We start from the raw sequence: 50544 nt of genomic DNA on the forward strand, positions 1-50544 counted from the left end.
TTAGTGAACTTAGATGATCTGATCGTTGCTTTAAGCATTAGTTCCCTGATTTAGGAAACAAAGCCCCCCATGTTGCTACCATTCACAATAAAACTCAATTAGTATCAACCTCTCGTGTGAATCTAAAAGCAATTTCAGAAGAGAATTACGGAAAAAAAAATCCGCATAAGCACTCAACTGCATGGATTAGATTAATTTGGTTTGTTCTAGAGTATTCCGGGAAGTTGGTTTGGCGGGGCTAATTTTGGGACAACACTGAGTCGACGGTGTCGCCGCAAAGGTGTGTATAAACTTTCGTCATCACATTACTACCGATTTCTGTGCAAGTAGTGTGTAGATTAATGATACCCAAGCCTTTGCGATTTGTTGTTTTCATTAAACGGTCAAATCGCGGCTTGAGTATTTTTTAAATTTTCATCCACTACCCAGGTTAATTTAAACCAATTAGTTGGCTAGATGGATCTTTCCAAAGTCAATGGTGTTCGCTTTCGGCGATTGTTCAATTTTAACCACTTGGCCGTAATGCGTAGCCATAATGTAACCGAAACAACCAAGAATCAGTGCAATCGCTAATGCGCCGACCCATTGAATTTGTAAAAAATCCAATTTAAATAGCAGTGTCAAACCACTCAGTAATACAAAGTTGCCTAGTATGTACTTAGTTTTACCAAAGCGTTGAACCGTTAAGTTTAGGTTGTCGGTATAAAGCCTGATCAACGAATCCAATGAATTGACCACAAAGGTGACACCAACAAGCACCATCGCCATGTTGTAAAAACCGGTCACCGGTATTGCATTGGCACTGTAATAGTAAAGCACCGTGAACCAAACTGCGATTGGTATAGAAGGGACGACCATCATTGCGATCAACACTTGGTATGTGCGCAAGCCACCTACAAAACGAGCGGTAAATTGGCCGATCATAATGCTCCATGCAAACCACCAGTAAAGATAGAACTCATGGTAATCATTGATTGGTAGAATGAATTTATCAATGTTCGTGAAGTAATCTCCTAACAAACCAAAGGTCGTGAAGAACTCACCAATGCTTGAACCTTCTGATAAAAACGCTTTAGCCCACATCAATACAATTAAACCAAGGAACAAAAAACTACTACCCAAGCTAAGAATTCTAACAAAACGAATGTTAGTACTTGAATATACCGCAATGCCGATAACCGCAAAGACAACAAGGTAGAAGCTACCAACCACTGATTCACCGTCGCCAAAATCTGGTAAATACCACGGTAGGTTTACGAGTAATAAATATGAAGTGAACGCACAGGTACCGACAATAACGAGGTTATTAATAAACTTGATCAGTGGGATTTCGAAGAACTTAACTCGTGGTTCAATAATGCAAAAGTAGAAACAAGTTAAGAAGTAGAAAGCCCATATGAAGAATGCCCAAAAACCAAACTCTATAGCTAGTGGGTTACTGAAGGAGTATTCAGGGCTGGTGGCTAAATCGGCATAACCAGCAAATTCAGTCAATGGAAACATCACGAGCCCAGCATCTAGACCTGAAGTGAAGAGAATAGCAACAAAGGTAAAAGTGCGAACAGGCGTTACCCCGACGCATTTGAGTTTACCCCAACGGTAGATAACGAAAGCGATTGCAGCAAACGTAAAGAGAATGCCTATAGATAGCCAAGTAGTCATTATTTGGCCTCAACGTGTGTACTTCGAGCAAACATAATAAAATCCTTATTTATGTTTAGTGCTATGTTCGCTTGCTTTAGGACGGCGACTGCCATCGGCTCTTAAACCTCATTTTATCGAGAGTGAGAACCAAAGAGGAACATAGCGAGTTGGACCATTTGCGAATTTCGCCTAGGTTGGTCGTGTACCTCGTAACAGCCAACATGTGAAAAATAAATCACACGATGGCAATGAATGCTTATTTATAAGTAATCAGATCATCACGCTTTGATAGTGGCGCTTGGTCCGTGTTTAAGTGCTTTTAATCGTGGATCTATTTTCCAGAATGTAATCGGGTTGTTTGATACTCATCTTTCTTCCTTGAAATGGGGTTTCTGCTGTTGGTTTGACCATCATCGAGTTCCCACTAACCAGTCCGGGGACAGCATCCAGCGAGCAATTTTGGTTGAGTAATTTGACGTGTCATTGCTGACGAGTTGTTGATTGCGCTCAATACCTGGATCAGGTTCTGAATAAAACTCAATTGCCCATTTATGTCGTTTTTATAGACGGCTAACGATGACATTAAGATTCTCCATACAGCATGTTCTCGGCGTTAATTTAACGACAACTTGATAGGTCTCTTCGAGCGACCAACAAGATGATTTACTCTCGATGACTACGCTCACTTCCCTCTGTAAGCATTCTTTTTCATAATAATTTAATTTCGATCCTAATGTTTAGAGCACTAATGATCAAGCAATAAAATATATAAATTCTAAATTGATTTCACAAAAGCACTTCGCTAAGCTTATGTTTTGAAATGAATAATTGTTAAGAGAATGATCTTATCGCTAATGAGAGGTGATATTTGTTACGAAAATAAAGATTCGTGCTGTAATTAAAATGACATTTTACCGTTATTTTTTTAAGCACTTTGAATTGAGTTCGTTGCTTTTATACGATGTATTCGATCTTAATTATTGATAATTAGCGCACAGTTGAACAATGAAAAACTAAGCCGCCCGGCAGTATCGGATGAGCATTCCGCTCAGTTAAGGAAGAAAGTAATAATGAGCAGTACGTTGACAACCCAGCAACATAGTAACCACACTTTTTCAGTTGATGAGAACAACAATCACGCGCCGCCAATCATGCCAATCCCGGACGTCAATGACACTTGCCGCAAGTTGTTAGAATGGTCTGCGCCGTTGTTGACTGAAAAAGAGCGCGAACAAACAAATGAAGCGATCAAGTATTTTCTTAAAGAAGGTGGTGACGGCAACACGCTACAAACCGATCTAATAAAATGGGCGCGCACGGATGGTATTGCGAATTGGTCTTCGTCTGTGTGGCAGGATCTTTATTTAGAGTCACGAGCACCTTTGGTTATTAACAGTAATGTTTTCTATTACTTAAAAAGTAAATTGGCTGCAGACACTCATTCACAAGCGCATATTGCTGCTGCATTGATTACCAGTGTGTATAGCTTTATTGCATTGCTCGATACGAAATCACTTTCCAAGGATTACCAAAAAGATAAACCACTTTGTATGGCGCAATATGACAACCTGTTTTCCTCTATCAGGATCCCAAAACAAGATACTGATGAATTTAAGGTGTCTTCATGTCGAAAACACATTGTGGTTATGCATAATCAGTGTGTATTTAAAGTTCAAATTTTAGATGAATCACTGCAATGCAAATCATTCGCGGAGATTAAAGTCGAGCTAGAAAGCATCATAAATGAGGCGAAAACGGGCCAAAACATTGGGTTGCTGACCACGTTAGATCGTGATGTTTGGGCGGAAAAGCGTATTCAATTGCTCGGTTTATCAACCAATAACCAAGCCGCAATGAAAGCAATAGATGAAGCGGCATTTGCGGTATGCTTAGATGCGGAAGAACCTGAAGTGATTGAAGATATTTCACAGCAATTACTTCACGGCAACGGTAGAGATCGATTCTTTGATAAGTCTCTGCAGTTCATTGTGTTTAAAAATGGTAAAACAGGGATTAACTTTGAACATACGGGGGTTGATGGTTCCGTCATGTTACGCTTGGTCGCCCATATGTTTGATACCATCAATGTAGGTTCTGATAATTCGATTAGTCCCGCGTGCGATACGGCTTCTGTAAATTCAAATCGCCCACCTTCTGATAAACCACAGTCGCTTATCTTTGATCTTGACGAGTCATTAGCTCAAGTTTTATCTGATTCAGCTCCAAAGTTTCATCAACATGTCGCCAATACACAAACTCGTGTACTCAGCTTTTTGGCGTTCGGAAAAGAGAGGATCAAACAGTTTCGCGTTAGTCCCGATGCTTTTGTTCAATTAGCATTACAATTGGCCGAGTATAGATTGTACGGCAAATGTTATAGCGCTTACGAAGCCGTAATGACCAGAACATTTGTCGGTGGTCGTATTGATGTTTTATATACCGTTTCTCCAGATTCAATGACGTTTATTGAAAATATGCATTCATCAGAATGTGATGTTAAAACCAAGCAAGCTTCGTTGACTCGCGCGATAAAAACGCACATAACACGAGCAAATGAATGTCGTTTTGGCGAAGGGGTGTATTCTCACTTCTTAGCCCTTAAATACCGTTACAAAATGGCTAGCAAAGAATTGGGGTTGCAAGCGCTTCCAGAGCTATTTAATGACCATGGATATTTGGCACTGACTAATAGTGTGGTGTGCACTAGTACAACTTCTGAATACGGTGTTGAACTAGCCGGTTATGGGCCAATTGTTGACAATGGTTATGGCATCCGATATTTCATTCGCGAGGATTCAATTTGCTTTAACATGACAAGCCGTACAGCGATGAAAAGTAATTTGGAATCAATGAAATTCCATATAGAGCAATCACTTGTCGACATGGCAAAATTAATGAGCCACTAGTAATATCGCTCAAGGCACAGTGTTTTATAAATCGAGCCTAACCCCTAACCGCGATTAGTAGCCACCCGGACAACAATAAAATAACGAAGGTTAGCTCGATGTACTGTACGTTTGATTAATCAGATCACGCAAGGCGCGCACTATCAATACATTAGTGGGCGCCTTTTTCATTATCATTGATCTGATAAACCGAACGATTATGGTAACCGCCCCTCTTTTCCCAATGTTTTTTGAACCATATAGAGCGGACAACCGACATCGAGATTACGATGGGTAAGCTCGATTCTTAAAAGCGTAGGTTACCGGAATGACATGAATGGTATTGCACGTTTATACCAACAACCCCACTCCCAGTGAGAACAGTATGCCAGTAAAACTCGCACTGTTTTATTGAGCTCGAAATTACATTTACCCGAACAATATAATCCTGTTCCAAACCGCAAAAATAACGTGTCATTAATGACCAAAACTACGAGTTAATCGCCCTCACCTACGTCAAAGTGCTAGGTTCCGTGAAGATTCAATCTTCATTATTAGAAGGACGCCAACTAAATCCTGCAGTTAAAGCGCCTATCGCTGCTACATCTTTGTCAAACTCAGGCAAATTGGATTGTAGTGTTATCGCCATGGCGCCATTTGTATTGATTGCAGCGATGGTTCTGGCGTTGTCTTTAATAATAAATCCAACTGGCTTTTCTGAGTCAATCATCGAACCATCAATCCGATTAACACTTTCAATGTCGAAACGTTTGTCATTAATACTTATGTAACCTGTGTCTTTCTCAACCATGCTAAAAGATACAAGCGAAGTGTTTTCTTGGGGGTTGAGACTAAAGGTGCCAATTTGTTTGTTGCTTTGACTTATCACACAAGAATATGGCTTTCCTGATTCAAAGACCCCTAAAGTCAACGATGTGCTTCCTTTACATTCCAGTAACCAAGGTTCCGTCGCTCCTTTTTTATTAATAGTGAGCGTAAGCCCTCCTGTTTTGCTTTTATATGTGTCGTCAAATACACTTGTCCCCTCCGCACTTCTATGAAATCTCCCGGTATACAGATCAGCGATGTTGAAGTTGCCTTTATAAAAACCCGAAGCTAAAACACCGCCTTCCGTGGTTACTGGGATTGAAGGCTGAGATGCCAAGTCCTGAGGCATTTCCATAGTTGAATTACAACCTGTCACAAAAGTAGCAACCAAACCCAAAAATATAATCTTATTCATAATGTTAATCCTTACCTATGAGAAAGTGTATTAATGAAGGGGACTTTGAAAAAAGGCACCATCACTTGGCCTATCGACCAGAGTAACTCTAAAGTAGTACTCGCAATCATAATACAGCATGCGGTCACAAAATGACCAGCTGTTCGTTTTTCATTGAGAACAATTAGAATGTTTTAGCACTCACCGATTTTTAAAAGATGTTTTATTTAACTAACACGACTATTTTTTCCATTAATTATGAAAAGGCACTGAACGGGAACTTTTCTATTAAGACTTTAGATAAATGCAATGTTTGCTTATGATACTTTCATCGGACTTTTTAATTTCTATGTCATGGCTATTGTTCACAACCAATAGCGTATTTTCTTCGTGTTACCGTCAATTTAGTTTCATTGAATCCACATATAAAGTTCGTTATATCGATCGAATTTATAAGAACTATTACTATTCTCCCCATCGAAAACAACCAACAAATAGAGCAATTCAATGAAAAAAACAGTCTTACTTCTCGCTATAGCGAATACATGTGCAATCGTTGCTGGCAGCGCAAGCGCACACAATCTGCCATCCAACGACTACAAGGTTACCGTGGAATCTGACGGACAGGCTGTCAGCGGTGCGCAAGTGCAAATGATTAAAGCGCAATCCGGTCTGGCTCCGAAAATCATTTCAACAGCAAAGACTAATCACGAAGGTAAGGTTATTTTTTCATCTGAAGTTATTGATAATGGATTTTATTATTTTAAATCAATTGGCGGTAAGATTGATGGAAACGAAGTACCCAATTATTCGACGCTAGCAGTGAGTAACAATGAGCAAAACGGTCCCGTAGTCATGAACGAAATCACGACTATTGGCTCGGTTTACCCTCTTGCACAATTTTATAAAGATGGTCAGTTCAATGGTAATGCCAATGGTTTCAAAATTGGTTCAGAACAAGTCCAAAATTTAGCGAATATTAATACAGGATCATTCGGTGATACTGTCCTAAATGGTGCCAATGTGACTGAGTCGCAGACCATTGGACGAATGAATGTGATGGCTGCACTGATGTCGACCTGTGGTGCAAATATCTCGAGTAGCTGCGGCCAGTTCTTAACCATAAACCATGCTGATAATACCATCGACGCAATTGCAAATATTGCTGTTGCACCCTATGCGCAGGCAAAACAAAATTCTGATTTGTTTTTTAGCACTTTCCCTGTGCCTGAAGGACAAGCTCGACGCTCGACTGACTTCTTGCCATACCTTACGTGGGCACCAGATGACTACTCACTAACGGTTCGTTTTAATGGTGGTGGTATGTATTCAGTTGGCCGAATGATGTTTGATAAAAATGCTAACCTTTGGATGGGAAACAACTGGATGCCATCAAGTGAGCCTACGTTGGCACATGGCTCTATTGGTGGTGGCGTGTCAAAATTGACCCCAGCGGGTAAAACATTATCTCCAGCTTTAACGGGCTATCAAAATGGCAAAGTTGATGGGATTGGATGGGGTACCACTGTTACCAACGATTCCGCATGGTTCGGATCTTTTAACGGTAATTTTTCAGTTTATAATTTAGATGGCAGTTATCGTGGCGATGCGGTTGTAAATAACGGCACACCAAAAGGTATTCAAGGTCTCTCGACTTGTGGTGATGGCACCGTTGTGGCTGCCGACAATTCAGCTAATCAATTAGTTGTATTCCCTAAAGGTGATTATAAAAATGGCAAAATATTAAAAGTAGACGGGCTCAGTCGTCCATTCGCTACGGCTTGTTCCAATGACCAAACCGTCTGGGTTACGAATAACCAGGATGTGACTGTCACTAAATTCCCATTGGACCACCCGGAACAAGCACAACAAATTAAAACCGGTGGTATCGCACCACGCGGCATTGCGCTTGACTCTGAAGGTAATGCATGGGTAGTCAATAACTTTTCAATGGGCTACAAATTTGCGGATGTACCGACTGACGTATCGGCTCTTGAGGAATTTCGCTTAAACATAGAACAAGTGATCACTAATACAAAAGCAGGTGTAAGCAATACAGGCAATGTTTCGGTCATCTCACCAGAAGGTAAGGTGATTAAATCAAAATTACTCGATGGGACAATGAATGTCGGTTGGGGAATTTCAATCGATGGTAATGATAATGTCGTTGTGGCTAATGCGTACGGTACTGGATTTATTACCATGGACCACAACGGAGAAAACGCACATGTTTATCAGTCTGGAATCCTACAGATTTCAACGGATAGTATGATTGATGATGCTGGTAACGTGTGGATGGCAAACAACTGGAATGATACGGACGGTTTGTTAGATAACCACCCAGATGCACGAGTGACAACGAATGGTGGCGGCAATGGCATCACGGTAACTTATGGCATTATGAAACCAGTACAAAATCCGCTTATAGGTCAAGTGAGACATTACTAAGTACACTAACTAAAGACATAACCTCTTTATACTGCCCTCCACTATTTGGAGGGCTTTTGTGATTCTAACCGATAGGTTTTTGTTGGTTTATTGCGGCAGACAAATACTCCCTCTTAAGAGGACGAAAAATTCAAACGGTATCAATGGCAAACATTAAACAACAACAAAACACTCAAAAGTGGCAATGATTTTCATACCATCAGTCAATTCAACCATTCTTAAATCTTCTGGGATATGCTCTTCTACCGTTCGTAGAAACTGCTTGTCGTGAGCAGAGTAATATTCCATGTATTCGAGACAAGCACCAGCACTTGTTCGAGCGATCACCAACTGGCCTGACACCGGCTTTTTATCTTTATCAAAATAGATATGCCCAGGATTATTGATTTTGCCCATAGGGCGACTTTGCCACACGACAAACATACTCGGCGTATTTCCCGTAGGACAAGGCATTCTGCTTGTGTTTGGGTTGGAGCAAGCGTTTTGTAGCAATTCATCAATACTGCTTTCAGATATTTGATTGAGGGTGAATACAGGTGAACCTAAATGTAACCCATTGCTATAAATTGCTTGATCAATATTGATGTGTCCCTTACCGGTTAATAACCACTCAACCCGACAATCTAGAGTCTTACTCAGTTGTAAGGCACTGTCAGCCATAATCGATTTTTCTGGGTGAAGCATGACGTTAGTTATAACCGCCCGACTGACTCCCGACATTTTAGACAAAGCGAGATTAGACCTAATATCTAAGTCACTCATTCGTTGCTTGATATTTCGCGCAAGGGTTGATGAGTTTGATGTCATAACGAGTTAAACCTTAATTCTGAAAATTGTGTTGATTGTGACATAAAGAAGGCCACTGTCTTGAACGCATCACCTGTGACTATTTTATAGATAAACAAATCAATATCTAAATTTCGTTTCACAGACACCTAATTTGCCTTACCCAAGTTATCTTAGTGTTTTTTATAAAAAAAACCAGCACATATTGTGCATTGCAAAGTAAGTTACCAAAATATGGCACTGAATTTTTTTAAAATTAGGCATATATTCCACCTCAACAATGAATCGATAGCTACACAAAGTGTTGCGATCGATGCAAGTTAGAGTACTGTTGTGATTTCTGGTTTCGCTTTCGACACCTACAAACTCACATAGCCAAGTTAGGCTTGTTATGCCTATTTTGAGAGGAAATATGAACAAATTAACCATTTTAGCGGTTTCCATTGCAACCGTAATATCTAGTGGCGCGATGGCAGGAAACCCACATAATCCAGTGAATCCTGCCGGGCACACCAAAGGTTGGGCTAAACATCGACATAATGGCTTAAGCGGTTCAACCACGACTAGCACAGTGCCATCATTAGGAGCGATCTCTACTCCGAAAAAAGCAGCCGTACCACGACTGGTTCCATATGCCGTGCCCCATGCACAACCGATGAAGACTCCGTCAGTTGCCCCTTATACGCCAACGCAAATGAAACCAACAGATTTAGTGCAGGTTAATCCAGTATCATCACCGGTATTTAATGGCATTCCAGAGAAAGCACCAACACCAAACTTGGTTCCACATGCCGTTCCAAATGCACAACCGATGAAAACACCGACAGTTGCCCCTTACGCGCCAACGCAAATGAAACCAGCAGATTTGGTGCAGGTTAATCCCGTACCATCACCGGTATTTAATGGCATTCCAGAGAAAGCACCAACACCAAACTTGGTTCCACATGCCGAGCCAAATGCACAACCGATGAAAACACCGTCAGTTGCCCCTTACGCGCCAACGCAAATGAAACCAACAGATTTAGTGCAGGTTAATCCAGTACCATCACCGGTATTTAATGGCATTCCAGAGAAAGCACCAACACCAAACTTGGTTCCACATGCCGTTCCAAATGCACAACCGATGAAAACACCGTCAGTTGCTCCTTACGCGCCAACGCAAATGAAACCAACAGATTTAGTGCAGGTTAATCCAGTACCATCACCGGTATTTAATGGTATTCCAGAGAAAGCACCAACACCAAACTTGGTTCCACATGCCGTTCCAAGTGCACAACCGATGAAAACACCGTCAGTTGCCCCTTACGCGCCAACGCAAATGAAACCAGCAGATTTAGTGCAGGTTAATCCAGTACCATCACCGGTATTTAATGGCATTCCAGAGAAAGCACCAACACCAAACTTGGTTCCACATGCCGTTCCAAGTGCACAACCGATGAAGACTCCTTCAGTTGCCCCTTACGCGCCAACACAAATGAAACCAGCAGATTTAGTGCAGGTTAATCCTACGCCATCTCCTGTCATCAAAGGGGTGTCACCTGTTGCAGCGCCAACATTCACTAGAACCGAGCAGGCACCTGTCGCGATTCCAGAAAAAGCTGCCGTACCACATCCGGTTCCACACGCCGTGCCATATGCACATCCAATGAAGGCTCCTTTGGTCGCGCCACAGACACCAACACAAATGGAACCAGCAAAATTAGTACAGGTTAATCCTACGCCATCTCCTGTCATCAATGGGGTGTCACCTGTTGCAGCGCCATCATTCACTAGAACCGAGAAGGCACCTGTCGCGATTCCAGAAAAAGCTGCCGTACCACATCCGGTTCCACACGCCGTGCCATATGCACAGCCAATGAAGACTCCTTTGGTCGCGCCACAGACACCAACACAAATGGAACCAGCAAAATTAGTGCAGGTTAATCCTACGCCATCTCCTGTCATCAATGGGGTGTCACCTGTTGCAGCGCCAACATTCACTAGAACCGAAAAGGCACCTGTCGCGATTCCAGAAAAAGCAGCCGTACCACATCCGATTCCACACGCCGTACCACAAGCACAACCAATGAAGGCTCCTTTGGTTGCGCCGCATACACCAACACAAATAAAACCAGCGCAATTAGTGCAGGTAAATCCCACGCCAGCATCTGTCACTAATGGGGTTTCACCAATTGCTACTCCAACGTTGACGGGAATTGCGCAAGCACCAGTAGCCCAACCTGAAATTGTTCCAGTTAAGAAAGATATTGCTAGAACTCCAACGGCTACAGTAACAGGCACGCAAAGCACTATCATCGGTTACGGCAAAGTGCCAAACCATGAATCCTATAATGGTAATGAAGAGGTGAGTTATCACGTTGTCACGACGGACAATAATGGCAAAGAATACGACTCAGTAATTACTGGTACTTACTCGCACTACTTAGCGGACGCTAAAAGTGCAAGGGGTGACCAGAACAAAAATGTATTCTTAACCCCACAAGATGCCAATGACGATGCTAAGGTACCTGCACCTGCACCTGCACCTGCAGCAGCAACAGCAACAGCAACAGCAACACAGGCTAGCATAGCTACAAGTCATTCAGGAGGAACCTCTTCGATCGATACTAAAGCCGCTATTGATAAAAACCGTAGCGATATCGCGCAGAACAAAAATGACATTAGAGACCTTCGAAACGCACTCGAAGATCAAGCTAAGGTCATGGATGGCGCCATGGCGCAAGGTATCGCAACCAGCTCTTTAGTGATGCCATACAACGTTGGTAAGATCACCACAACGGTAGCGCTGGGTCACTCCGGCAGTGCTGATGCAATTGCAGGTGGTGTTGGTATTCGCTTTACCAAGAACTTTACTGCACGTTCAAACATTGCTTATGATACAGGATCAGAAAATGTATCCATTGGTGCAGGTGTCGGTTACGAGTGGTAGCCAAGCCCTAAGCATTAATTAACTAAAGACCTCCTTACATCACTCTAATAAGATTGTGATGTAAGGAGGTCTTCTTTGTATAAACTAACCTTATTTAGCTGTGGCACTCTGAAGTTTGGATAAATAAAGAAATAATCTAGCAACGGAAACAAAGCCAATAATAAGAAGTGTAAATGTCGATCAATCCGCAACAAAACTCACCACGTATCTAAAGCCCTTTTCACAATAATTTAGTGCACCTATGTATTGTCGCAATCCCGATCCCGACAGCAAAAAATCGTAACAAAGTAATTAAATACGCGAACGCTCAAATTTATTATCATTCCAGATCACCCTTCGACTTAAAAATATAAGTAAACAATAAAATATCATTAAGGAATGAGATGCCTTCTTCTATTTCATCAAAGCTCGCTCTAACTGGATTGTTTTTTAGCATTGCTCTGCCTTTTCCTATCTATGCTGATGTGCACAATGGACCAGCAGCACCTGCTGAAGACGACATTTCATATCAGGTCTACTATGAAATGCTGAGTAATTGTATCGACTCTGGTGGTGAACCCACCACATGCGCAAAACAAGCCAATCGTTCATTTGCTCAAGAGACGCAACATCGCCGCGAAAACGATACCTCGTTAAGTAGCCTTTAATTTTATCGTAAGGCGTTGTCTTTCCTGGCAACGCTACTTTTATAACTGAAGTTTACCGTTTTAGTTCGACCGTTAGCGAATAAACACTGGTACTGTTCATACGCCAGATTAACATTCATACTCAAACTTCTGTTCAATATCCTTTCCAATCATTCCGTATTCAAATAATGTCAATCAACTAATTCCTCATCAATAAGGCATCTAATTCATAGATCACTTTGACAATGAAGCTCTGAGGCAAATCTCAATATCGAACAGAACGAGCTTCTACTTACGGTTTATGACGGCCATAATATGCATCTAAGAATAAGAACGCTCGCGACTATACTCAAAGCCCAAGTTAAAGCGCATCAATCGCAAACGGAATAAAGGCAATACTCAGTGTCGACAATCCACCCGTATTTTGCGCGGTTTTCCTCGCAGACATGCCTTTTATCCGCGCCACAACCTTAACTAATCTCGTTCGTTTTACACAGGATAAGTACGGCGAATCTTTAGAAAAAACTGTCATTTGCCGCCCTCGTTTTGAAAGTCAGGCTGGACACCCTGTTATTTTTTCCAGTGCGCTATTCGAAGCATTGTCACAGCTGACGGGGGAAGAAGGGGCAAAAAGCATCATCAAACAATACAATACAATACAATACACATTATTATGAATTCGAATGTGATGATTTGGGTGTATGTACTGATATCGATACACTAGAAGCAGCAGAGTTACACGGTCTTATAAAGAGTACCGTGTAACTCTGGATACGTGCAGTGATAAAATACTCGAACGAGCAAATCAAGCAATCAAGCAAGATTAAAAGTAGTAACTGGCTTGTAACCAACCAACCGTATCGGCTTTATTAACTTGGCTAGAACCTTGACGTACCTTGTACTCGGCGGTGTATTCGACTTTAAATCCAAGCGATACGCTGTCAGACACCATATAACCACCACCCACTTCAACTTGTGGCACATTTGCACTTGTTTCTTTAATATGTGTCACTTTCGGGTTCGCATAGAGCCAGTGGCCAGCATCAAACCCGTACATCGCATAAATGCCCCCTTGGTAGAGCACTGAGCCGTCTTTAATATCACCATTTTCACCAGATGTAGGTTGTGGCGTGCCAAAGTCTGTATAGCCAAGTGACAGCATAGGGAAAATCATAACGTTATCGTTTAACGGAATTTTATAGATTAAACCAGCCAATGCCGTTGTGCTCGACTTACTACCCATTTCACCCAACACGTCCACCGATACACCTAATCCGTCGGTAACATGGAAATATCTGGCACGGTAACCTGTAGTATCGCGGCGGATATTCTTATTGTCGACCGTCACGTCCAATTGGAAAATATTCGCACCGAAACCAACCATACTATTAACTTGCGTTTTATCTCCACTCGTCGATACACCGAGCGTTGAAAACGAGGCAGTAGGATCACCATAGTTAATATCTTCTGCGTTTTCTGCTTCAGCCGCGACTGAGCCGAACGTGATTGCGGTTAATGCGATGGCTAAAATTGATTTTTTCACGGTACTACCTCTAATAGAATATCTTTTTGTCCCTTTAAGTTCTCACCAACATCCTTGGCTCTGGCATGAACAATACATTGCCCGAAAGAATACTTGAAAACAGGTACCAACTAGATATCGAATAGGTAGAAAGATAAACTCTGACCTAATGACAGTAAGCACGCCTTCATATATCGAAATTTCGATTGGAAGGTTTCAGTGCTTTCTTTATATTTAGGCGTAAAGTCAATCAGAGAGGTAATAAGAAGCGATCGCTGAATCGCGATCGATTAAATAGAAGTGTGGTTAAGAGTGACTTGCCCTGAGAGAGCAAGCTATCGACCAACGTTGTTGTGTATCGATAGCTTTAGAATGTCGATAGTTTTTGAATATCAATAGCTTTTGAATATCAATAGCTTGAAAGGTTTGTGGACGCCATTTAGATGACAAGCTCGTGCTTTACGAGCAAAGCAATAAACAGCTTTGTTCCATTAGGAACTAAATTCATTTAGCGCTGCTATTGCCAATTCTGCTTTCTCTGATTGAACGAAAATATGGTCGTGGTAATACGCCGCCATTACGTTCGCGCTAATACCTTTTGAAGCAAGTTTGGTCGCTACTGCAGCGGTAAGTCCTACCGCTTCTAAGCTCGAATGAACCGTCAGCGTGATCTGGCGAAATAAACCATCAAACTCAAGCCCAGCCGACTCGGCGTCTTCTTTTTTCAATACAAGGGTGAGCCCTTCCGCTTCAGCAAACGTCGCGATGACAGGCAGCGCATTGTAATCGTCCAATTGACGGGAAACCGTGCAAAAAACCATTTCACCAGGTTGGAGCTCTGGTTTCATTGAGCATAAGAGTTGATCTATATCCGTTATACCTGCCATTTTGATGTCCATTTTATCTTTCGTTATATCGAATATAAATGAAATACCCATCCATGCAAGGTTTTGCTCACAGCGTAATGCTCATAGCGAAATATAGTTGAAACCGAAGTATACCGCCCCATTCAATACGCAGCTTATATACCAACAAGCGTTCCAAACCGTGGGCACACATTAAGCGCCTAGCAGCGGTAAATGCTTCACCTTATGATAGGTCATCGCCAACATGAAACAATGAACTAACCGAGGATCTTTCACCCAAGTGTCAATGGGCACCTTAATCGAGCGATTATTCTGGAAATCAAGACCATGACCATAGAGCTCTCGGAACGTGGCCACCAGCTTAGTTTGACAGTGAAAACAGACGTAACAATTTTCGGGGTCTTCTGGCTTCCAATTAAGACGAATCGGGCTTCCTGACGAGACACTGTAACTTAATTCGTGCCACTTTAAGGATTCTTTTACTGGCCCTACCTCAAGCTCGACCGCGACATCAAAAATGACTTGGCGTAGCGCCTCTATGCAGCGACGTGCAGCATCCGGGTAACTATCAAGCTTGGACTGAACATCCGTGTTTATCATCTTGTTGTCGCTCGTAATTATAACGTATGTAGGGGCAGTCTATTAAAACATCGTATTGTTGTTTTCAGATTGCTGAGGAACACCTTGAATCGAGTCCCAATGTTCAACTATTTTTCCGTCATTATCAAAACGAAAAAAATCCATCGTGACATACTCATCTCCACCAGGCCAACATTGTCGTGTATGCAGCGCAACAAGATTGCCCTCTCCGATCGCCCTTAGAAACTCGATACTCTTGTTTGGGAACTCTAAGGACATTCGTGTGAAATAGTCGATAAAGCCCTGCTTGCCATCGATAACAAGCGGATTATGTTGAATGTACTCGTCTCCGACATAACGCTGCACTGCTTTTTTGGGATCGCCTAGATACGCCGTCTGATAAAACTCAACCGCGTGCTTTTTATTTTGTTCTATTTGGTTATTCATGCCATGCCTCTTTCTATCAAACAGATCTCTTACAACCGATGCCAATGTCCCATATTTTAGATACTAGAATAGGTTTCAGCCAGCCGAGTAGCTCAAGAGTTAGATTTATAGAAAGTTGTACATTATCTATGTCGTCAATTGCGGTGCGTTCGACAGATTGTAAACACGAACAAATTAATCCGTCACAGTAAACAACGCCACTTCCCGCTCAGTTAGGTAGCGCCATTCACCAGCACCTACATCTAACTCAACATCACCAATTTTTTCTCGATGCAACGCTATGACTTTATTACCAACCGCGGAAAACATGCGCTTTACCTGATGAAATTTACCTTCTGTAATCGTCAGGCGAACATCGCATGAGCTAATCGCCTCTAACTTCGCTGGCTTAGTGAGGGTATCCTCGCCTTGCAATTGAATCCCAGTAACAAAACGTTCTTCAGCATCGAGCGCAATAGGTCTTAACAACTTTACACGGTACACTTTTTCACACTGTTTCGAGGGAGTAATAATGTTAAACGACCACCTGCCGTCGTCGGTAATCAGCACCAAACCAGTAGTATCAGCATCTAAGCGACCTGCGATGTGGAGTTCTTGTTTATTTTCAACATCAATTTGATTAAACAACGAGGGGTAAACTTCATCAATGTTCGAGCAGATAGTATCTGCAGTTTTATGCATCACAATATAACGAAACGGACGACAAGTAAGGCGCTCGCCGCGAAGTGTTACGACATTGTTTTCATGTACCTGACTCCGCTCACTATATTCTGGCGCACCATTAACGGACACGTCACCCGACGTAATAACGGCAAGCGCTTCCGCGCGAGTGAGCGACGTACTTTTACATACAAATTTGTCTAATCTCATAATCTATTTAACTGCATCGTTTGTGTCCATTTCATTGTTGAATCCACATTGTTTTTAGCCAGGCTATGGTCACCTGATTATTCAGGTTTTGTACAAATTAAGGAAACAATAACGCCGTTGATAGCGCGGAGTGGCGTCACCACGACTCATACTATCACCGCCAATCAAACGCGTAACCCAAGGGCGACAATTTGCTGCTTAAAGCATCATTCATCGTTAAAGTTTTCGCTAACTTATAAGTTCACTACACACCCAAAGGTGTTTTCGCGTAGACTAGCCACGTTTTAAACCACAACTCAGTATGGACGTATTCTCTTGCAAACACTATCTCAGCTAAGATCAGGCGAACTCGCCGGTGTCACTCGCCTTGCTTTATCGGAAAATCTAACGTCGTTTCCAAAAGAAATATTGTCTCTTGCTGATAGTTTAGAAATTCTGGATTTATCCAACAACCAACTCTCTTCGCTGCCGAATGAACTCGAATTACTCACTAAGCTAAAAATTGTTTTTGCTTCAAATAATCGCTTTACCGAACTTCCTGAGGTATTGGGTCGTTGCCCGAGCCTTGAAATGGTTGGTTTTAAGGCCAATCAAATCACTCGTGTCTCTGAGCATTCGCTTCCACAACGTTTACGGTGGCTTATTCTAACGGATAACGCGATTAACGAGTTACCAGACTCATTAGGAGAACGACCGAGGCTCCAGAAGCTCGCACTTGCAGGCAATAATCTCACAAGCTTACCTGATACGATGAGTAAACTTAAGAATCTAGAATTGGTAAGAATTTCAGCGAATCAATTAACGAATTGCCCAGATCATCTTCTAACGTTACCGAAACTTGCATGGTTTGCGTTTGCAGGAAACCCGTTTTGCGAGTCCGATGTCAACATTCGTTCGGTACCGCAGCTAAGCAAAAAGACGTACACTTTATTAGAGACGCTCGGCCAAGGCGCTTCGGGTGTAATATCGAAAGCAAAATGGAACGAACCGCAATCCACATTTCCAGAGGGAATTGCGGTTAAAGTATTTAAGGGTGAAGTCACAAGTGATGGCTATCCCGAGGACGAATTGCAGGCTTGCTTGAAGGTGGGTAATCACCCGAACCTGGTGCAATCGTTAGCACAAGTCCAAGAGCCGGGTTACTTAGCCTTGGTCATGAACCTCATTCCTCCGCATTATAAAAATTTGGGACTGCCACCTTGTCTAGACAGCTGCACGCGAGACACATTTGAACCAGGTTTTACGTTACCTATTGATAAAATAGTGCATATTGTTGCCCAAATGGAAGACGTCTTTCATCACCTGCACAGTAATCAGGTGTGCCATGGTGATCTGTATGCACACAACACCCTAGTCGATGACAGCGGAAACATCATTTTCGGAGATTTTGGTGCCGCTACGATGTACCACATGTTGTCAGCCAAACAACAAACGCAAATTCAAGCGATTGAGCACCGTGCGTTTCGTCATTTTATTGATGATCTACTGAATATTTGTGCGGCTGGCGATAAAGGTAGTGACCACTATGTGGCACTGGACAACAAAGTGCGCGCCTAAATCAAATGTGACTCTGATATTGTTATTGCGTATCAGAGTCACCATTCATCGCACGACAACGTCGTTAGATCACTGACACACCTTCTACTTCCAATACCGTGTTCGCGTTGGCTCTCTCGATAATTTTCACTAAAGCAGATTGAATGACTTCATCCTCTCTTGCATCCGTTTTACTAGCAAACAGCTCTTCTTGAATCTGAGCACCTTCTGCTAGTACAAACTGAACGATGACTTCCGTCGCTCGCTCAGCACTTTCACCACGATATTCCAACGTTATCTGAGGGTACCCCTTAAAACCTTTTTTTACTTGTTTAGCAATGCGTTTTTTTGCTTTGTCTACATTCATATTACTGCCTATAAAATGGAATAACCGTTAGCTGCGCTATCTGCCTCTGCCCAGAAAATGCGACCAACAAATAACAAAATAAATCATGATGGTTCCAGACTACTTCGCTAACACTAAGAAAACCATTACAATGCGCAAAAACCTTTAACTCTCACAGGCAATTTCCTTGAAACTCAGTAAACGGCTTATACAGATAGATAAAATGGTCGCAACGCACTATTCACATATTTGGGATTGCTGCTGCGATCATGGATATCTTGGCGCAGCGTTGTTAGATCGCCAAGCCGCTAAGGACATTCATTTTGTTGATATAGTGCCTAAACTCATGCAAGAGCTTGCAGCCAAGCTCGAACAGTTCCACTCTTCCGGCCAAGTACGAGCACATACCCATTGCCAGGATGTCGCAGCCATTCCGCTGGGGCAATACTCTGGCAGACAACTTATCATCATTGCAGGGGTGGGTGGCGATCTTATGATTCGTTTTATTACTTGCTTGCTCGATCAACATCCTACGATTAGTCTCGATTTTTTATTATGTCCAGTACACCATCAATACGCGCTACGCGAGGCGTTAATCGAACGCGATTTAAGGTTAACCTCCGAAGCACTTGTAGAAGATAATCAACGATTTTATGAGGTGCTCCTTGTGTCGACAGACAGGACGAATGCATCACGTAAGGTAAGTAATGTAGGGAGTGATATTTGGGTCTCAAATAGCGAAGAAAAAGCACTCTGCGCGCAGCATTATTTAACCAAGACGATCAATCACTACAAGCGCATTGCTAAAGGAAAGAACGATAACATTCAGCCTATCATTAATGCCTATCAAGCGGTCACTATTTCACGACTCACTTAACTCTAATTATCGCTCGACTCGGTCAGCGGGATGACAGACACCATCATTAGTGACAACGTCACCCAAATCAAAAGGATTCACCCCTTCTAGGCAGCCAAGATTAACACCATACTCGTTTGGGTTTGAACGGCGCTGATGCTGAGTATAAACGCCACAAATCGAGCAAAAGTAATGCGTGGCTGTATGTGTATTAAATTGATAAAGCGTTAGACTATCCTCACCTTTAATGAGTCGAATGCCATCCAACGGTACTGATATCACGATGGCCCCTTTGCGACGACAGATTGAACAGTCGCATCGACGAGGATTGACAATACCGTTGGGCAGCGACAATATCATTTCCACCTCGCCACAATGGCACGTGGCATGATGCTTAGTTGCTATTGCCGTACCACCTACTCGTTTGATCATACTGTGTCCTTTTAAATTGCGACTAGACTACATCACTCCGCTTGATACTTTGTAATAGACGACCCCGAATAAACCGACAAACACTAATACTGTCAATAACACTTTGATAATAACAAATTTCACCTTTCCGCCTCTTTCTTTAGCCTTCACCAGTCAAAGAACAATCTAATGGTTTCATGCATCAGCATACCCTATACCGGGTCAGCGTATAGTGCTGTGTGAACCATTATTACTAATAGGTTATTTTGACCATAATGAGCTGGTTTCTATGTGATTGCCCTGTTCTTTAAGAGTTCACAAATGTCATCCTCGCGAGACCTTCATCGATATCAGCGATAACGAGCAACAGCATGGCTCACCATAAAGAAGTGATCAGAGATGATATATCAATCGCATAATTTTATATGCAAAGGGATTATTGGCCCTTTAGGACGTTGAAACACCGTCATGGGCTTGACTGAATAACGACTATTTTTTATCTTGAAGAAGAACGCCTTTGCTTGCGCGTCTGGAATGGCCGAGATCGGTGTAGTACCCGGCCACTTTCTTCTCTTTTAATCGACTTAAACCGCGAAATCGACTTAAACCAAACTTTGCCTATCCACAGAAGACATACGCATGATTAAGCGTCAAATACAATCTACGCTAATTTGGAGCATTAAACGACCTTGCAAAAAGCCCATAGTCATAGGCATCCACACAGATTGAGCAAAAAACAAACTGGCTAATTCCTTCATCCTGTTAATGCCTTGGGTCTTATAAGTATTTAATACCTAACACATTTGCAAGGACACCCACAGACCAGCAAGCAAGCAAGCAAGGCTGAATGTATCAATGCATCGCTTGTTTGGTGCTAATTCTCAAGCTGATGACCATTCTTTTTAACAATTTGAACCACGATTCAATCTTCTAACGGTTGCAATACCACATCGCTATCTCAGTCGCCTCAACATCGAAAACATTCGAGAATGAATACCACCTTGTCAACACCTTGGCTTTTTTGTTCGTGTTAGCCAATTTATAGACCTTAAAGGAGTATGCATTGCCCCTATTTATTAATTATTGTTGGCTAACCTGTTTGAAGTTCAAATAATCTTGCTCAAACAATTCAGCCTTCAACTCATCAATCAACTTCATCACCTCACTTTCAGGTAAGCCAAAGTTTTTGAGCAAATGACGACCTCTAAGAAGGGTGCTCTCAATATAGGTTGCGCCAACAAATTCAATGCCATGCTCACGTAGGTAAAACTCATCCGCTCTTGAGTTCGTTCTAGCAAAGATATCTAACTGAGGGTAATGAGAAAGCATCAAACAAACTTTTCGCAGTGATTCAGAATGAGTAATAGAGACAAAGACCGCATTTGCTCTCTCCAACTGTGCTTTTTTACGAATGCTCGGCATCGTAATATCGCCAAAATGCGCGTTAATACCTAAAGACTTTGCACGTTGAACACTGTCGTAGTTGATATCAATCGCAAGATGAGGGATCTGTGCTTTTTTTGCGAGTAAAGCGATTAAACGCCCGACTTCATCAAGACCAACAATCACTATCGCGTCGCCCTCTTCTTCACCAAGAAGCGATGCGGGGGTTGACTGAGTCACTAGATGTTGGGTGATAACATCCCCTAACTTACTCAACCATGGGGTAGCGATCATACTTAGGCTCACAACAACAATACCCGTCGCAGCCTGCTCAACAGTTAACATGCCTATTGATGACGCAATACCGAGCAATACGAATGCAAACTCTCCAACCTGACTCAATGTAAAAGCGGTTTTTATACTGACACGAGTCGATTGACCTTCCAATCTCGCAAGTAGAAAAAATGAAGTGAGTTTAATCGCGATGATCATCAATAGCGTGAAGATAACTTGTGAGATATTGTGAGTAGCAACCTGAGGATCAATCGACATACCTACGGAGACAAAGAAAAGCCCCATCAATACCCCTTTAAATGGGTTGACGACACTCTCAAGAGTGTGGCGAAAGTCAGAGCCAGAAAGACTCATTCCGAGTAGGAAAGCGCCAAGTGTTGTCGATAGTCCAACTTCATCAACCAACCATAATGTCGCTATCAAAGCGACAAATAAACACAGAACAAACCCTTCCTTATTATGCACACGAACAGCCCAACGTAGGCCTTTGGGTAAGATATAACGCCCAATTGTAATGATAGCGACGACAGCACCTATACCCAACAACAGAGGCATTATCGTATTATCAGAACTAGCCGTATTTTGATGAGCCAAGACAGGAATAATGGCCATAACAGGTACAATGCTCAAATCTTGCCCCATCAAATTGGTAAATATGTTCTTACCATGGGCAGTATTTGTCTCTCCTTTTTCTTCCAGCAACATCATCACAACCGCCGTTGACGACTGCGCGAAGATCAGTCCAAAAACGAGTCCAACTTGCCAATCAAAGCCAAAGTAATAATAAAGAAGACAAAATACACTAGCCGTTAAAGCAACTTGCCCTATCCCTTGTACCAAGAGACCTTTTTTCATTTTCCATAAGTCTTGTGGTTTAACCTCAAGGCCAATGGTAAAAAGAAATAACACCACACCAAAGTCAGCAATTTGCTGCAAAAACTCAATGTCAGTTGTCGCTACAATGCCTGGTGTATGGGGGCCTAAAGCAATACCAGCGGCAATAAAGCCAATAATAGTACCGAGCCTGAGGAAAGAAGAAAGGGCAATAAATGCTGTGATAGTCAGCATGACCATCGTCGCGAAATGAAAAAAGTTTAAGTTTTCCATCAGTTACTCTGCGCAGAAATAGTTTGGATTCTTTGCACAGTAACCGTAGTTAACGCTTTATCTAAATCGCTTTTGTAGTGTCTGATCCATCGCTTCATATACCCACTGACTTGACGGATGCTTACGCAACAAGGCCACATCACTTCTCCAGAGCAGTGAACGACATGGCCCAGCCATGACGCTTAGGTATGTAATAAAGCGATTACGGGACCACTTTATATTTCCAAGCTAAATATTTCGGTAATGGCGAGCCGACGAAACGTGTTCTGGCTTATCTTTCAGCAACTTAATGAAACAGTCTGACATTGACCAATTGGTCACAATGCCTTCATCTTCCATATTAAGGATAGCATCATATCCTTCCTTGCCTTTCATCGTATAAGCGCTTGATGTACCAGTATAAATCCTTGTTACGTCTAACGGACGTCCTTCAATAAACACGCCACTTACGCGCTCACCCATTGGTGCCTCTTTGTCATATTGAAACTCAAGTTGAAATGTATAAGGATAACTTCCGGAACCAGTCCCAACGACCCCGTTACCAATCGCATTATTGATGGCTCCCTCGATGATTAACGGGATAAAACAACCTTGTATTGTATAAACACCAATAGGTACCGCAAATGGCAATAACTTACCCGCAATATCGGCGACCGATACATCACCAGCATTAAGAGAATTTCTTACTCCACCCGCATTGTGTATCGCGAACTCAGGTCGATGGCCGAGCGCTGTCATCGCATGGTGAAATGACTCAGCTACAAAAGGCGCAATCTCGCTACCACCATGCGCATCAGGTACGCGAACATGTCGTAATGCATGCCCTAGTTTGGTGATCGTGGTTTGTTGCAATGCCTTTACGCGCGGCTGATATTTGTTTCTTAAGATACTTTTGACTTGTTCATCTTTTCGACACTGAACAACATTATTGTGCGATTGTATTTTCGCTTTTACCGCATCATAGTCTTGATTGGTTAGAGCGCAATCAACATCCATAAATATTCGACGACCGACTAACAGCTCGTTTTGGCCGCTGAATTCACTTACAACACCGTCACTATCAAACGTAATATCACAATGTCCAAGTGTCATAGCATGGAAACCAGCTTGCACCACATAGGTTTGCTTCACTCGCACACCGTATTGATCTTGTTCACCAAGTCCTAAATCAGAAAAGTCACCCTGTAACACATGACTATGACCACCAATAATTAATCCAATACCTTGTACCTGCTCAGCCAGTTCTAGATCGGCCTCATAACCAAGGTGGCTAAGAAGAATAATTTTATTCGTTCCTGTCCGTTGAATTGCTGCCACTGTGTTACTTGCCGTCGTGATTGCATTTTCAAATACCGTATCACTGTCAGGGTTCGCGATGTCCGCCATCTTATCGATCGACAACCCAAAAATTGCCACGGTTTCGCCATTGACGACTTTTTCAATCCATTGTGCTGTGCGTGTAAGTGGGTCAAAGTGATAAACATTCGTCAAATTGTTGATCGGGAATGTTTTGTCACCTTCTTCAGATAAATTCCAATTTCCGGCCAAGAATGGAAAATGAATGCTTCGTACAAACTGACCGACCGGTTCATTACCCATATCGAGTTCATGATTGCCTAACGTCATGGCATCTAATTCTAAGGCATTCAGAAGATCCGAGTTTGCTTCGCCTTTGAACAACGAAAAATACAACGTTCCCTGAAAACAGTCACCTGCATGGAGGAATAAAAAATCTTCACTGTTATGGCTAGACTTTAGCTGCTCGACTCGAGTTTTAATACGTGCAAAACCACCAGCACTGACAAATGGATGGAATTCCTGATTATCGATTTCAACGTTGAGTTGTAGCGAAGTCGGCTCGAAATAAGAGTGCGTGTCGTTGATATGTGCGATGGTCAATTTGAGAGGTTTATTTGCTTTTATCATCATAATTTCTCTTTTTCTCCTCTCCGATGGTAGCCCGCATTATGTGACATTCAAATGAATTTTTTGAAATCACATGCGTATTATACAGGTCTTATTAGGATATACATCACACTATATTTCTACCATTATTAGACAATTTTACGATCGATCAACCAACATAGATTCAATAAGTTTCTTATAATTTAGTGAGATAGACGAAAACCACCTAGGTTGCGAGATATTTGGGAGAGTTGGATGAAATTGGAACGAATCGATATATCTGGTTTCAGAGGCATCAAGCGCCTTTCTTTAGCGCTCGACGATTTAACGACCCTCATTGGTGAAAATACTTGGGGTAAATCTTCCTTGCTCGACGCATTGTGTGTGGTATTGCCCTCGGATGGCGAACTCTATCAGTTTGAAATGACTGACTTTCACGTTGATCATTCCGTTTCCCATCCGCAAACACAACATCTTCAAATCATCTTGTCATTCGTGTCAACTGAGCGTAATGAAACACTGTCTGGCCGGTATCGTAAACTCAAGCCTGTCTGGCAAGTCGATGAAAACGGAGATTACCGTTTTTACTACAGAATTAGTGCGACACTGGAAGAATACACCGTGACGCAACACTACGCCTTTCTCGACATCGAAGGCACAACGTTACGTTTACATCATTCTGAAAAAATCGCTCAGGAACTGATGACACTGCATCCAGTGATTAGACTTCGAGATTCCCGCCGCTTCAATCACCCTTATGAATACGAGCGATTTCATAACTCTCGAGCAGAAAAGCGCATCAACAATACTTGTCGTCGACTGCTTGCTGTCCCGGGCCATGTTAACAAAGGGGAAATTAAAAGCAGCCTAAATACAATGCGACATTTAGTAGAGCATTACTTCTCATTTAAGAGCCATACCCGTGAGCCGTCGACTAAAAGCCGAGATGGGGTATTCTTTAGCCGCCCTCATTCGGAGCAAAGTTTAGTTAACATCATTGATGAAACAAAAAACCATCAAACACGGCTGCTATTACTTGGCTTACTCAATGCCTACCTTCAGGCTAAGGGCCCAAATGATCTTCGCCGCTGCGCACGACCTATTCTCATTATTGAAGATCCCGAAGGACGACTCCACCCCACCCATTTATCTCGTGCGTGGAGTTTGTTGCAGATGCTTCCTATGCAAAAAATACTCACGACAAATAGTAGCGACTTATTAGGCACGGTTCCGATACAATCGATTCGAAGGTTAGTTCGTCAGTCAGATAAAACGGTTGCTACATCATTAACAACGAAGCACTTGTCTCAAGATGAGTTACGGCGTGTTGGGTTTCATATTCGCTTTCATCGTTCTAGAGCGCTATTCGCAAGGTGTTGGCTTCTTGTCGAAGGTGAAACTGAGGTTTGGTTATTCAATGAACTCGCCAACTTAAGTGGGCATAATTTGGCAGCAGAAGGCGTGCAGATCATTGAATTTGCCCAGTCAGGTCTTAAATCATTGATAAAAGTAGCCAAAGCGTTTGGCATAGATTGGCATGTGGTGACCGATGGTGACGCTGCAGGTAAAAAGTATGCCGCCGCTGTTATGCATCAATTGGACAATGAGCATCCGCGTCATCACTTAACCGAACTTCCCGAGCGAGACATTGAACATTATTTGTATATCAATGGCTTCGAAAGTTTTTTTAAGACACTTATCAAAGTTCCTAATGACCACCCGATCCCACCGCATAAAGTGGTCGTTCGAGTTTTAAAAAAGTACGCAAAACCCGATCTAGCCCTCGCCATTGTTGGAGAGTGTGAGCGACGCGGCGTCGACAGTATTCCATTGTTAATTCGTTGGATATTGAAACGCGTCATTACTATGGCAAACGGAAATACCTAAACACCCACTGATCGGACGTTAATTAACATTCACAAAATCACATAAAAGTGTGTATAAAAATAATTGATACCATCATTTAACAGCCGCGAGGAATGCGGCGGTAGCGGATTAAGGTACCGTTATCTCATTAATTATCTTCCACAAGCCCGTCTCGCTTCGGTGCTAGATTCGCATGCAACCACAAACCGCTCGATTTCATTGCAAAACCAAACAAACCACCTAAAACAAGTGATGGAATCACTAACTGCCAGTTTCCGTTTGCAGCGAAGGTAGCGCAAGCGCCAATAAAGGTTCCTGGTATATAAGCAAGCCAAGCGCGCTTGGCTTGAAAGCACATAAAAAACGACACTAACGCGGTAATGACATAACCTGCAATCTCGAGGTTGATCAGCGAAGAACCATGAATAATAACTAATGCCCACGCTACGCCGGATAAGTTAGTGACTAAGCTCAACGCTAGCCCTTTTGCACCATCGGTAGGAGAAGCAAAATAGCTGGTACACCCTAGAAAACCGGCCCAAGATAACAAACCAAAGGAAATAGCAATCCACCCCCATAACCCAGAAAGAAGACCTGTCGTGATGGAAATAGCGATAAGTTGACTCATAAAGTGGCACCAGCTGCATTAAACTGATGCCACAATAACCAAATCAAACCCAAACTTAAGTGATCGAGAACACATTACGACAAAGTGCGTTTCATTTATTGCACGAAAAGATTGACGTGCGTCACACTAAAGTACTGATGGACGTCCTTTCATCATTCTTAACCCTTCACGTTTAACACATTCAGCCAATGGGTTTTCCGTCATATCTGCGCGCCAGATAAACGATAATGTTCGCTCCATATCGAGCTCTGGCACATTAAGGGCAACGAGGTGACCGGATTCGATAAACTGCTCAACATCAAGATAAGGCAGACACGTTAGATATTGACCATTCGCCACCATACTTCGTAATACAGGTACGTGCTCGTATTCACGCCATACATCCAAATCAGCAATAAGATGATTAATAGAGCTATCAAAAATCTTACGCGTACCTGAACCATGCTCGCGTAATACCCAGCGCGCCTGTTCTAGTTGAGATAAGCTGACTTTCTCTCTTCTCGCAAACGGATGATGGGCGGCTGCAACCACGGTAAGGTGGTCTCGACACCATGTTTCTTGATGGACACGGTTATCATCACAACGACCTTCAATTACGCCTAAGTCATACTTGTATTCCAATATACCCTCTATTACCGAGTCGGTACTTTGGACGCCTAACGTAATACGCATTTCTGGAAAATCATTGTCAATTGAGCTGATAAGATCAGGCACTAAATGCTCAGCGGGTGTTTGGCTTGCACCAAGCTTTAACTCGCCGCTGAGTAGATGCTGTTCATAAAATCCCATTTCAATTTGTTGGGCATCTTGTAACAGACGTTTGGCTTTTGGTCTTAGCCAGACTCCCCAATGAGTAAGAGCCATTTGTTTGCCTTGTCTTTCAAAAAGAGGTCGGCCGAGCATTTTTTCCAATTGTGCTAACGACATACTGGTAGCTGATTGAGTTAAAGACAACCTGTCCGCAGCTTGACTAACACTACCGCTGTCGGCGACAGCGTCGAATACGGCAAGTTGTTTGAGTGAGTACCGCATGATGATCCTTTTCTAACGCTCATAAATTAATGTTTGTTTAAACACGCTTTATCTTACTGATATCAAGTTTTCTTAGCAAAACCTTTGGCTACATCAGCCTGTTCAGTAATCCAGCATCACTGCGCATTGCATTGCTTATCAATTGCAAATGAAACCAATGCCTTATTACGCCGCCCCCCTATTCTACCTAGTGAACAATACTTATCAATAAATTTGATGTGGATATTAAAAATTATCAATTTTACCTCTAGCACCAAATGGCTTTAATCTAGATTCGAACACGGCAAGTAGCCTTGTTTTCGCAAATAGATTAAAGCGTTATGAAATGAGCGACCGACTAAACACACTAAAAGGAAAGGAGTAATTAATGGCAACTTCCAACTCCGATAATCAGCTCTTGTTCTCACCTATCGAAATGATGGCTGAGGCGGAGAAGTTTGCATTAAGTAAAGCAAAGAAAACCAGTGGTATGACAATGAGCCTAGCCATTATGGCAGGTGCCTTCATCGGACTCGCGTTTTTGTTCTATATCACGGTGACAACGGGTAGTGCAGATGCAGGATGGGGGCTCAGCCGTTTAGCCGGTGGCCTTGCATTCAGTATGGGACTCATTTTAATCGTCATCTGTGGCGGTGAACTGTTTACTAGCTCAGTACTTTCCAGCATCTCCTGGGCAAACAAACAAATTAGCTTTAGTAAAATGATTTCAATTTGGGGCAAGGTTTATGTCGGCAACTTCATTGGTGCGATGTTCCTGCTACTGATTGTATCTGCTGCTGGCTTGTATCAAATGGACAACGGTGAATGGGGCTTAAATGCGCTAAATATCGCACAACATAAACTGCACCATTCTTGGGTTCAAGCCTTTGCTCTTGGCGTACTTTGTAACCTGTTAGTTTGTCTTGCGATTTGGTTAACGTTTAGCTCTGCTAATGCCATGACAAAAGCGGCCATGACCATCCTACCTGTTGCCATGTTCGTTAGTAGTGGTTTCGAGCACTGCGTTGCTAACATGTTCATGGTGCCGCTAGGCATTGTTATTCAAAATTTCGCACCTGCTGAATTCTGGACAACAGTAGGTATTAATGCGAGTCATTTTAGTGACTTAACCGCTTCTAACTTTGTTCTCAATAACCTAATACCAGTAACGCTCGGTAACATCATCGGTGGTGCTGTCCTTGTAGGACTTGCTAACTGGAGTATTTATCGCAGACCACAACTAAAAGCGGCCAACGTATCCGCTATCACACAAACCGCTACCTTAATGTCAGTAAAGGAAACCGCTATGGACAACACTATCATTGTAAAAGAAATCATGAACGATCAACCTATCACGCTAAGTGCTGAGATGCTGACATCTGTCGCATTAGACACATTGCTAGACCACAACTTAACTAGCGCACCGGTTGTCAATATTGAGGGCCGCATGGTTGGATTCTTCTCTGTTCACGATGTGATGGTGGATCTATGGTGTGAGAACTATATCCCTAAAGCAGGACAAAAGGTTGTAGACCTAATGAATCGCGACGTCGTCGCCATCCATGTCAACGAAAAACTTGTTGATGTTGCAGAGTATCTTTGCATCGACAAAGAGCAATTATACCCAACATCGTCAATGGGAATTGCCACAAGCTATTCAACGCTTTCATTAGAAGAGCGTGCAAAAACAATGAAAGTCAGTAAACCCCATGTTCTTCCTGTACTCGACAACGGTACGTTAGTCGGTGTGCTATCACGCGGAGACGTTATGAAAGCGATTCGACCTGTTTATGGCGACCGCCTCAATATCGTAGAGCGCACGCTAGAAACGGCGTAACGCTCAATGATTAAAAAGTTTTTGGTTGGAAAATAAGTCGTTTGGCCAAAAAAGCCCCAGTGTCATCACTGGGGCTACCCTATTTCGAAATCCTGTAAATAATACTCACCAGCGCTATCTTCCCCAACATGCATCATTATCATCCCCCTTCACCACCTTTTCATACTGGCGTCCAAAGATGGGTTTAAGAGTCCTTTAATCCAACACATAAAGCTAGGCTATAACTATAGCGATGTAATCTATCACTTAGATCTTGCCCATGTTTACTATGGGACTTAACTCATTGAAACAGCCTGTACTGGTCAATTCAGAATAATCCATTAGACTATTCTCACGCTGCCAGGCTAGTCGGCCACTGTGTTCTTACTCTAAAGCGACTAGCTTTAGCATTTGGTATTTCAATACAGACACAGACGCAACTACTTAGCTACTTAGCTACTTAGCAAGCATTAACGAAACGATTATTAGATCACGCAAACCAGTTTAATAACGGCCTCAGCGCGTAGAATAAACCACGCAGCACCTTACGGTTATCACCTCGTTCAAGCATTGCCTGCGCTCATCTTATCTCAGCAGCTTCGTACCGATTTCTTGCCACGTCCTCTTCATAAACAACAGGCATTGCGAAATAAGTACACCCAACTACCGACTTTTCCACCTACCATGTACCGATATTCCCCATGCATCTCAATAATCTGCTTGATGGCTAAGCGGGTACCTTTCTCGAATATCAATGCCGAGTCTCGTAATGAAAATACATAGCTCTAAAAATACTTAGCGCTATTGCCGATTAGATACACCGCCGATTAGCGGGACATATCAATTAAATTTCTGGCACATAGCCAGCAAATTTCCCTGTATAAATTCCAAACAAATCAGAGACCTGCTTATCTTTTATTTTTTCAATAACACCCACACCAAAAAACGTAAGTGATTGTTTTTAAGTGAAATTAAATCATATCAAACTTTCTGATTTTGATAATAAATATTATCAATTTTACGCAACGGTACGATTGCACTTAATCTAGATACCAACACGGCAGAGACCGAAAACAAGAACCAGTACAACACGATACTGACTATGAAAAACACTCGGTTTGACTCACACACTTATTATTGTCTTCAGGGGTAACATTATGAAAAATATCACCGTTAAACAAATCATGAACAACCAGCCAATCACACTTAGCACAGAAACGATCACTTCAGTTGCGCTGGATACCCTACTAGATAATAACTTAACGAGCGCACCCGTTATCGACGACAACCTTCGCCTTATCGGCTTTCTATCCGTACACGATGTTATGGTCGATTTATGGTGTGAAAACTACATTCCGCAAGAAGAACAAAAAGTCGTCGACATCATGAATAGAAACGTGGTGTCAATCAGCTCTAAAGAGACACTCGTTAATGTTATTGAGGCATTAAGCATCGACAAAGAACAACTTTTCCCAACGACATCGATGGGATACGCCACCAGCATGACCACACTGTCTTTAGAAGAACGCGCTAAAGCAATGAAAGTTGCTAAACCACAAGTCCTTCCCGTTCTAGAAGACGGTAAGTTAGTTGGCAGCATTTCTAGATTGGAAGTCATGAGAGCAGTACGCCCTGCTTATGGTAACCGTTTAAACGTTGTCAATACTGACGACCGCGCAACCGCGTAATCAATGATTCAAAAGTTTTTGGTTGGAAAATAAGTCGTTTGGCCAGAAAAAGCCCCGGTGTAAAAACCGGGGCTACCTTCGTTTGGGTAGCGGCGAAACCAGAGGGCAAAATAGTTCGATCAGGATGTTACTCTTTAAACCATCAAAATTAAGCTGTCATCTTCGTGTAAACGAGGAGCTCCCAAAGCGTATGTCTCACTTAAAATTGGGTAGTGACCTGATAGCTCAAAATAACGCTTTGCACACATAATTAGTCCTAGGCTAACGAATTTTTGGACATAAACGGTTTAGTTTCCTTTTTCCTCGAACTAACAACATTCGTCATTCTCACGAAAGTGAGGATCTCACAAAGCGCGTAGACAATTGAAAAAATTCGATTAAGTTAAATACATCGAGTTCGCAACGCGCTGAGTGAGATCCCCTTTTTCAAGGGGATGACGGTTCTTGTGATTGGTTTAAAACAAAAAATGGGGCAAATCTGAGCTAGCCTCACCAGCTAGCTCGAAGTTGGACAATTCCGTGTTATATGCATTGCTTAATTAGCATTTAACGGATTATTTGAGGTATAGCAAAACCTCTAATGTAGTGGCCAAATTCACTTAGCCACTACAGTCCCACTACAGCAGAGACTAATCGTCAAATGAAACAGCTAACTCTACCCAGTCTCTATAGTCTTTTGTAACTGCTTGTAGCCCTAATAAGGCAACAAGGAGCCCGGCTTTGTATTTTTCATCACCTATATCGTATGAATCATGGCGGCGTGCCAACTGATTTCTTTCATCAACATACCTGTTGCCATCCAACTTTACGGTAAGTTTCAATGACTCGCATAGATACTCATGAAGCGGCATCGAGAAAACTCGTAGGGTTTCAGTTTCTTTATGAGCGTAAAACTCAGTACCCAAATAATCCGAGTACAATTGCAACATCATCTTACCTGTAGGATGGCCTCTAGCTATCGCTGAAAAATCCACATGCCTAGGGGTAGCAACACACATGTCGTATATATCGTGATACTTATCCCTTAATACAAACAAAATAAGTAGTAAGTACGAGTTGAACGGTTTGTTCGCGTATTCAAGGGTTGCCAAATATTTATCTGCTAACTGCTCTGTTTCCCTTAGCGACAACTCGAATACATTGGCAATCTGTGAAACAAGCTCCACTATGTCTTCATTGGGATAGGAGCGAGGGATGTTACTCCCCCACTTAGAGTCGTTAATTGGCGACACGATATAACGGTCAACGAAATCTTTGCAGGATAACTCTCCTAACGAGTAGCGACGTCGAAAGAAGCGACCGAGATACGTTTGAGCATCGAATTTCTGACCATAAACAGCTTTAATTGCGTGCTGTAACTGCTCTGTATCAGTTGCAACAACGAACACTACATTCCTAGTTTCAAAGAAATGCTTTATAACTTCTAACATCTCTACTGCATACGAGGGACGACAACGGTCTAACTCATCGATAAAAATGAACGCAGGTCTCTGCTTAGGTATTGCATCCACCACTGACTGCAAACTAATTCGCAAGTGCTCAACAGTCTTTAGCTTTTCGTTGTGGTCCTCCACTAAGCACTTAGCCAACTTTCCGCTGACATCAGCCGTCATATTGTAAGAATCTATTCCAGCATTTGTACCATTACTATCTATATCTGGGTCTGGTTCTTCATCAGTGGATATGTCATCTATATTCAACCCGGTAGCTTTCTTAATAAGCCCTTTAGCTAACAACGGTGCGGCAGACTTAAAAAAACGCGTCGCCTTTCGGCTTAACTTAATTATTTCATCATTGCCAGGTGGTAAGTATCGTTGCAGTTCGCTGGTAATCGACGAGATTACAGTAAGCATTGGATCATCAGAATAGTCCTGCTTCCAAGCATCGATATAAACAACTGGATATTCGTCTTTGATACTATCTATCCAACGATTAATGAAGTAGGTTTTACCTGCCCCCCACTTGGCGTTGAGGTTTAATACATACCCGCCATTCTCACTCTCTTTAACAAGGTGACCATGTAGGAATTTCGCGTACCTGCTTCTATTCAATGTATCCTCTGTAAATAGAAGCTCTTCGTTTTCATCAATTATTGGAGCTTTCCAATCGAATAAACAATCGTTCCCTGCCACTACAACTAACCTCGTTAACAGTAATTATCTAATGTAACGAAACATACTAAACTTGATTCGTTTAAGTGTGAATGGATTTAGAGAAATAGTTAGATAGTTTAGAATCATGGTAAGCCCTCGATTCCGCAGGCACGAGGTATGAGGAAAGGTATAGAAAAGCTTTAGTAGCTTTCAGTACGGCTACACTAGGCCAAACTCGTAAAGGGGCAAAAGTATTTTAGCTTGCCTGCCCCGCCCGACTTGCTGTAGCCCAAAAGCAGTCAGTCTTTAGATAAACGATCAGACTTTGTAGGAACTGAAAAAACGTCTTGTCCTCCCGCAACTGACATCACCATCTTCTTTTTATTACCCTATACCCTTGCTTCCTCTAGACTGTTACCGTTTATTCTTATTACATTACCAAATCAAAAATGAATTATCGTGACGCAATAGTGGTATCAATCGCTTGAGGTTCCCCTAGGGACAACCTTTATACTCAAGTTCTACTTCACAATGGACATTGGGTATGCGCATTTATCTCGTCATCACAGCACTCTTACTATCCCTTACCTCATTTACCGCAACCAGTAATGACGCCAGCCGTGCCGAATTGGGCCAACAAAAGTCTCCAAGTTGTGTTTTTTGTCATGTACCTTATGGAAAGCCGACACAGCTCGAATACCCGAACCTAAATGGTCAAGATCCGTTGTATCTATTCAATGCAATGAAGGCTTATAAAGACGGAGAGAGAGTTGGTGCACTCGCTGAAATGATGCAAGCTCAGTTACAAAATTTGAGCGATGAAGACCTAAGAGATGTGGCCGCTTTTTACTCACAAGCAACCCCTTAAATTTGAATCAGGAACTGAGTGTATTTAACTAAGATTGGTGTGACCAACAATCTAGTATGCCGCGATTGAGCAGATACTTTACATTGACGATACAGAAGCCTAGAGGGACGTCTCTGTATCGTCAATAATGAAAGCGTTATTAACCGCGCTTTTTCCCGCGTCCTGAATGAACTTTTAGTTTTGCTTTCATTCGGCGTTTTTCTGAAGAACGGCTACGACCTTTCATTGGCTTGTCCGTTTCAATCTCGCTTAACGGGCGCGGTTCAAATCCAGCTAACCATTCTTGCGGTAAACGCTCATCGAGTAATCTTTCGATGGCTTCCAGCAAATACTGTTCTTCATGGCTCATCAACGATACCGCTAAGCCGACTTGCCCTGCTCGTCCAGTACGGCCGATGCGGTGAATGTAATCTTCGGCTTTATAAGGTAAGTCAAAGTTCACCACTTGCTCAAGTTGTTGGATATCAAGACCACGTGCCGCAACGTCCGTTGCAATCAATGCCCTAACCTGACCCGTTTTAAAATCATCGAGTGCTTTTTGGCGTGCGCCTTGGCTTTTGTCACCGTTGATTGAAACGGCTTTAATACCATCAAGCTTGAGTTCTTTCGCTAGCGCATCACTGCCTTGCTTGGTTTTGGTGAAAACCAGAACTTGTCGCCAGTTTTTGGAACCAATCAGATACGCAAGCAATTCGTGCTTACGAGTTTTATCGACTGGATAAACCATTTGCTTGACGGTATCGGCAGTCGAATTCTCTGGCGATACCTGAACTTCAACAGGCGACATCATAATACGGTGAGCAAGGGTTTTAATGCGTTGTTCAAATGTGGCTGAAAACATCAATGTCTGACGATTTCGCGGCATACGCTTTAGGATACGATTGAGATCGGGCATGAAACCCATGTCTAGCATTCGATCGGCTTCATCAAGCACCAAATACTCACACTCAGCTAAAGTAATATTACGAACGTGTTGGTGATCCAGCAAACGGCCTGGTGTTGCGATCAAAATATCCGCGCCACCTCTCAAGTTCTTCGTTTGTACACCCATACTTGTGCCACCGTAAGCAACCACCACTTTAATACCGGTCGCTTGAGCAAGTGGCACTAAATGATCAAAGACTTGTTGAGCAAGCTCTCGAGTTGGCGTCAAAATCAATGAACGAATCGCATTCAGTGCGCGCGGCGCGCGGGCGGACTTATCCATTAGCTTTTGGATTAATGGAATACCAAAGCCTGCCGTTTTACCCGTCCCTGTTTGCGCCCCTGCCAATACGTCTTTACCCGCTAGAACATGAGGAATCGCTTGTGCTTGAATCGGTGTTGGCGAATGGTATCCCAAGCTGTCTAAGTTATTATTGATCGTCTCGCTCAATTTAAATTGAGCAAAGCTCAACACTTGGTTTTGTGCGGAAGTTTTATTGATTTCTGACATAAATTCGCCAACAGGAAAATTAAAGGGACGCGAGTGTAACAGAAAGCCTTAAAGAACCCTATACAGCAAGGTTAATAGACGAAAAATATTCGTCGCGATGCAATTAAGATTAGCACCATACCAACAACGTTGTTCAGTATACTCAGGCGACTTAAGCAACCTAAGCAACCACGGCATTTATTCATTCACGACTTCTCTGTTAGTATGGCTGGTCGTTAGGCTAAGCTCAAAGAAGCTGAATAAATACAAAGCCTGCTGATTTTAATTCACCGTTATTAGGAAAGCTCATGTCAACAATCAATACCCGCTGCCCATCATGTAAAGGCCTCAACCGCATCCCGTCAGAACGTATCGTCGAATCACCAAACTGTGGTCGTTGTAAAGCGCCATTATTAGATGGTGCCCCCGTTGAAGGTACCGCTGACAACTTCGATACCATTTTAAATAGCACTCAGCCTGTCGTGGTCGATTTTTGGGCATCGTGGTGTAACCCGTGCGTCGGTTTTGCGCCTGTGTTTGAACAAACTGCCGCTGAGAAAAAAGGCGTCGCTCGTTTTGTAAAAATAGATACCGAGGCGCAGCAACAACTCGCCGCTCGCTACCAAATAAGAAGCATCCCATGCATCATGGTGTTCAAAAACGGCGAGCGTGTTGACCAATTAAATGGCGCGCTTCCAAAATCACAATTTGAACAATGGCTTAATCCGTTTCTCTGATCCACTAGATAGCCATATTCGTTCAATTATTACCGATTGCCTTCTTTCTAAACGCAGACGGCGAACAGCCGATGTGTTTAGAGAAGCGATGGGTAAAATTGAACGGGTCTTTGTAACCTAAGCGCTCCGCAATCATACCGATCGTCCAATCATTATTTCGAAGTAGATCACAGGCCTTTTCCATTCTTAGGTTAATCAGCCTACTTCTTGGAGACACCCCGTAAAGCTGCTTACAAAGCCGTGCAAGTTGAACCTCGCTCAAGAACGTACGTTCGGCCATACTTTGCACCGTCCACGGTAAATGCAGCTGGCTTTCTATTAAATTGAACAAGGCTTGGACTCGCACCGTTGAATCCGAGGTCGGAGACTCAAACCCGGTAATCAAACGACAAACCTCGCTCACTAATAACTTTCGGTAGCTAGAACGATGCCCAATATCGTGATAAAGCAAAGTCATCAACGCCCACATTCGCTCACAATCATGAAATGGCACAACCTTTTGCCCCAGATCGGCGACGGGCTTCCAACGCGACGTGGCTTTAGGCAAAAACCATATCATTCGCCAGTATTTATATTGAGGATTAAGTTCAAATCGGAATGGCTGATGGGCGGGTAGCACGACGATGGAATAAGGCTCGATCGCCTCTACCTTTGTTTCCGTGGTTAATATGCCTCCTCCTTCAATCGTGAAAAGTAAGGTGTGAACGTCCACTCCTCGGCGCTCGACATGGTAACCATCGACTAAATTTGCCATGCCCGCCATGAATATCTGTTCCGATTTAAATTCAGGAATATCATTTTCTGATAAGAACCGCTCTTCACACTCATTTGACAAGTACACCTCATCTTCCCAAGTCGATTTGGTGTTAAATTGTTCGATGATAGATTTGCACAGGTTTTGTTTATTTTTAAACATGGCGATACTCAGTTGTTTTCCTTATATTACACGCAAAATTTATGATAGCCATCACACTTAATCAGGAGCAGCTATGACCACCCACCCCCACCCTATGTCATCGAAGAATGCTACTCAAAACCAAATGTTATCGACGGTCGTTAAGCTTGGTTTTCCTGTCGCGATTCAAAGTGCTCTCGTGGCTATTTTGGCGATGGCTGACGTTTTGATGGTCAGCGATTTTGGCCATGAGGCAACGGCAGCTGTCGGTATTGCCTCAAAATGGCATTTTGTTGCTATCATGATCATGGCTGGAATGGCCTCCGCTAATGGCGTTCTTGTTGCTCAATATTGGGGGCGCAATGACAAGCGTTCAGCCAAAACCATAACACAATTAGCCATGATTTTTGGTGCCAAACTTCTCATCCCCGTGACCTTAATAATCACGCTGTTTTCTAGCTTTATTATGATGCTTCAAACCAGCGACAGCGCGGTAATCGAACTTGGCTCAACCTATTTATGGTACGCATTTCCTGTTTTGATTCTGACACATGTCGTCATTATGGCTGAATCTGCCATGCGCTCATCAGGTGACGCTGTCACGCCGCTATTATTAGGGGCAGTGACGATTGTGGTGAATATTTCACTGAATTTTTGGCTTATAAAGGGAGGCTTTGGCGTACCAGCGATGGGCGTTGCGGGAGCGGCGTTAGCAACCACAATCTCTCGACTACTACAGGTCGGCCTAATCTGGGGTTTCCTCCATTACCGTAAGCATTGGCTACTTAATGTTGAAAAACTCGAGTCTCACACTCGTCTTTGGGAATCTTATAAAAAGCTTGCAGTGCCGACCACGATGAACGCGATCTTATGGGCAATGGGCACACTCATGTACCAGGTGATCTTTGGCCACATGGGCACAACTGAACTTGCGGTGTTTAGTATGATTGGTCCGTTTGAATCGCTATGCTACTCATTATTTTTTGGTATTTCGGTGGCATGCTCCATCCTACTTGGTCAATCTTTAGGCAGGGATGAATTTGAACATGCTTTCAAGATGTCTAAATTCTTTATTAAAGCGGTTTTTGTTTTTGGTATTTTAACCGGCGGCTTGTTATTACTCGGGCGAGAAACCGTCTTGGCGTGGTTGAACCTTACCGATGCTGAACTTTACCCTTTAGCGGCCCCTGTGATGGTCGTGATGTGCTGTGCGATTTGGCTACGCATGCTGAACCTTATTATTATTAACGGTATCTTACGAGCCGGTGGCGATAATCGATTCTGTTTACGCATGGACTTTATCGCCATGTGGATGGTTGGCCTACCATTAACCGCAATAGGCGCGTTCATCTTTGGGTTTGAGTTTCAGGTCGTTTACGCCTGTATGCTCATGGAAGAGGTCGTTAAGTTTTGTTTGTGCTTCCACCGTTATCTTAAGCGGTATTGGATGAACAACTTAACGGTTGCCACCGCATAAGCGCAAGGTTATAGACATAACGACGCTTGGTATTTGATTAACAAATACCAACGACAAACGCCACCTTTCGGTGGCGTTTGTCGTTTTACTGTTTGTTATTACGCTGTTTGTCATTCACTTTGCACCAAAAGCCAAGCGCGTAATTGTTATTCTGCGGATTCACTCGCTTGTTGCATTAAGAATGAAGGCGATGGTTCAATGGTATTAATAAGCGTCTCGACTTGCAGTATCGCGTCAATCGCGGTGCTGTTTTTACGATAACTAATGAACAACGGGATAGACCACGCCTCCGAATCCGTCGCTACGTAGAGCTGTTCAGATTCAATAAACGGTTCGACCAATGTCAGCGGCAGATAAGCACACCCGCCCTTCTCTAAAATGAAATCTAACGCGATACGACCAGTCGATGTCCTCAGATAAGGCGCTGGTATGTTAGGGTGTCTTACCGCGTGTTCAAAGCTAAATTGTGTCCCCCAATCGACATACACATACTTATCGTTAAACGCATCATCGACAGGGCGTTTCTTGGTTGATACCAATACGAGCGATAGCTCAGAAATTTGATGGCTTTTGAATTCTTCCAATTTGAATGGATCGAATGAAAACGCCAGATCGAGCGTTCGTTCGAGTAGCTTTCGGTTAAGTTGCTCACGCCCTTGCGACTCAGCAACAAAACCATAGCCGCTCAATGAATCCGTTACGACACTCAAACAATTTTGTAGGTAGGCATCCCAGATATTGGGCGTTCCGCCAATCGTAAGCTGCAAGGCTTTATTGCTCTCTAACGAAAGATCGAAGGTCGCCTGCTTTAATGTCGAAACCATCACTTCAGCGTAGCCAACCAAACGTTCTCCAGCAGACGTCAACTGAATGTTGTTTCTGTGGCGAGTGAACAGCCGAGTATCAAAGAATTCTTCCAGCTGTTTTATTCGTGCGCTCACAGCAGCTTGAGTGATGTACAAATTCTCAGACGCGCGCCCAAAATGCTTTTCCTTTGCGACTTCAAGGAAAGTTTGAAATACCTTTACATCCATAATCAATTCTCAAACCAATTTAAGTAACTGAGCTTCTCTTTAATTCACTCAACATTCTATCTAATTGCACAACTTTAAGCATAAATAATTTTTATTATTTCGACAAAAACAATTCGCTTTATTTCGCCTCTATTTCGCTCTATTTTCAGCGTTGAAACAATACTGGATTCATAGGTCTCTAACGTTACAAAGATTGACAATGAACCCCTTTAGCCATCTTGCTCTAACCTTTATTTTTCATTGAGAACGCTATGACTGATACTCAATTTCGCCACGGAAAAAAACGTTTTTATGACGCCGCAAAATTCCCTCGTGGTTTTGCTAAGTCCGGTGATTTTACCCTTCTGGAAGAAGACATTTTGGTGACCTATGGTGAAACCATGCTAGCCCTTGAGCTCAGCGCAATATCACCAGAAAACGTTGATGAAAAACATTTTTTGAAAGTCATCGATAACCCAAGCAAAGCTAAAACTAAACTTGAGCATACCTGGCTTAAGTATGTGAGATTAGCGCGCGGTAGAAAAGCGTTCCACACCCTCAATAGCAAGTCAAAATTTCGTGAACCATCGAAAGATTACGATTACGATATGGAAAATGACAGCGTATTAGAACCAGCATAATTGTTATTTATTCTTCCTAGTCAAAGCAGAGTGTTCATTCATTCTGCTTTTTTTGTTCGCATTCCTGCATTAAAAAAACCGTCTTTCGACGGTTTCTAAATAGAACGTAGTATGAAAACACTAGGGACATGAATGATGGCAATAACACCCAACTACGGTTTGATTGGCACCTAGTCAATAAGAAACGCTCTGCTTGGGTCTACGTAGACTTTCTCATTCATGGCTTCGCGGCCCAATAACATCATGTAAGACATGTCTTGACGATTTGTGAGTGTCACTTCAATTGGCCATTCTCTGTCACCTAAACGAAACAAGGTACTAATAACGCATCGCTGCTCAACATCACCATTGGAAGACTTAATGCGTCTGGAATCGACAACTAACGATTCACAATGAACGATTTGCTCCAAATGATAGATATCAGGATGTAAGTCGTATTGCACGTATAGCCTACCGTCTCGTTTTGTACGAGTTAGATTGTCCACGTGCAGAGATGACGTTTTCGCTCCAGTATCAATGCGAACCTCTAAGTCAGTGATACCCAGCTCAGGCAGGCTACACAACTCTAGGTTGCCAATAATCATACGGTCGTTATAAGTGTTAGGCATAAATTTAAATGCTCGGTTCTACGGGAACAATCGAATCTTGCATGATTTCGATGTGTTCAAATACCTCTTCTGCGCAATCTCCAAAATACGCGATGTGATACATTGCTTCGCCTTCTTGAACAAGCGGGATGTTTTGCTTACCAATAATAATTCCCGCTCGATTGGAGATAACTTGACTGATGTTATTACCCAGAGGGCCATTAATATCAGCGAGTACCTCTCCTTTTTCTATTTTAGCACCCAGCGCGACATACTCCTTCACAAACCCACTCGCGTCAGCTCGGGTCCAGTCACTGCGGTTAGCAACAAATGGTTCCGTGTTGGCGGCTTTCACTCGCTTTCGAATCATACCCAATGCTTTAAGTACGCGAATAACACCTTTAACACCGGTCTGAATAGACAGCTCATCAAATCGCAGTGCCTCACCCGCCTCATAAAGTAAAACACGCGCACCTTTGTTCACCGCAGCTTCACGCAGTGAGCCATCACGAATGTTCGCATTCAACAGCACTGGTACTGCAAACGCTTCAGCGAGCATTTTGGTTTCAGGGTCATCCAAGTTGGCACGAATTTGCGGTAAATTAGAGCGATGAATCGCGCCCGTATGCAAATCCACACCGTAATCACAATGCGCAACAATACTGTTTAAAAACGTATACGCTAATCGCCCTGCTAATGAGCCTTTTTTAGACCCTGGAAAGCAGCGATTAAGGTCACGTCTATCTGGCATATAACGGCTTTGGTTTAATACGCCGTAAACATTCACCATTGGAACAAGAATCAACGTACCATTTTGTAATTTCAAATTTTCTGCAATCAATCGGCTAATAATTTCAATACCGTTGAGCTCATCGCCATGTACGGCTGCACTGACAAATACTGTCGGTCCTTCTTTTTTAGAGCGAATAACTTGAATCGGTATCGACACCTCGGCATCGGTATACAATTTAGCCACCGGGATATCGATCTCTTTGCGTTCTCCAGGGCGTATTTCTACTCCCGCTATCACCAACTCTTTTGTCATTTATCCACGTCCTATGGTTTTGTTTCTGTTAGGTTTTGCATTTTTTTCTATGAATTCAAAAATCAAATCACCGACATCTTTGCCTGTTGCTTTCTCTATGCCTTCCAGACCCGGAGAAGAGTTCACTTCCATCACCACTGGTCCATTTTTAGATTGCAGAATATCGACACCACAAAGATTCAAGCCCATTGCTTTGGCTGCATTGACCGCCGTCGCGCGCTCTTCTTTACTCAACTTCACCAACTGAGCACTTCCGCCACGATGAAGGTTTGATCGGAACTCACCTTCCGCTGCTTGGCGTTTCATTGCCGCGATAACCTTGCCACCGACAACAAAGCAACGAATGTCAGCGCCATTGGCCTCTTCAATAAACTCTTGCACCAAAATATTAGCTTTGAGCCCCATGAATGCTTCAATAACACTCTCTGCCGCTTTATTAGTTTCAGCTAAAACGACTCCGATGCCTTGGGTTCCTTCTAAAAGCTTTATGACCAGCGGTGCCCCGCCAACGTTTTTAATGAGATCCTGAATCTTGTCAGGTTTGCTTGCAAACCCGGTTCTAGGCAAACCAATGCCTTTACGAGACAGCAACTGAAGGGAACGTAATTTGTCACGAGAGCGGCTTATTGCTACCGATTCATTGACACAAAATGTTCCCATCATCTCAAACTGGCGAACAACCGCGGTACCATAAAACGTAATAGACGACCCGATTCTCGGAATAACAGCGTCGTATTGCGGCAGTTCCTCACCCATGTAACGAACTTTCGAGTTACTACTCGTAATATCCATATAGCAATGCAGGGTATCAATGATATCCACTTGGTGTCCCCTCGCTTCACCTGCTTCTTTTAGGCGACGAGTTGAGTACAAGTTTTCGTTGCGAGATAGAATCGCAATGCGCATGGCAGTATCCTCTTAGATATTTAAGTTTGTTTTTTGAGTGTGAAACACCGGTATACGAATGACCGGAAAGAGGGTGCACCTTAAGAGTTTAACCGTTAAAAATAAAACGATAATTTTTGTCCTTTACGACAAAATATTTTTGTTGTTAGCAGATATTACAGACACAAAAAAACCGGCATAAGCCGGTTTTAGTTCGATAATTCATTCACTTAAAAGTATTTGTAACAAAAAGGTGTGAGTGATGTTATTTTTTTGCCATTTCTTTTTTTACCATTACCGCTGAGGTAACGACAAAAGCGACGATGAGCGCTAGCTCCATGGTATTCCCCTAAATATTCAAAAGAAATTTTGCACTTATTATTAAGTGACAAATTGATTTTATCAAAAAAATAACAACATGCCACTTTTTAATCGCTTAACAACGGGATTCAGATCAAAAAAAGGCGCATTAAGCGCCTTTTTTTGTCAATTCTGTTTTAACGAGTCATTTGTTTGGATATCCCGTTGGATTAAGCGATTGCCACTTCCACCCATCTGAAGACATATCGGTTAGCGTCCTAGTGGCCTTCCAGCCCAAATCTCGATTAGCTTTACTTGGATCAGCCCAACATTCAGCAATATCACCAGGTCGACGATCTACTATCTTATAAGGTACATCCTTACCTGAGGCTGCACTAAACGCTTCTACCATTTCAAGCACGCTATAACCATTCCCCGTACCTAAATTGTAGATATGTAAACCTTGATTCTTATCCAACGTCTTCAACGCGGCAATGTGCCCATCCGCTAGATCCATAACATGGATGTAATCACGCACGCCTGTCCCATCCTTTGTCGGATAGTCATTACCAAAGACCGATAAAAATTCACGTCGCCCTACTGCCACCTGAGATACAAAAGGCATGAGATTATTAGGAATGCCCTGTGGGTCTTCTCCCATTTCACCGCTTGGGTGAGAGCCAACTGGATTAAAATAGCGCAGTAACGTAATCGTCCAATCAGGATTGGCTTTCTGAAAATCAGTTAAACACTCTTCAACCATGAGTTTGCTGCGCCCATAAGGGTTAGTCGCACTGATTGGGAATTCTTCAGTGATAGGAACGGAGGCAGGATCCCCATACACGGTTGCAGATGAACTGAACACTAAGTGCTTAACGTCGGCATCGCGCATCGCATCCACAAGCACCAACGTGCCGTTAACGTTGTTATCATAATATTCAAGCGGCTTTTCGACAGACTCACCAACGGCTTTCAAACCCGCAAAATGAATCACTGCGTCAATCTTGTATTGTGTCAACGCATCCAACAACGCTTGCTTATTTCTCACATCGCCTTCAACAAACGTTGGACGAGAGCCTGAAACACGCTCTATACGGTCTAATACCGCCACTTTACTGTTATAAAGATTATCGAAGATAATCGGTGTCATACCTGCACCGATCAGTTGTACACACGTGTGGCTACCAATATAGCCTGCTCCGCCTGTTACTAGGATATTCATTTTGCCAACTCCTTGTTTTTATTAGCGGTGATTATAATGATTTCCATAACAAATACGACCTTTTGACTATGCTTCTATTCGTACCGTTACCTATACTTATATAAACACTGTCACCTATGTTTATACCCGTACCATTGCCTATGTGTTTACGGCCTTTTCCCCCTAATCAACAGAAGTCATCATTGATAATCAATATGCCTTTGCCAATGATTCAGGGTATCCACGTGATACTGCCAATTCACGCGCTTTTCGCTCGACAATGTTAAGTTCAAAATCATTTGTCAGAAAAACGTCACCCCGTAACGTTGTATTAAACCATTGCGCTGCAATTTTCTTTCCCGCTTGTAGAGCAGATGACGCTTTTACTATCTCTAGTCTGGCGTAACATTCACCTTCGAAGCTCACATCTGCCGTTCTTAAACTTGGATCTGTTCCTGGAATTTGTTGCGCCCCAAACAATGGCTTGCCCGCAGGCGTTGCGTTAATAAACGAAGGGACATATTGACTAAGGTGCGAGATAGCACTCAACGAACGCTGATTTTGCATATCAAACGACCAACCATTATCCACTTTATTCATCAGATATTGAGGGAGACAAGGCTGCGCACTGTTTTCAGACGAATGCACTAACCCATCTTCAAACAAGGTAATGTCACTCGTCATGCCGTGCAGCTGAAAATAACCATCTGGATAAGGCGTCAATTGAGCCATCCCTTGTGGTGTACCTCGTTGACCGTGGAATATCACTTCTGGCCATTTCTCATGAGAAGACGCTTGCCAATGCGTGATATAGGCTGCTTTAAACTCAACCATACGCTGACGTGAATAATTCAGTTGGTCGTCAATCAAACCGGTTCTAAAACCGCAGGCGTTAATGAGATAATCGAACTCACCACATGAAGAATCGCCGTATTCAATTGACACCCCCTGCTCAAGCGATGTCACCCGCTCTACCTTGACACCTGTGCAGACGGTTAAATTGGGTAGCAACTCAGCAGCGAGTTCAATGGTTGCTGCGACTCGAAACAAACTCAGACCGTACTCTTGTACGACGTAGACTGGGTATTTTAATTTATCGAGGTCAGTATTTTTTGCAAACGGAATGAGCCATTCATCAACGCTCGTTGGCTTTGAAACACTTTCTGCTAATGCCAATGTCTCTAAATCGGACCGCTCTACACAACGATAATAGTCTTCGGGCTGACCTAATACTTCATTATTAGGATCGAGTTCCACCAGTGTCTTATACGTATTCTTCAGCAACTCTAGTCTGGGTAAGAGAGCTTCGGGAATACCTTGATCATTTTTTGGTACTGCAATGACGGTAGGACGTCGATTGATAGTCTGAGGAAAGAACCGGACGAAGGCTATTGATTGTTCCAGCAAATCGATACAGTGCTGGTGTGAGAGATCTCTATATAAGTTGCCTCCAGCATGAAGGTGGCAGATCGGTGGACCACTCACTAAGGTAACGTTTTTCTCAAATAACGTTACCTCAACGCCTTGCTTGGCTAAGTAAAGTGCGACGGTAGCACCCGCAACACCTCCCCCAATAATGGCAACACTTTTACCGCTGGCTGCCTGAGCATAAACTGAGTTCATCGTTTAGTTTTTATCGTTATATAGAATGGTTATTTTACCGTGATAAAGCATTAAAAAAAATCACATTTTTAGTGATGTTTTTCTTGACATAAATTTACTGAATAACTGTTGAAAACACATTACACGTTGATGAATTCACGCCATCGTCGATACATCAATGGTTATGGTTTTATGTCACTATTCTTACTATTGAGTTATCCAAGACTTTATCCACCGTTTTTGTGGATAACTCAATAATACTGAATTTAAACGTTATGATATGCCATTATTATTTGGACTAAGCATCTGTCTAATCAACGAAAACAAAACTGCAGCTAAAGTAATAAAAGCAATAACAGGCACAGCAATCCAAGTGGAAAAGTGCCAGTTCCATGGAAGTTCAAAACCAAGTTTCATAATTAAGCCGACGACAATTTCGGCACCTAACGTCGCCACGAGGCCCGCGATCAAAGCCATAATGCCATACTCGGCCCAAATGGTTCGAACAATACGCTGCCGGCTAGCCCCTAGGGTTCGATATAGACGCAGTTCATCTCGCCGTTGCGCCAAGCTAAGTCGTAGCAACGTGAAGATAAGCAACACCCCTGCTAAGACACCTAGGGCAGCGAGGACTGTAATAGACCAAACTATCTGAGACAACAGTGATTGGATCTTGTCACCCATTAAACGAATATCCATTAAACTGACCGTGGAATATTGTCGTGATAATGAGGAAACTAACTCATTGTCTTTGTCTTCGATTCTAAAACTCACTAACCAAGCGCTAGGAATGTTTTCCATTACATCCGGAGTGAAAATAAAATAGAAGTTAGGTTTCATGTCACGCCACTCCACAAAACGAATGGAGTTAACCGTCGCAGACACGCTTTGACCATTGATGGTGAAGCCTAACTCATCACCAATGTTGATGTTTAGGTTTTCCGCTACTTGCTGCTCAACAGACACTCCGCCAACGGATGTCCATTGTCCTTCAAGAACATCATTATAATCTGGTAGTGCAGACGCATAGGTAAAATTGAGCTCTCGACTCAATGCATCCGTTTCTACATCGCCCTTTTTCTGGGAGAGTTCTGCATCTTGACCATTTATCAAGGTGAGACGCCCACGTGTAATTGGAAACGCTTGCGAGCGTTGTACCGAGTGGCTATCCAATACCTCTAAATAAGGTTCTATCTCATGCTCAGCAATGTTGAGCGCAAACGCATTAGGGGCGTCTGCAGGGAGTGTCCGTTGCCAGTCACTCAATAAATCCGTTCTGACCAACCAAATCGTGGTCAACAGCATTAATGACAAACCTAGCGCGCCATACTGAAGCGCAGTATGCCTTTTACTCCGATTAATTCGGCTTACGGCAAGTTTCAGCGAAACGGGTAACGTGACCCTACTCAGCAACAACGTAAACACAACGCTGACGCCGCCTAATAACAAGAACAACCCAGCAATACCTGCCAGTAAAATCCAAATCAAGGTGTTATTTTGGTAAACCACCACGAGTGGTATTAGTGGTACGGCAATGAGAAGGTAAATCCAACCTCCTCGCTTCTCGTCGACACTTTGCAAGACCTCAACCGAGGAAACCGACACCAGCTTGTACAATGGGATACCCAACGCTGGGATCCCGATAAGTAAGCTTGACGCAATGGCAATAATTGCCGGCATTGCACCATAGCTTGGGAGTGGACTTGGGAGTAAGTCTGTTAACGGGATTCGCAACAAGTACTCCAATCCCACACCAAGAACGATACCGACAACAATAGCCATCGTCACTAACAGTAACGCCTGTATGGTTAGCCAACGGATCACCCAGCGCTTGCTTGCTCCAAGGCTTTTCAGCATCGCTACCGTTTTTCTACGGCTTTGCACGTAGTTCTGACACGTCAATACTAAGGTCGTCGCCGCCATAATGATGATGATCGCAACCGTTAGGGACAAGTATTGTGTCGTTCTTTCAAAGATATCGTTGCTGCGGCTTGCTGAGTCTTGGTCTCGCCATCGATCGCTCGGGGATAACGCAATGTCCGTTTTCAGACCTTGTATCGCATCATCGTCTCCGGCAAGGTAGACCCTGAATTGGACTCGACTTCCCAACTGGACGGCGCCGGTTTCATCAACCGAGTCTTGATGGATGTATGCCGTAGGCATTTGTTGAAATGGGTTAAAACTGATTCCCGGCTCTTCGACAATAACGCCGCTCACCGTTAAATCTGCATCTCCCACAGTAACCACGTCCCCTTCCACAACGTTAAGTTGCTCGGCAATACGTTCATCAAGCCAAAGCTCACCAGGAGCAACATGATGCTGTTGGTGATTTTTTGATGCTAACGTTAATGACCCGCGCAAAGGGAAGGCGTCGTCGACGGCTTTTACCGTAATAAGTTGCATTCCAACGTCACTGAATGACATGGTTGCAAATCGCGTGTAGTACGAGGCTTCAAGTCCAGACTGTTTAATTAAGGTGAGATTGTCGTCCAAGATTGGATTCGCAGATATATAAATAGTATCCGCAGACAGCGCATCTTTACCTTGTTTAACAATCACCTGCTCCATACGTTCTGCCAGTGCCGCCAAACCGAAAATACAGGCAATGATCATAGTTAAAGATAATGCGATCGGCCACAACTGCCCTTGCCTTATTTCATCAACGCTCCACAGCAGTAATCGCTTGTTCACTGATTCACCAGCCATATTAGCGTTCCTCTTTCAATTGTCCGGCATCCATTAAGAAAACACGGTCGCAACGTTTGGCGAGAGAGAGATCGTGAGTCACAAGCACTAGGGTCGTACCATGTTCTTTGTTCAGATTAAAAAGCAGCTCGACAATTTTATGCGCCGTGTTTTGGTCTAGGTTTCCTGTCGGTTCATCAGCAAACAGGATCTTAGGGCTGGTCATAAATGCTCGTGCGATGGCAACACGTTGCTGTTCTCCGCCCGATAACTGAGAAGGAAGGTGATCTAATCGGTGCCCTAATCCAACGGATTCAAGTAAAAACTTCGCTTTGTCCACATCCTCACTTTCGCCTCTTAATAAGCATGGCAGTGTGACATTTCCAAGTGCGCTCAAACTTGGGATCAGCAAAAAGCTTTGAAAAACAAAACCAAGGTGTTCACTCCGTAACGAGGCACGCGCTTCGTCATCGAGATCTGATATCTTTTTACCCAGTAACTCAATGGACCCAGAGCTCGGCACATCTAACCCAGCCAACAATGTCATCAGCGTTGACTTACCGGCGCCCGACGTACCAACAATCGCGATGGACTCGCCGGCATCAATAGAAAGATTTACGCCTTCAAGGATTGTTAATTGTTCGGTTTTCGTAGACACTACTTTCGATACCGATTTGGCTTTTATTATGGAAGAACTCATGATTTGGCAACGTTCCTTTTTTGTTTTAATTCTTATATCCCTAGCATCGTTTCATGCTAAAGCGACCTCAATACTGATTCTTGGTGACAGTCTCAGTGCCGGTTACAACATGAAAGCAGAGCAAAGTTGGCCGACATTACTCCCTGATTTGCTATCCACTTCAGAGCAACCTGTTGTGGTTATCAATGGCAGTGTATCCGGGGACACCACGGGCAATGGCTTAGCAAAAATGTCTGGCTTACTGGAAGAGCATCAGCCCGACTATGTACTCATTGAACTTGGCGCTAACGATGGATTAAGAGGTTTTCAACCTAATATCGTTAAGAACAATTTACACCAGCTCATCACAATGAGTAAGGATGCTGGTGCCAAGGTTATGCTAATGCAGATTCGCATTCCACCTAATTATGGAAAAAGGTATGCAAAAATGTTTGAAGCTATCTACCCCGATCTCGCAGAAGAAACGTCTACGCCCTTAATCCCATTTTTCCTAGAACAAGTCATCACAAAACCTGAATGGATGATGGAAGACGGTCTTCACCCAAAAGCGGTTGCTCAGCCTTTTATCGCTGAAACAATAGCGAACGAGCTTCGCCCCTACTTGGCATTATAAATCGCCAGAACCACAATTAAACACGTGCTTTCGGAGACTTAAAACCAAAGCACGTTAGTTGATCGTCTGGTATTGATTCAAAGTTCGTACCCTTATTGCTCACTTCTCACTTCTCAC

39 protein-coding genes and 1 pseudogene are annotated in these 50544 nt (G+C 43.0%); 15 read left to right on the forward strand and 25 right to left on the reverse strand.

Annotated elements, in window-relative coordinates; genetic code table 11:
• Positions 1 to 444: 444 nt before the first annotated feature.
• Positions 445 to 1662, reverse strand: a complete 1218-nt coding sequence (locus AB4405_RS16670; RefSeq protein ID WP_372061899.1) for a hypothetical protein — start codon at positions 1660 to 1662, stop codon at positions 445 to 447.
• 1052 nt (positions 1663 to 2714) lie between these two features.
• On the opposite strand from AB4405_RS16670, the gene AB4405_RS16675 reads away from it, so the two are divergent.
• Positions 2715 to 4550 (forward strand): choline/carnitine O-acyltransferase, encoded by a 1836-nt coding sequence (locus AB4405_RS16675; protein WP_372061900.1) that lies wholly within the window; start codon positions 2715 to 2717, stop codon positions 4548 to 4550.
• 520 nt (positions 4551 to 5070) lie between these two features.
• Here the strand turns inward: AB4405_RS16675 and AB4405_RS16680 are convergent.
• Positions 5071 to 5772, reverse strand: coding sequence for a hypothetical protein (locus AB4405_RS16680; RefSeq protein WP_372061901.1), 702 nt, complete (start codon positions 5770 to 5772; stop codon positions 5071 to 5073).
• Positions 5773 to 6258: 486 nt separating this feature from the next.
• Between AB4405_RS16680 and AB4405_RS16685 the strand changes: the two genes are divergently transcribed.
• On the forward strand, positions 6259 to 8199 hold the full coding sequence (locus AB4405_RS16685; protein WP_372061902.1) for a hypothetical protein: 1941 nt from the start codon (positions 6259 to 6261) through the stop codon (positions 8197 to 8199).
• A 153-nt stretch (positions 8200 to 8352) separates the two neighbouring features.
• On the opposite strand, the gene AB4405_RS16690 is transcribed toward AB4405_RS16685, so the two are convergent.
• Positions 8353 to 9006 (reverse strand): hypothetical protein, encoded by a 654-nt coding sequence (locus AB4405_RS16690; protein WP_372061904.1) that lies wholly within the window; start codon positions 9004 to 9006, stop codon positions 8353 to 8355.
• A 391-nt stretch (positions 9007 to 9397) separates the two neighbouring features.
• Between AB4405_RS16690 and AB4405_RS16695 the strand changes: the two genes are divergently transcribed.
• The 3 genes from AB4405_RS16695 (at position 9398) to AB4405_RS16705 (ending at position 13217) form a co-directional block, all read left to right on the forward strand.
• Positions 9398 to 11914, forward strand: a complete 2517-nt coding sequence (locus tag AB4405_RS16695) for a YadA-like family protein (RefSeq protein WP_372061906.1) — start codon at positions 9398 to 9400, stop codon at positions 11912 to 11914.
• Between the two features lie 383 nt (positions 11915 to 12297).
• Positions 12298 to 12561, forward strand: coding sequence for a hypothetical protein (locus AB4405_RS16700; RefSeq protein ID WP_372061908.1), 264 nt, complete (start codon positions 12298 to 12300; stop codon positions 12559 to 12561).
• Positions 12562 to 12935: 374 nt separating this feature from the next.
• Entirely contained in the window at positions 12936 to 13217 is a 282-nt protein-coding gene (locus AB4405_RS16705) for an NTP transferase domain-containing protein (RefSeq protein WP_372061986.1), read from the forward strand.
• Positions 13218 to 13363: 146 nt separating this feature from the next.
• Here AB4405_RS16705 and AB4405_RS16710 read toward each other — a convergent pair whose 3' ends face one another.
• The 5 genes from AB4405_RS16710 to AB4405_RS16730 form a co-directional block, all read right to left on the reverse strand.
• Positions 13364 to 14083 (reverse strand): hypothetical protein, encoded by a 720-nt coding sequence (locus AB4405_RS16710; RefSeq protein ID WP_102468622.1) that lies wholly within the window; start codon positions 14081 to 14083, stop codon positions 13364 to 13366.
• Positions 14084 to 14553: 470 nt separating this feature from the next.
• A complete protein-coding gene (locus AB4405_RS16715; RefSeq protein ID WP_372061909.1) occupies positions 14554 to 14949 on the reverse strand; it encodes an ACT domain-containing protein in 396 nt (131 codons plus the stop codon).
• Between the two features lie 171 nt (positions 14950 to 15120).
• Positions 15121 to 15528, reverse strand: coding sequence for a DUF1801 domain-containing protein (locus tag AB4405_RS16720; protein ID WP_347231006.1), 408 nt, complete (start codon positions 15526 to 15528; stop codon positions 15121 to 15123).
• Between the two features lie 42 nt (positions 15529 to 15570).
• Positions 15571 to 15954 (reverse strand): nuclear transport factor 2 family protein, encoded by a 384-nt coding sequence (locus AB4405_RS16725; RefSeq protein WP_372061910.1) that lies wholly within the window; start codon positions 15952 to 15954, stop codon positions 15571 to 15573.
• 174 nt (positions 15955 to 16128) lie between these two features.
• On the reverse strand, positions 16129 to 16824 hold the full coding sequence (locus AB4405_RS16730; protein WP_372061911.1) for a pseudouridine synthase: 696 nt from the start codon (positions 16822 to 16824) through the stop codon (positions 16129 to 16131).
• A gap of 315 nt (positions 16825 to 17139) precedes the next feature.
• On the opposite strand from AB4405_RS16730, the gene AB4405_RS16735 reads away from it, so the two are divergent.
• Positions 17140 to 18381 carry a leucine-rich repeat-containing protein kinase family protein gene (locus AB4405_RS16735; RefSeq protein ID WP_372061913.1) on the forward strand — a complete coding sequence of 414 codons (1242 nt, stop codon included), beginning with the start codon at positions 17140 to 17142 and terminating at the stop codon, positions 18379 to 18381.
• A 64-nt stretch (positions 18382 to 18445) separates the two neighbouring features.
• Here AB4405_RS16735 and AB4405_RS16740 read toward each other — a convergent pair whose 3' ends face one another.
• Complete coding sequence (locus AB4405_RS16740) at positions 18446 to 18727, reverse strand: hypothetical protein (RefSeq protein ID WP_102468627.1); 282 nt, start codon at positions 18725 to 18727, stop codon at positions 18446 to 18448.
• 166 nt (positions 18728 to 18893) lie between these two features.
• Between AB4405_RS16740 and AB4405_RS16745 the strand changes: the two genes are divergently transcribed.
• Positions 18894 to 19583, forward strand: coding sequence for a tRNA (adenine(22)-N(1))-methyltransferase TrmK (locus tag AB4405_RS16745; RefSeq protein WP_372061914.1), 690 nt, complete (start codon positions 18894 to 18896; stop codon positions 19581 to 19583).
• Positions 19584 to 19589: 6 nt separating this feature from the next.
• Here AB4405_RS16745 and AB4405_RS16750 read toward each other — a convergent pair whose 3' ends face one another.
• The 3 genes from AB4405_RS16750 to AB4405_RS16760 all read right to left on the reverse strand — a co-directional run bounded on the left by AB4405_RS16750 (position 19590) and on the right by AB4405_RS16760 (position 24686).
• A complete protein-coding gene (locus AB4405_RS16750; RefSeq protein WP_372061915.1) occupies positions 19590 to 19994 on the reverse strand; it encodes a GFA family protein in 405 nt (134 codons plus the stop codon).
• Between the two features lie 1059 nt (positions 19995 to 21053).
• Entirely contained in the window at positions 21054 to 22757 is a 1704-nt protein-coding gene (locus tag AB4405_RS16755; RefSeq protein ID WP_372061917.1) for a cation:proton antiporter, read from the reverse strand.
• A gap of 228 nt (positions 22758 to 22985) precedes the next feature.
• Positions 22986 to 24686 carry a bifunctional UDP-sugar hydrolase/5'-nucleotidase gene (locus AB4405_RS16760; protein WP_372061918.1) on the reverse strand — a complete coding sequence of 567 codons (1701 nt, stop codon included), beginning with the start codon at positions 24684 to 24686 and terminating at the stop codon, positions 22986 to 22988.
• Positions 24687 to 24917: 231 nt separating this feature from the next.
• Here AB4405_RS16760 and AB4405_RS16765 point away from each other — a divergent pair, with 231 nt between their 5' ends.
• Entirely contained in the window at positions 24918 to 26549 is a 1632-nt protein-coding gene (locus AB4405_RS16765; protein WP_102468632.1) for an ATP-dependent endonuclease, read from the forward strand.
• 127 nt (positions 26550 to 26676) lie between these two features.
• Here AB4405_RS16765 and AB4405_RS16770 read toward each other — a convergent pair whose 3' ends face one another.
• Both AB4405_RS16770 and AB4405_RS16775 read right to left on the reverse strand, forming a co-directional pair.
• Entirely contained in the window at positions 26677 to 27156 is a 480-nt protein-coding gene (locus AB4405_RS16770; RefSeq protein WP_372061919.1) for a DUF1097 domain-containing protein, read from the reverse strand.
• Between the two features lie 126 nt (positions 27157 to 27282).
• The gene (locus AB4405_RS16775) at positions 27283 to 28188 is read right to left on the reverse strand and encodes a LysR substrate-binding domain-containing protein (RefSeq protein ID WP_102468634.1); all 906 of its coding nucleotides are present in this window, start codon (positions 28186 to 28188) and stop codon (positions 27283 to 27285) included.
• A gap of 367 nt (positions 28189 to 28555) precedes the next feature.
• Between AB4405_RS16775 and focA the strand changes: the two genes are divergently transcribed.
• On the forward strand, positions 28556 to 30004 hold the full coding sequence (focA, locus tag AB4405_RS16780) for a formate transporter FocA (protein ID WP_372061921.1): 1449 nt from the start codon (positions 28556 to 28558) through the stop codon (positions 30002 to 30004).
• Between the two features lie 1154 nt (positions 30005 to 31158).
• Positions 31159 to 31671: pseudogene (locus tag AB4405_RS16785) on the forward strand (CBS domain-containing protein); the annotation flags it as partial.
• 629 nt (positions 31672 to 32300) lie between these two features.
• Here the strand turns inward: AB4405_RS16785 and AB4405_RS16790 are convergent.
• The gene (locus AB4405_RS16790) at positions 32301 to 33722 is read right to left on the reverse strand and encodes a P-loop NTPase fold protein (protein WP_372061922.1); all 1422 of its coding nucleotides are present in this window, start codon (positions 33720 to 33722) and stop codon (positions 32301 to 32303) included.
• A 586-nt stretch (positions 33723 to 34308) separates the two neighbouring features.
• Between AB4405_RS16790 and AB4405_RS16795 the strand changes: the two genes are divergently transcribed.
• Positions 34309 to 34632: a cytochrome c gene (locus tag AB4405_RS16795; RefSeq protein ID WP_372061923.1), complete on the forward strand. Its 324-nt coding sequence runs from the start codon at positions 34309 to 34311 to the stop codon at positions 34630 to 34632.
• Positions 34633 to 34771: 139 nt separating this feature from the next.
• On the opposite strand, the gene AB4405_RS16800 is transcribed toward AB4405_RS16795, so the two are convergent.
• Positions 34772 to 36067: a DEAD/DEAH box helicase gene (locus AB4405_RS16800; protein WP_372061925.1), complete on the reverse strand. Its 1296-nt coding sequence runs from the start codon at positions 36065 to 36067 to the stop codon at positions 34772 to 34774.
• Positions 36068 to 36354: 287 nt separating this feature from the next.
• Between AB4405_RS16800 and trxC the strand changes: the two genes are divergently transcribed.
• On the forward strand, positions 36355 to 36783 hold the full coding sequence (trxC, locus tag AB4405_RS16805) for a thioredoxin TrxC (RefSeq protein ID WP_372061926.1): 429 nt from the start codon (positions 36355 to 36357) through the stop codon (positions 36781 to 36783).
• A gap of 22 nt (positions 36784 to 36805) precedes the next feature.
• Here trxC and AB4405_RS16810 read toward each other — a convergent pair whose 3' ends face one another.
• Positions 36806 to 37699, reverse strand: a complete 894-nt coding sequence (locus tag AB4405_RS16810; protein ID WP_102470266.1) for a helix-turn-helix transcriptional regulator — start codon at positions 37697 to 37699, stop codon at positions 36806 to 36808.
• Positions 37700 to 37772: 73 nt separating this feature from the next.
• On the opposite strand from AB4405_RS16810, the gene AB4405_RS16815 reads away from it, so the two are divergent.
• Complete coding sequence (locus AB4405_RS16815) at positions 37773 to 39155, forward strand: MATE family efflux transporter (RefSeq protein ID WP_372061927.1); 1383 nt, start codon at positions 37773 to 37775, stop codon at positions 39153 to 39155.
• A gap of 146 nt (positions 39156 to 39301) precedes the next feature.
• Here the strand turns inward: AB4405_RS16815 and AB4405_RS16820 are convergent, their stop codons facing one another.
• Entirely contained in the window at positions 39302 to 40189 is an 888-nt protein-coding gene (locus AB4405_RS16820; RefSeq protein ID WP_372061928.1) for a LysR family transcriptional regulator, read from the reverse strand.
• 251 nt (positions 40190 to 40440) lie between these two features.
• Between AB4405_RS16820 and AB4405_RS16825 the strand changes: the two genes are divergently transcribed.
• The gene (locus tag AB4405_RS16825; RefSeq protein ID WP_102470263.1) at positions 40441 to 40809 is read left to right on the forward strand and encodes a DUF413 domain-containing protein; all 369 of its coding nucleotides are present in this window, start codon (positions 40441 to 40443) and stop codon (positions 40807 to 40809) included.
• Positions 40810 to 40979: 170 nt separating this feature from the next.
• Here AB4405_RS16825 and AB4405_RS16830 read toward each other — a convergent pair whose 3' ends face one another.
• The 7 genes from AB4405_RS16830 to AB4405_RS16860 all read right to left on the reverse strand — a co-directional run bounded on the left by AB4405_RS16830 (position 40980) and on the right by AB4405_RS16860 (position 49814).
• Positions 40980 to 41417, reverse strand: a complete 438-nt coding sequence (locus AB4405_RS16830; protein WP_372061930.1) for an ATP-dependent zinc protease — start codon at positions 41415 to 41417, stop codon at positions 40980 to 40982.
• Between the two features lie 4 nt (positions 41418 to 41421).
• The gene (locus AB4405_RS16835) at positions 41422 to 42441 is read right to left on the reverse strand and encodes a succinylglutamate desuccinylase/aspartoacylase family protein (protein WP_102470261.1); all 1020 of its coding nucleotides are present in this window, start codon (positions 42439 to 42441) and stop codon (positions 41422 to 41424) included.
• On the reverse strand, positions 42442 to 43347 hold the full coding sequence (gene rimK, locus AB4405_RS16840; protein ID WP_102470260.1) for a 30S ribosomal protein S6--L-glutamate ligase: 906 nt from the start codon (positions 43345 to 43347) through the stop codon (positions 42442 to 42444). It lies immediately after the preceding gene.
• A 484-nt stretch (positions 43348 to 43831) separates the two neighbouring features.
• A complete protein-coding gene (gene galE / locus AB4405_RS16845; RefSeq protein ID WP_102470259.1) occupies positions 43832 to 44848 on the reverse strand; it encodes a UDP-glucose 4-epimerase GalE in 1017 nt (338 codons plus the stop codon).
• Positions 44849 to 45037: 189 nt separating this feature from the next.
• Positions 45038 to 46450, reverse strand: coding sequence for an FAD-dependent oxidoreductase (locus tag AB4405_RS16850; RefSeq protein WP_372061931.1), 1413 nt, complete (start codon positions 46448 to 46450; stop codon positions 45038 to 45040).
• A gap of 252 nt (positions 46451 to 46702) precedes the next feature.
• Positions 46703 to 49135, reverse strand: a complete 2433-nt coding sequence (locus AB4405_RS16855) for an ABC transporter permease (RefSeq protein ID WP_372061932.1) — start codon at positions 49133 to 49135, stop codon at positions 46703 to 46705.
• A gap of 1 nt (position 49136) precedes the next feature.
• A complete protein-coding gene (locus tag AB4405_RS16860; RefSeq protein ID WP_102470256.1) occupies positions 49137 to 49814 on the reverse strand; it encodes an ABC transporter ATP-binding protein in 678 nt (225 codons plus the stop codon).
• Here AB4405_RS16860 and AB4405_RS16865 point away from each other — a divergent pair.
• Positions 49813 to 50427 carry an arylesterase gene (locus AB4405_RS16865; RefSeq protein WP_372061933.1) on the forward strand — a complete coding sequence of 205 codons (615 nt, stop codon included), beginning with the start codon at positions 49813 to 49815 and terminating at the stop codon, positions 50425 to 50427. The genes AB4405_RS16860 and AB4405_RS16865 overlap by 2 nt on opposite strands.
• Positions 50428 to 50544 lie beyond the last annotated feature (117 nt).

Origin of the sequence: Vibrio sp. 10N.261.51.F12, assembly GCF_041471725.1 — a bacterium.
In the GTDB taxonomy this organism is placed as follows: domain Bacteria; phylum Pseudomonadota; class Gammaproteobacteria; order Enterobacterales; family Vibrionaceae; genus Vibrio.

Bases quoted from the DNA above. Each gene is read 5' to 3' on its own strand.
- AB4405_RS16670 (WP_372061899.1), bottom strand. From the start codon at position 1,662: ATGACTACTTGGCTATCTATAGGCATTCTCTTTACGTTTGCTGCAATC.
- AB4405_RS16680 (WP_372061901.1), bottom strand. From the start codon at position 5,772: ATGAATAAGATTATATTTTTGGGTTTGGTTGCTACTTTTGTGACAGGT.
- AB4405_RS16865 (WP_372061933.1), top strand. From the start codon at position 49,813: ATGATTTGGCAACGTTCCTTTTTTGTTTTAATTCTTATATCCCTAGCA.
- AB4405_RS16685 (WP_372061902.1), top strand. From the start codon at position 6,259: ATGAAAAAAACAGTCTTACTTCTCGCTATAGCGAATACATGTGCAATC.
- rimK (WP_102470260.1), bottom strand. From the start codon at position 43,347: ATGCGCATTGCGATTCTATCTCGCAACGAAAACTTGTACTCAACTCGT.
- AB4405_RS16820 (WP_372061928.1), bottom strand. From the start codon at position 40,189: ATGGATGTAAAGGTATTTCAAACTTTCCTTGAAGTCGCAAAGGAAAAG.
- trxC (WP_372061926.1), top strand. From the start codon at position 36,355: ATGTCAACAATCAATACCCGCTGCCCATCATGTAAAGGCCTCAACCGC.
- AB4405_RS16720 (WP_347231006.1), bottom strand. From the start codon at position 15,528: ATGATAAACACGGATGTTCAGTCCAAGCTTGATAGTTACCCGGATGCT.
- AB4405_RS16755 (WP_372061917.1), bottom strand. From the start codon at position 22,757: ATGGAAAACTTAAACTTTTTTCATTTCGCGACGATGGTCATGCTGACT.
- AB4405_RS16725 (WP_372061910.1), bottom strand. From the start codon at position 15,954: ATGAATAACCAAATAGAACAAAATAAAAAGCACGCGGTTGAGTTTTAT.
- focA (WP_372061921.1), top strand. From the start codon at position 28,556: ATGGCAACTTCCAACTCCGATAATCAGCTCTTGTTCTCACCTATCGAA.
- AB4405_RS16815 (WP_372061927.1), top strand. From the start codon at position 37,773: ATGACCACCCACCCCCACCCTATGTCATCGAAGAATGCTACTCAAAAC.
- galE (WP_102470259.1), bottom strand. From the start codon at position 44,848: ATGAATATCCTAGTAACAGGCGGAGCAGGCTATATTGGTAGCCACACG.
- AB4405_RS16750 (WP_372061915.1), bottom strand. From the start codon at position 19,994: ATGATCAAACGAGTAGGTGGTACGGCAATAGCAACTAAGCATCATGCC.
- AB4405_RS16795 (WP_372061923.1), top strand. From the start codon at position 34,309: ATGCGCATTTATCTCGTCATCACAGCACTCTTACTATCCCTTACCTCA.
- AB4405_RS16835 (WP_102470261.1), bottom strand. From the start codon at position 42,441: ATGACAAAAGAGTTGGTGATAGCGGGAGTAGAAATACGCCCTGGAGAA.
- AB4405_RS16800 (WP_372061925.1), bottom strand. From the start codon at position 36,067: ATGTCAGAAATCAATAAAACTTCCGCACAAAACCAAGTGTTGAGCTTT.
- AB4405_RS16715 (WP_372061909.1), bottom strand. From the start codon at position 14,949: ATGGCAGGTATAACGGATATAGATCAACTCTTATGCTCAATGAAACCA.
- AB4405_RS16825 (WP_102470263.1), top strand. From the start codon at position 40,441: ATGACTGATACTCAATTTCGCCACGGAAAAAAACGTTTTTATGACGCC.
- AB4405_RS16775 (WP_102468634.1), bottom strand. From the start codon at position 28,188: ATGCGGTACTCACTCAAACAACTTGCCGTATTCGACGCTGTCGCCGAC.
- AB4405_RS16690 (WP_372061904.1), bottom strand. From the start codon at position 9,006: ATGACATCAAACTCATCAACCCTTGCGCGAAATATCAAGCAACGAATG.
- AB4405_RS16830 (WP_372061930.1), bottom strand. From the start codon at position 41,417: ATGCCTAACACTTATAACGACCGTATGATTATTGGCAACCTAGAGTTG.
- AB4405_RS16700 (WP_372061908.1), top strand. From the start codon at position 12,298: ATGCCTTCTTCTATTTCATCAAAGCTCGCTCTAACTGGATTGTTTTTT.
- AB4405_RS16810 (WP_102470266.1), bottom strand. From the start codon at position 37,699: ATGTTTAAAAATAAACAAAACCTGTGCAAATCTATCATCGAACAATTT.
- AB4405_RS16765 (WP_102468632.1), top strand. From the start codon at position 24,918: ATGAAATTGGAACGAATCGATATATCTGGTTTCAGAGGCATCAAGCGC.
- AB4405_RS16675 (WP_372061900.1), top strand. From the start codon at position 2,715: ATGAGCAGTACGTTGACAACCCAGCAACATAGTAACCACACTTTTTCA.
- AB4405_RS16860 (WP_102470256.1), bottom strand. From the start codon at position 49,814: ATGAGTTCTTCCATAATAAAAGCCAAATCGGTATCGAAAGTAGTGTCT.
- AB4405_RS16730 (WP_372061911.1), bottom strand. From the start codon at position 16,824: ATGAGATTAGACAAATTTGTATGTAAAAGTACGTCGCTCACTCGCGCG.
- AB4405_RS16695 (WP_372061906.1), top strand. From the start codon at position 9,398: ATGAACAAATTAACCATTTTAGCGGTTTCCATTGCAACCGTAATATCT.
- AB4405_RS16850 (WP_372061931.1), bottom strand. From the start codon at position 46,450: ATGAACTCAGTTTATGCTCAGGCAGCCAGCGGTAAAAGTGTTGCCATT.
- AB4405_RS16760 (WP_372061918.1), bottom strand. From the start codon at position 24,686: ATGATGATAAAAGCAAATAAACCTCTCAAATTGACCATCGCACATATC.
- AB4405_RS16770 (WP_372061919.1), bottom strand. From the start codon at position 27,156: ATGAGTCAACTTATCGCTATTTCCATCACGACAGGTCTTCTTTCTGGG.
- AB4405_RS16740 (WP_102468627.1), bottom strand. From the start codon at position 18,727: ATGAATGTAGACAAAGCAAAAAAACGCATTGCTAAACAAGTAAAAAAA.
- AB4405_RS16855 (WP_372061932.1), bottom strand. From the start codon at position 49,135: ATGGCTGGTGAATCAGTGAACAAGCGATTACTGCTGTGGAGCGTTGAT.